Origin of the sequence: Acinetobacter sp. 16 (assembly GCF_033439925.1) — a bacterium.
In the GTDB taxonomy this organism is placed as follows: Bacteria; Pseudomonadota; Gammaproteobacteria; order Pseudomonadales; family Moraxellaceae; genus Acinetobacter; species Acinetobacter junii.
This window is the reverse complement of sequence record NZ_CP137746.1, coordinates 3,113,048-3,170,718: the sequence shown is the minus strand read 5'-3', so window position 1 is coordinate 3,170,718 and position 57,671 is coordinate 3,113,048. Positions and strand designations below refer to the sequence as shown.

Annotated in this window: 50 protein-coding genes, 6 tRNA genes and 1 pseudogene (2 of these 57 running past the window's edge); 34 read left to right on the top strand and 23 right to left on the bottom strand. The window is 39.4% G+C overall.

What is annotated here, in order from left to right:
• The 4 genes from R2H34_RS15380 to R2H34_RS15365 all read left to right on the top strand — a co-directional run.
• Nucleotides 1–30, top strand: partial view of a GNAT family N-acetyltransferase gene (locus R2H34_RS15380; RefSeq protein ID WP_004909759.1) — the end only. The gene continues 348 nt to the left of window position 1, outside the view; 30 of the gene's 378 nt are visible here — the last part of the coding sequence; its start codon lies off the left edge, out of view; its stop codon occupies nt 28–30.
• Between the two features lie 108 nt (nt 31–138).
• Nucleotides 139–214 (top strand) — tRNA-Phe (locus tag R2H34_RS15375).
• Between the two features lie 139 nt (nt 215–353).
• A tRNA-Phe gene (locus R2H34_RS15370) sits at nt 354–429 on the top strand.
• A 196-nt stretch (nt 430–625) separates the two neighbouring features.
• Nucleotides 626–1,885, top strand: a complete 1,260-nt coding sequence (locus tag R2H34_RS15365) for an OmpP1/FadL family transporter (protein ID WP_087540198.1) — start codon at nt 626–628, stop codon at nt 1,883–1,885.
• 54 nt (nt 1,886–1,939) lie between these two features.
• Here R2H34_RS15365 and R2H34_RS15360 read toward each other — a convergent pair whose 3' ends face one another.
• The 3 genes from R2H34_RS15360 to ompR all read right to left on the bottom strand — a co-directional run bounded on the left by R2H34_RS15360 (nt 1,940) and on the right by ompR (nt 5,842).
• Nucleotides 1,940–3,454, bottom strand: a complete 1,515-nt coding sequence (locus R2H34_RS15360; RefSeq protein WP_087540200.1) for an acetyl-CoA hydrolase/transferase family protein — start codon at nt 3,452–3,454, stop codon at nt 1,940–1,942.
• Between the two features lie 151 nt (nt 3,455–3,605).
• Complete coding sequence (locus R2H34_RS15355; protein WP_004964683.1) at nt 3,606–5,060, bottom strand: ATP-binding protein; 1,455 nt, start codon at nt 5,058–5,060, stop codon at nt 3,606–3,608.
• Between the two features lie 17 nt (nt 5,061–5,077).
• Nucleotides 5,078–5,842 (bottom strand): two-component system response regulator OmpR, encoded by a 765-nt coding sequence (gene ompR, locus R2H34_RS15350; protein WP_004657337.1) that lies wholly within the window; start codon nt 5,840–5,842, stop codon nt 5,078–5,080.
• A 318-nt stretch (nt 5,843–6,160) separates the two neighbouring features.
• Between ompR and R2H34_RS15345 the strand changes: the two genes are divergently transcribed.
• Nucleotides 6,161–8,518 (top strand): Tex family protein, encoded by a 2,358-nt coding sequence (locus R2H34_RS15345; protein WP_004909754.1) that lies wholly within the window; start codon nt 6,161–6,163, stop codon nt 8,516–8,518.
• A 55-nt stretch (nt 8,519–8,573) separates the two neighbouring features.
• On the opposite strand, the gene R2H34_RS15340 is transcribed toward R2H34_RS15345, so the two are convergent.
• A complete protein-coding gene (locus R2H34_RS15340) occupies nt 8,574–9,281 on the bottom strand; it encodes an RES family NAD+ phosphorylase (RefSeq protein WP_318342344.1) in 708 nt (235 codons plus the stop codon).
• Nucleotides 9,282–9,358: 77 nt separating this feature from the next.
• Here R2H34_RS15340 and R2H34_RS15335 point away from each other — a divergent pair, with 77 nt between their 5' ends.
• On the top strand, nt 9,359–10,327 hold the full coding sequence (locus R2H34_RS15335) for an IS30 family transposase (protein WP_014538385.1): 969 nt from the start codon (nt 9,359–9,361) through the stop codon (nt 10,325–10,327).
• On the opposite strand, the gene R2H34_RS15330 is transcribed toward R2H34_RS15335, so the two are convergent.
• Genes R2H34_RS15330 through R2H34_RS15315 form a run of 4 tightly spaced genes read right to left on the bottom strand, consistent with a single transcriptional unit; the run spans nt 10,318 to nt 13,464 of the window.
• Nucleotides 10,318–10,710: a hypothetical protein gene (locus tag R2H34_RS15330; protein ID WP_318342343.1), complete on the bottom strand. Its 393-nt coding sequence runs from the start codon at nt 10,708–10,710 to the stop codon at nt 10,318–10,320. The genes R2H34_RS15335 and R2H34_RS15330 overlap by 10 nt on opposite strands.
• A gap of 5 nt (nt 10,711–10,715) precedes the next feature.
• On the bottom strand, nt 10,716–11,618 hold the full coding sequence (locus tag R2H34_RS15325; RefSeq protein WP_004964677.1) for a sce7725 family protein: 903 nt from the start codon (nt 11,616–11,618) through the stop codon (nt 10,716–10,718).
• Nucleotides 11,587–12,459, bottom strand: a complete 873-nt coding sequence (locus tag R2H34_RS15320; RefSeq protein ID WP_004964674.1) for a sce7726 family protein — start codon at nt 12,457–12,459, stop codon at nt 11,587–11,589. The genes R2H34_RS15325 and R2H34_RS15320 overlap by 32 nt, the downstream gene beginning before the upstream one ends.
• Nucleotides 12,460–12,495: 36 nt before the next feature.
• Nucleotides 12,496–13,464: an IS30 family transposase gene (locus R2H34_RS15315; RefSeq protein ID WP_014538385.1), complete on the bottom strand. Its 969-nt coding sequence runs from the start codon at nt 13,462–13,464 to the stop codon at nt 12,496–12,498.
• Between the two features lie 310 nt (nt 13,465–13,774).
• Between R2H34_RS15315 and R2H34_RS15310 the strand changes: the two genes are divergently transcribed.
• The 4 genes from R2H34_RS15310 (at nt 13,775) to R2H34_RS15295 (ending at nt 16,569) form a co-directional block, all read left to right on the top strand.
• Nucleotides 13,775–14,605, top strand: coding sequence for an AraC family transcriptional regulator (locus R2H34_RS15310; RefSeq protein WP_004964672.1), 831 nt, complete (start codon nt 13,775–13,777; stop codon nt 14,603–14,605).
• An 81-nt stretch (nt 14,606–14,686) separates the two neighbouring features.
• Nucleotides 14,687–15,397, top strand: coding sequence for an AzlC family ABC transporter permease (locus tag R2H34_RS15305; protein ID WP_004964670.1), 711 nt, complete (start codon nt 14,687–14,689; stop codon nt 15,395–15,397).
• The gene (locus tag R2H34_RS15300) at nt 15,394–15,711 is read left to right on the top strand and encodes an AzlD domain-containing protein (protein ID WP_004909748.1); all 318 of its coding nucleotides are present in this window, start codon (nt 15,394–15,396) and stop codon (nt 15,709–15,711) included. The genes R2H34_RS15305 and R2H34_RS15300 overlap by 4 nt, the downstream gene beginning before the upstream one ends.
• A 93-nt stretch (nt 15,712–15,804) precedes the next feature.
• A complete protein-coding gene (locus R2H34_RS15295) occupies nt 15,805–16,569 on the top strand; it encodes an HD domain-containing protein (protein WP_318342342.1) in 765 nt (254 codons plus the stop codon).
• 57 nt (nt 16,570–16,626) lie between these two features.
• Here R2H34_RS15295 and R2H34_RS15290 read toward each other — a convergent pair.
• Together R2H34_RS15290 and R2H34_RS15285 are read right to left on the bottom strand one after the other, a co-directional pair.
• Nucleotides 16,627–17,920, bottom strand: a pseudogene (locus tag R2H34_RS15290) (MFS transporter).
• Between the two features lie 202 nt (nt 17,921–18,122).
• The gene (locus tag R2H34_RS15285) at nt 18,123–18,500 is read right to left on the bottom strand and encodes a MerR family DNA-binding protein (RefSeq protein WP_004909736.1); all 378 of its coding nucleotides are present in this window, start codon (nt 18,498–18,500) and stop codon (nt 18,123–18,125) included.
• A gap of 103 nt (nt 18,501–18,603) precedes the next feature.
• Here R2H34_RS15285 and R2H34_RS15280 point away from each other — a divergent pair, with 103 nt between their 5' ends.
• Nucleotides 18,604–19,710, top strand: a complete 1,107-nt coding sequence (locus tag R2H34_RS15280; RefSeq protein ID WP_039047989.1) for an SDR family oxidoreductase — start codon at nt 18,604–18,606, stop codon at nt 19,708–19,710.
• 97 nt (nt 19,711–19,807) lie between these two features.
• Here the strand turns inward: R2H34_RS15280 and R2H34_RS15275 are convergent, their stop codons facing one another.
• Together R2H34_RS15275 and R2H34_RS15270 are read right to left on the bottom strand one after the other, a co-directional pair.
• A complete protein-coding gene (locus R2H34_RS15275; protein ID WP_039047988.1) occupies nt 19,808–20,695 on the bottom strand; it encodes an SDR family NAD(P)-dependent oxidoreductase in 888 nt (295 codons plus the stop codon).
• 249 nt (nt 20,696–20,944) lie between these two features.
• Entirely contained in the window at nt 20,945–22,222 is a 1,278-nt protein-coding gene (locus tag R2H34_RS15270) for an O-acetylhomoserine aminocarboxypropyltransferase/cysteine synthase family protein (RefSeq protein WP_075696017.1), read from the bottom strand.
• Nucleotides 22,223–22,519: 297 nt separating this feature from the next.
• Between R2H34_RS15270 and ettA the strand changes: the two genes are divergently transcribed.
• Nucleotides 22,520–24,181, top strand: coding sequence for an energy-dependent translational throttle protein EttA (gene ettA / locus R2H34_RS15265; RefSeq protein ID WP_004909725.1), 1,662 nt, complete (start codon nt 22,520–22,522; stop codon nt 24,179–24,181).
• 45 nt (nt 24,182–24,226) lie between these two features.
• On the opposite strand, the gene R2H34_RS15260 is transcribed toward ettA, so the two are convergent.
• On the bottom strand, nt 24,227–24,604 hold the full coding sequence (locus R2H34_RS15260; RefSeq protein ID WP_042891757.1) for an SEL1-like repeat protein: 378 nt from the start codon (nt 24,602–24,604) through the stop codon (nt 24,227–24,229).
• A 300-nt stretch (nt 24,605–24,904) separates the two neighbouring features.
• Nucleotides 24,905–25,834: an IS5-like element ISAba10 family transposase gene (locus R2H34_RS15255; RefSeq protein ID WP_004763228.1), complete on the bottom strand. Its 930-nt coding sequence runs from the start codon at nt 25,832–25,834 to the stop codon at nt 24,905–24,907.
• Nucleotides 25,835–25,849: 15 nt separating this feature from the next.
• Here R2H34_RS15255 and R2H34_RS15250 point away from each other — a divergent pair, with 15 nt between their 5' ends.
• From R2H34_RS15250 to R2H34_RS15215, 8 genes are all read left to right on the top strand, one after another.
• Nucleotides 25,850–26,218 carry a cation efflux protein, CzcI-like gene (locus R2H34_RS15250; protein ID WP_318342341.1) on the top strand — a complete coding sequence of 123 codons (369 nt, stop codon included), beginning with the start codon at nt 25,850–25,852 and terminating at the stop codon, nt 26,216–26,218.
• A 319-nt stretch (nt 26,219–26,537) separates the two neighbouring features.
• Nucleotides 26,538–27,149, top strand: coding sequence for a methyltransferase family protein (locus R2H34_RS15245; RefSeq protein ID WP_004951496.1), 612 nt, complete (start codon nt 26,538–26,540; stop codon nt 27,147–27,149).
• Between the two features lie 138 nt (nt 27,150–27,287).
• The gene (locus R2H34_RS15240) at nt 27,288–27,458 is read left to right on the top strand and encodes a hypothetical protein (RefSeq protein WP_169040464.1); all 171 of its coding nucleotides are present in this window, start codon (nt 27,288–27,290) and stop codon (nt 27,456–27,458) included.
• Nucleotides 27,459–27,590: 132 nt separating this feature from the next.
• Nucleotides 27,591–27,995 carry a cation efflux protein, CzcI-like gene (locus tag R2H34_RS15235; RefSeq protein WP_004683448.1) on the top strand — a complete coding sequence of 135 codons (405 nt, stop codon included), beginning with the start codon at nt 27,591–27,593 and terminating at the stop codon, nt 27,993–27,995.
• Nucleotides 27,996–28,051: 56 nt separating this feature from the next.
• Entirely contained in the window at nt 28,052–29,479 is a 1,428-nt protein-coding gene (locus tag R2H34_RS15230) for a TolC family protein (RefSeq protein WP_087540206.1), read from the top strand.
• Nucleotides 29,480–29,481: 2 nt separating this feature from the next.
• A complete protein-coding gene (locus R2H34_RS15225; RefSeq protein ID WP_087540208.1) occupies nt 29,482–30,714 on the top strand; it encodes an efflux RND transporter periplasmic adaptor subunit in 1,233 nt (410 codons plus the stop codon).
• Nucleotides 30,704–33,868, top strand: coding sequence for an efflux RND transporter permease subunit (locus R2H34_RS15220; protein WP_004964635.1), 3,165 nt, complete (start codon nt 30,704–30,706; stop codon nt 33,866–33,868). The genes R2H34_RS15225 and R2H34_RS15220 overlap by 11 nt, the downstream gene beginning before the upstream one ends.
• A 127-nt stretch (nt 33,869–33,995) precedes the next feature.
• Nucleotides 33,996–34,931 carry a cation diffusion facilitator family transporter gene (locus tag R2H34_RS15215; RefSeq protein WP_004909708.1) on the top strand — a complete coding sequence of 312 codons (936 nt, stop codon included), beginning with the start codon at nt 33,996–33,998 and terminating at the stop codon, nt 34,929–34,931.
• 28 nt (nt 34,932–34,959) lie between these two features.
• Here the strand turns inward: R2H34_RS15215 and R2H34_RS15210 are convergent, their stop codons facing one another.
• A complete protein-coding gene (locus tag R2H34_RS15210) occupies nt 34,960–35,298 on the bottom strand; it encodes a hypothetical protein (RefSeq protein ID WP_004909706.1) in 339 nt (112 codons plus the stop codon).
• 232 nt (nt 35,299–35,530) lie between these two features.
• Between R2H34_RS15210 and R2H34_RS15205 the strand changes: the two genes are divergently transcribed.
• A complete protein-coding gene (locus R2H34_RS15205) occupies nt 35,531–37,153 on the top strand; it encodes a hypothetical protein (RefSeq protein WP_087540210.1) in 1,623 nt (540 codons plus the stop codon).
• Between the two features lie 175 nt (nt 37,154–37,328).
• The gene (locus R2H34_RS15200; RefSeq protein WP_005403338.1) at nt 37,329–38,261 is read left to right on the top strand and encodes a hypothetical protein; all 933 of its coding nucleotides are present in this window, start codon (nt 37,329–37,331) and stop codon (nt 38,259–38,261) included.
• A gap of 38 nt (nt 38,262–38,299) precedes the next feature.
• On the opposite strand, the gene R2H34_RS15195 is transcribed toward R2H34_RS15200, so the two are convergent.
• From R2H34_RS15195 to R2H34_RS15165, 7 genes are all read right to left on the bottom strand, one after another.
• Nucleotides 38,300–38,375: transfer RNA gene (locus R2H34_RS15195), tRNA-Glu, on the bottom strand.
• A 37-nt stretch (nt 38,376–38,412) separates the two neighbouring features.
• Nucleotides 38,413–38,488: transfer RNA gene (locus R2H34_RS15190), tRNA-Glu, on the bottom strand.
• A 217-nt stretch (nt 38,489–38,705) separates the two neighbouring features.
• A complete protein-coding gene (locus R2H34_RS15185) occupies nt 38,706–40,112 on the bottom strand; it encodes an amino acid permease (RefSeq protein WP_005403337.1) in 1,407 nt (468 codons plus the stop codon).
• 112 nt (nt 40,113–40,224) lie between these two features.
• Nucleotides 40,225–40,300, bottom strand: a tRNA-Glu gene (locus R2H34_RS15180).
• 22 nt (nt 40,301–40,322) lie between these two features.
• A tRNA-Ala gene (locus tag R2H34_RS15175) sits at nt 40,323–40,398 on the bottom strand.
• A gap of 58 nt (nt 40,399–40,456) precedes the next feature.
• Entirely contained in the window at nt 40,457–41,965 is a 1,509-nt protein-coding gene (gltX, locus tag R2H34_RS15170; protein WP_087539649.1) for a glutamate--tRNA ligase, read from the bottom strand.
• 120 nt (nt 41,966–42,085) lie between these two features.
• A complete protein-coding gene (locus tag R2H34_RS15165; RefSeq protein WP_373865711.1) occupies nt 42,086–42,310 on the bottom strand; it encodes a DUF4179 domain-containing protein in 225 nt (74 codons plus the stop codon).
• A 457-nt stretch (nt 42,311–42,767) separates the two neighbouring features.
• Between R2H34_RS15165 and R2H34_RS15160 the strand changes: the two genes are divergently transcribed.
• The 8 genes from R2H34_RS15160 (at nt 42,768) to R2H34_RS15125 (ending at nt 51,968) form a co-directional block, all read left to right on the top strand.
• Entirely contained in the window at nt 42,768–43,763 is a 996-nt protein-coding gene (locus tag R2H34_RS15160) for a sulfate ABC transporter substrate-binding protein (RefSeq protein WP_087539645.1), read from the top strand.
• Nucleotides 43,764–43,962: 199 nt separating this feature from the next.
• On the top strand, nt 43,963–44,883 hold the full coding sequence (gene rsmH / locus R2H34_RS15155; RefSeq protein WP_004964621.1) for a 16S rRNA (cytosine(1402)-N(4))-methyltransferase RsmH: 921 nt from the start codon (nt 43,963–43,965) through the stop codon (nt 44,881–44,883).
• Between the two features lie 2 nt (nt 44,884–44,885).
• Nucleotides 44,886–45,224, top strand: coding sequence for a cell division protein FtsL (locus R2H34_RS15150; protein ID WP_004951532.1), 339 nt, complete (start codon nt 44,886–44,888; stop codon nt 45,222–45,224).
• Between the two features lie 10 nt (nt 45,225–45,234).
• Nucleotides 45,235–47,067 carry a penicillin-binding protein PBP3 gene (gene ftsI / locus R2H34_RS15145; RefSeq protein ID WP_087539642.1) on the top strand — a complete coding sequence of 611 codons (1,833 nt, stop codon included), beginning with the start codon at nt 45,235–45,237 and terminating at the stop codon, nt 47,065–47,067.
• 3 nt (nt 47,068–47,070) lie between these two features.
• Nucleotides 47,071–48,570, top strand: a complete 1,500-nt coding sequence (locus tag R2H34_RS15140; RefSeq protein WP_087539640.1) for a UDP-N-acetylmuramoyl-L-alanyl-D-glutamate--2,6-diaminopimelate ligase — start codon at nt 47,071–47,073, stop codon at nt 48,568–48,570.
• 8 nt (nt 48,571–48,578) lie between these two features.
• Nucleotides 48,579–49,976 (top strand): UDP-N-acetylmuramoyl-tripeptide--D-alanyl-D-alanine ligase, encoded by a 1,398-nt coding sequence (locus R2H34_RS15135; protein ID WP_042891738.1) that lies wholly within the window; start codon nt 48,579–48,581, stop codon nt 49,974–49,976.
• The gene (mraY, locus tag R2H34_RS15130; protein ID WP_004909640.1) at nt 49,977–51,095 is read left to right on the top strand and encodes a phospho-N-acetylmuramoyl-pentapeptide-transferase; all 1,119 of its coding nucleotides are present in this window, start codon (nt 49,977–49,979) and stop codon (nt 51,093–51,095) included. It abuts the gene before it with no gap.
• A gap of 54 nt (nt 51,096–51,149) precedes the next feature.
• Nucleotides 51,150–51,968, top strand: coding sequence for a putative RNA methyltransferase (locus tag R2H34_RS15125; protein WP_004964610.1), 819 nt, complete (start codon nt 51,150–51,152; stop codon nt 51,966–51,968).
• 14 nt (nt 51,969–51,982) lie between these two features.
• Here R2H34_RS15125 and ponA read toward each other — a convergent pair whose 3' ends face one another.
• Complete coding sequence (gene ponA / locus R2H34_RS15120; protein WP_087539638.1) at nt 51,983–54,562, bottom strand: penicillin-binding protein PBP1a; 2,580 nt, start codon at nt 54,560–54,562, stop codon at nt 51,983–51,985.
• 162 nt (nt 54,563–54,724) lie between these two features.
• Here ponA and R2H34_RS15115 point away from each other — a divergent pair, with 162 nt between their 5' ends.
• The 4 genes in view from R2H34_RS15115 to R2H34_RS15100 are tightly spaced (each overlapping or abutting the next) and all read left to right on the top strand, a layout consistent with a single transcriptional unit that may run on beyond the window.
• Nucleotides 54,725–55,783: a pilus assembly protein PilM gene (locus R2H34_RS15115; protein ID WP_004951546.1), complete on the top strand. Its 1,059-nt coding sequence runs from the start codon at nt 54,725–54,727 to the stop codon at nt 55,781–55,783.
• On the top strand, nt 55,783–56,427 hold the full coding sequence (locus tag R2H34_RS15110) for a PilN domain-containing protein (protein ID WP_004909633.1): 645 nt from the start codon (nt 55,783–55,785) through the stop codon (nt 56,425–56,427). The genes R2H34_RS15115 and R2H34_RS15110 overlap by 1 nt, the downstream gene beginning before the upstream one ends.
• Nucleotides 56,424–57,164 carry a type 4a pilus biogenesis protein PilO gene (locus R2H34_RS15105; RefSeq protein ID WP_075696026.1) on the top strand — a complete coding sequence of 247 codons (741 nt, stop codon included), beginning with the start codon at nt 56,424–56,426 and terminating at the stop codon, nt 57,162–57,164. The genes R2H34_RS15110 and R2H34_RS15105 overlap by 4 nt, the downstream gene beginning before the upstream one ends.
• Nucleotides 57,164–57,671: the 5' portion of a pilus assembly protein PilP gene (locus R2H34_RS15100; RefSeq protein WP_075696027.1), read on the top strand. 20 nt of this gene lie beyond the right edge of the window; the window shows 508 of its 528 coding nt (coding positions 1–508); its start codon is at nt 57,164–57,166; its stop codon lies beyond the right edge, outside the window. The genes R2H34_RS15105 and R2H34_RS15100 overlap by 1 nt, the downstream gene beginning before the upstream one ends.

Sequence of the window (57,671 nt, the reverse complement as noted above, 5' to 3'; positions counted from 1 at the left end):
CGCTGTCTATCACATCTTGGAAAAATCTAATCGCGAGCTAAATATGGGGTCTAATTGGAGTTAAATTAAACACTTAATCTAAAAATCCTTAAATTAACTTGACGGATTTTGACAAACATTGTTTAATACGCCCACTTTGGCGCGATAGCTCAGTAGGTAGAGCAACGGATTGAAAATCCGTGTGTCCCCAGTTCGATCCTGGGTCACGCCACCATAGATTCGAAATTTCAATCCCTGATCCCATCAGGGATTTTTTTTATCTGGACTTTTTTGCCTGAAAAATGGGCAATCAAATCAAAAGCTCAGGATAATTGTTGACTATTTGCTGTAGATACGGCTTAATACACGCCATTGGCGCGATAGCTCAGTAGGTAGAGCAACGGATTGAAAATCCGTGTGTCCCCAGTTCGATCCTGGGTCACGCCACCATATTCAAAAACCCCAAACTAATGTTTGGGGTTTTTTTATAGGTTAAATTATGCGTAATTCATATTTAAGTCTTTCTAAGTTCTATATTAAAAACTCTTTATGAATAAAAAGAATATGCATCTCAATTTTACTTAGTTATATGAATAAAAGAAAAACAATATACTTGCGAATATATTATTTTTGTTGAAGATAAGTTATGCAAAAGTTTATCGGGGTAGCTCTTCCAGTTGTTCTTTTATCGGGTATAGCACAGCACGCATCTGCGACTACAGGCTATTTTATGCATGGTTATGGCGTGAAAGCCCAAGGTCAAGCTGGTGCCTCTATCGCTGCATTTAACGATGCGCTCACTATAGCGAGTAATCCATCAGGTTTGAGCTGGATTGATAGCCGTGTAGATGTTGGTGCGACCCTATTTAATCCTAAACGCTCTGCTGAGATTGAGGGGAACTTAGCCGGTGCCAATGGACAATACAGCGGTAATGGTCGTGAATACTTTGTACTGCCTGAATTTGCGATCAATAAGAAAGTAAATGATAGCGTTGCTTTAGGCTTAGCGATTTATGGCAATGGTGGTATGAATACGACCTATAAACGCAATCCTTATGCTGAATTTGGTAATACAGGCGAAGCGGGTGTTGATTTATCTCAGATATTTGTCTCTCCAACGGTTGCATGGCGCTATAGTGAAAATCAATCAATCGGGATTGCGACAAATTTTCTTTATCAACGTTTTGAAGCGAAAGGAATTTCTGGTTTTGCCCCATTTTCAAATGATGGAAAAAATCTAAGCAATAAAGGTAAAGACTCTGCTACAGGGATTGGGGTGCGAGTGGGCTGGAGTGCGAAATTAAATGATGTCGTTACTGTCGGAGCAAACTATGCGTCAAAAATTGATGCAGATAAATTTGATAAGTATCGCGGTTTATTTGCTGAATCGGGTGATTTTGATGTTCCTGAGAGTTATGGGGTTGGAGCAAGCTTCAAGTTAACCCCTGCTTTGACTGTATTAGCGGATATACAGCGAATCAATTATTCGGATGTTGATTCGGTCGGTAATCCTTTTAGTTTAGCTTCTGTGATGCAAGGCAATACTTTCGGATCAGAAAAGGGACAGGGTTTCGGTTGGAAAGATATTAACGTCTATAAGTTGGGAGCAAGCTATCAAGTCAATCCACAACTCACAATGCGTGCTGGTTATAGCCATAATGATCAGCCTATCCCACAAGATCAGACTTTCTTAAATATTCTAGCACCAGGTGTGATTAAAGATCATATTAGTCTAGGTGCGACGTGGGATATTGATCGAGCGCAAGAGTTAAGCGTTGCCTATACCTATGGTTTAAAAGAAACCGTAAAAGGCAATCAATCGATCCCGACAGCATTTGGTGGGGGTGAGGCAAATCTAGAAATGGATCAACATATCTTAGGTGTATCTTACGGTTTGAAGTTCTAAATAGAAAAAGGCTGAATCAACAGATTCAGCCTTTTATTTGCTACAAAGGGAATTTTAAGCTGTTTTAGCTAAAGAACCGTTCGATAGCATATGACCTGTTTCTTCAAAATTTGCATGCCATGACAATGCTTCACGAAGAATATGAGGCGTATGTCCACCACGCTCACATGAACGATCAAAATAATCGTTTAATGCTGCTTGGTAGACTGGGTGTACACAATTATCGATAATCACACGCGCACGCTCACGCGGTGCTAAACCACGAAGGTCAGCCAAGCCTTGTTCTGTCACTAGAATATCAACATCATGTTCACAGTGATCAACATGGCTCACCATCGGCACGATCGAAGAAATATCGCCACCTTTTGCGATTGACTTGGTGACAAAGATTGCTAAGTGCGCATTACGTGCGAAATCACCTGAGCCACCGATACCATTCATCATCTTGGTACCACAAACGTGAGTTGAGTTCACATTGCCATAAATATCAAATTCGAGGGCAGTGTTGATCCCAATAATACCTAAGCGACGCACAATTTCAGGGTGATTTGAAATTTCTTGTGGACGTAAGACTAATTTATCTTTGTAGTGCTCTAGATTGCCAAATACACGCTCGCCACACTGAGCTGAAAGTGTAATTGAACTACCAGAAGCAAACTTCATTTTACCTGCATCGATCAATTCAAACGTACAGTCTTGAAGTACTTCAGAGTACATCACAAGATCTTCGAAGTTTGAATCTTTCAAACCAGTGAGAACAGCGTTTGCAATAGAACCAATACCCGCTTGTAAAGGACCTAAGTTTTTCGCTAAACGACCAGCAGCAACTTCTTTCTCAAAAAATGCAATCAAATGATTTGCAATGCCTTGAGTCTCATCATCTGGCGCTGTCACTGTTGAAGGTGAGTCAGCTGTATCGTTGAACACGATGCCGACGATTTTTGCAGGATCGATTGGAATCGCAGTAGAGCCGATACGATCATCCACTTGAGTTAAAGGCAGTGGTGTACGCGTTGGACGATAGGTTGGGATGTAAATATCGTGTAAGCCTTCAAAGTTTTCGCTGAGTGATGTGTTGATTTCTACAATCACTTTTTCCGCGAAAATTGCAAAGCTTGCAGAGTTACCAACGGATGTTGTTGGAACAATGTGACCATCTTCAGTGATTGCGACCGCTTCAATCACAGCTACATCTGGACGTTTGAGCTGCTGATTACGCATTTGCTCAACGGTTTCAGATAAATGTTGGTCAATAAACATCACTTCGCCGTTATTAATTGCACGACGTAAGGTATTGTCAACTTGGAATGGCATGCGACGTGCAAGTACACCTGCTTCCGTCAGTTGTTTGTCTAAGTCATTTCCGAGACTTGCACCAGTAATTAACGTGATTTTTAACGGATTTTTTTTAGCTTGTTCAACCAGTGCTTGAGGAACAGCTTTCGCCTCTCCTGCACGAGTAAATCCGCTCATACCAACCGTCATATCATTTTCAATAAAGCGAGCAGCCTGTTCTGCACTCATCACTTTGTCGTGTAGAGACGCAAGGCGAATACGACTTAAAGACATCATCCATTCTCAATATTGCTTTTTCATTAGATATGGATTTTAGCGCTAAAAAAGCAAAAGGGAATTGGACTACGGCTAAGGTCTAATATGTGAAATAGAAGATGATTTGCGAGCAAAAATACGAGACATTTTTGATTGGTCTCGTATTGAATTAGAAGTGTTCACTAAGTGTTTGTTTAATCTTGCTAATCGTATTTTTCTCAGTCTCTTCAACATGAGGAGTCACGATTGGTAAAGAGATCACAACTTCTAAACCACCTTGCTCACGATTGCGAATGCTAATTTTACCCTGATGAATATCCACAATACGTTTTACGATTGCAAGGCCAAGTCCGCTACCTTGAACAGTGCGCGCTGAATTACCACGTACAAAGGGTTGCATGAGTTCTTCAACTTGATCGGGTGGAATGCCTTCACCATGATCAGCAACAGTGATGAGGATGTGTTCGTCTACATGGCTTGCAGAAAGTTCAATCGGTTCGGCACCATAGCGTTTCGCATTATTGATTAAATTGGCGATCAGACGCTTTAAAGAGAGACTACGAGCAGGAATAATAGGTAAATCCTGCATTTCAAAACGTATATCTAATGGTTTGAATTGAATGACGAGTTCTTGCAGCAATGTGTTGATATTGGTATCGGTGAGTTCTTCATCCGATCCATCACGCATGTACGAAATGAATTGGTTGAGAATCGCATCCATATCATCAACATCATAAATTAGACCTTCACGAAAGAATTCATCGGGTAGCATTTCTGCAGTGAGACGAATACGCGTCAATGGTGTACGCAAATCGTGAGAAATCCCAGCCAACATAATTTGACGGTCTCGCTCAGTTTGTTCAAGCGTATAAACCATATGGTTAAAAGCTTGGTTCACCTGACGAATTTCTAAAGGCCCGTGATTAGTATCTAAATAAGGTGCTTTACCTGTTTTACTATAACTATTGGCGGCATTTTGTAATCGACGCAATGGACGATTCATTTGGCGAACTAAGGTTAAAATAATAATTGAAGATAAGATCGGTACACCAAATAACCATGTTGCAATCAGTTCAACACTGTAATTGGTATAGGTTTTTAGTGGTTCACGCACCCAGTTACCATTCATCTCTGGAGTTTGAATCCAGATACGAGGAATTGGTTTAAATTTAAAATAAACGGTGACGTTATCAACACCTAACTCTTTGGCAAGTTTGGCTTCGATTTCATCAGTAAATAATTCAGCTAGAAATTTGTCTTCAATCTTTGGAAATTCTTTAGGATCAGTGATGTATTCGATACCAATACGGTTTTTTAACCATGTATCAATATCGACTTCTGTATCACGATGCAAAATTCGAATATCAGGATTATTGACCAGCTCTAATTCAATTGCGAGATAGCGTGCATGTTGTTGTAACTCTGGCAAATACAAAGTTCGCCAGAAGAACCACAAAGACATAAATAAGCTGAAGAATACGGTGAACAGTACCAAAATAGTGGTACGCATCGCAGCGGAACGTGGTTTGATCTTATCTAAGAAACGTTCCCACTTGGTACGTGGTCGTTCAGAGTAAGATACAAACTCAGTAAAAGTTTGAGGGTCAATGGGTTCCAGTTTCAACGTTGAAATTCCTGAACTTACTCAGCACCATCTGGAACAAAAACATAGCCTACACCCCAAACGGTTTGAATATAACGAGCGCGGGCAGGGTTGTCTTCGATTAAACGGCGTAAACGAGACACTTGAACATCAATCGAACGCTCCATTGCACCCCATTCACGACCACGTGCTAAATTCATCAATTTATCGCGGGTCAAAGGTTCACGTGGATGTTGAACCAAGGCTTTTAATACAGCGAATTCACCAGTCGTCAAAGTCACGACTTGACCTTCACGAGTAAGTGTACGAGTTGAAAGATCTAAAGACCATGGTCCAAAGCTAACAACTTCAACTTGTTGGCTCGGTGCACCTGGTACTTCACGCACTTGGCGACGTAATACAGCACGAATACGAGCTAAAAGTTCATTTGGGTTAAATGGTTTCGGTAAATAATCGTCTGCGCCAGCTTCCAAACCTGCAATGCGATCAGAGTCACTTCCACGTGCCGTCAACATGATAATTGGAGTATCAATATTAGATTGGCGTAATCTGCGACAAATACTTAAGCCATCTTCGACAGGAAGCATGAAATCAAGAACGATCAACGAAAACAATTCACGTTGTAATAAACGATCCATTTGTGTCGCGTCATGAGCAGTTTTGACTACAAAACCTTTATCTTCTAAAAATCGTTGCAAAAGCGTACGCAAACGCACATCGTCATCGACCACTAAAATGCGTTCGACTCGGTCTGTCTCATGGTGTACGGTTTCCGTCGATTCAGCAGGTACAACTAAACTCATGATGTGCTCCTTTATCGTTTATTGTCATCGTAATTATGCAATGTCAGGCAGTATACGATTCATTGCACAGGTTTGGCTATGTTATAAAGCAACAAATATTGCCAATAAAATCAAGAGATAGATACCAAACATATACAGGTAAAATTATGACAATCAATCTATTTTTCAATATTTAGCTGAAAAAATCTTGGGATTTTAGAAACATTGATCAATTTGCATAATCTACTCGTAAAATTTTCAAAAAAACAATGGTGGATTTTATAGCCGTGGACTTTATAATCAGTGCTTTTAGAATTAACCCTTGTGGAATCAATCACGATGACTGACTTAGTTCAGCAGTTGGCAAATGAACTTGCCGTACGTCCAAACCAAGTAGAAGCTGCTATTCGTTTAATTGATGAAGGCGCCAGTGTTCCCTTTATTGCACGTTACCGTAAAGAAGTCACGCAAGGCTTAGACGATACTCAATTGCGTCAACTCGACACACGTTTGGCTTACCTACGTGATTTGTACGAACGTCGTGAGAAAGTGATTCAATCTTTACAAGAACAAGATAAGTTAAGTGATGATTTACTTGCACGTGTAAATGCGGCTGAAACCAAGAATGCATTAGAAGAAATTTATGCGCCGTATCGTCCAAAACGCACAAGCAAATCTTTCAAAGCGAAAGAAGCGGGTTTAGGGCCGATCGCAGAAAAGATTTTTGCTGAACAAGTTGATCCTACAGAAGCATTATCAGGCTTCAGCCATGAAGACTACCCAGATCTTGAAAGTCAGTTGGATGCGATTCAGCATATTTTAATTGATGATTGGGCGCAAAACATTGCATTAACCACTGAATTAAAACAAACTTTTTCTAAAACTGCTGTGCTAAAGAGTGCTGTGGCATCTGAAGAGAAAAAAGAAGTTGGTAAGAAATTTCGTGATTACTTTGAGTTCTCTGAAAACTTAAACAAAGTTCCTTCACACCGTTTGTTAGCGATGCTTCGTGGTCGTCAAGAAAATGTATTAGGTTTAAAAGTGGATGGTGAAGATGATGCACCATTGGCGCGTATTGAAACTGAATACAACTTAGACCAAGTACAACCACAGAGCCGTCAAGATTATTTAAAGCAAACTGCAAAATTATTCTGGCTAGGTAAGATTCGTCCGCAGATTGAACACTCATTGCTAACAGATAAGCGTCTATCTGCTGAAGCTGAAGCAATGGATGTATTTGCGGAGAACTTGCGTCATTTACTTCTATCTGCACCAGCAGGTGGACGTGTTACTTTAGGTGTTGATCCTGGTATTCGTACAGGGGTAAAACTGGCAGTGATTAGTGAAGCTGGTGATGTCCTTGCACACAGCACAATCTATCCATTTGCACCGAAAGAAGATAAAGAAGGTTCGATTGCGGAGCTTGCGCGTTTGTGCAGAGAGTTCCACGTGGAACTTATTGCTATTGGTAATGGAACAGCAAGCCGTGAAACAGAAGCAGTTGTTGCTGAAATGATGGCGGCAAATACGGATCTGAAATTAACACGTATTACTGTGAGTGAAGCAGGTGCATCTGTTTATTCTGCAAGTGAATTGGCTGCACAAGAACTTCCAGAGCTTGATGTATCTATTCGTGGTGCGGTTTCAATCGCTCGTCGTTTACAAGATCCATTAGCAGAGCTTGTAAAAATTGATCCAAAATCAATTGGTGTAGGTCAGTACCAACACGATGTAAACCAAACAGGTTTAGCAAAAACACTAGATGCAGTTGTTGAAGACTGTGTGAACGCGGTGGGTGTGGATGTCAATACAGCATCTCCAGCGATCTTGGCTTATATCGCAGGTTTAAACAAAGCGATTGCACAACAAATCGTTGAATACCGTAAAGAAAATGGACGTTTTGATAATCGTCAAGCATTGAAGAAAGTTCCACGTTTAGGCGAGCGTACTTTTGAACAATCAGCTGGTTTCTTACGTGTTCAAGATGGTTCTGAGCCATTAGATGCATCTGCTGTTCACCCTGAAAGTTATGGCTTGGTTGAGAAAATTGTTGCCGCAAAAGCAACAACTGTAAAAGACATCATTGGTAATACAGAAATTATTCGCCAAGTAAAAGCAGAAGAGTTTGTCGATGACAAATTCGGTTTGCCGACGATTCAAGACGTTTTAGCAGAATTGGAAAAACCAGGTCGTGACCCTCGTCCTGAGTTCCGTACAGCGAAGTTCCGTGAAGACATTACCGAAGTTGCACAACTCACTGAAGGTATGCAGCTTGAAGGCGTTGTAACCAATGTAACCAACTTCGGTGCATTCGTGGACGTAGGTGTACACCAAGATGGTTTAGTGCATATCTCTGAACTTGCAAATGAATTCGTTTCTGACCCACACAAAGTCGTGAAACCAGGTCAGATCGTGCAAGTTCGTGTGATGCAAGTTGATGTTGAACGTAATCGTGTGAACTTGAGTATGCGTGCTGAAGGTTCTGCGCCTACTAAAGCACCACGTCAGCAGCAGCGTCCACAGCAAGAGCGTACTGAGCGTTCAGAACGTAAGCCTCAAGGTCAACGTCCTCCACGTAAAGAGGGCGACTTTAAGCGTCCGCAAAATAACAAGCCAAAAGCTGAAAAACCGCAAGAGCAAAAAATAGGTGGTTTAGGTGCCTTGTTATTACAAGCAGGGATTAAAGGCTCTAAGTAACTGATCAAATAAATAAAAGCCTCTTCGGAGGCTTTTATTTTAAGTGATACTATTTTTATAATTCAGTATAATCAGGCTGTATGCCCATAATTCTCAATTGTTTCAAGGGTATATCAATTGGAATGTCTATTTTGTCTTGATCAAATATGACTAAGTTGTAACCGTTTCCAAAAGAGCTATTAAACATTAATCCATCAATCCCACCTAAATTTTTAAAAAACTCAGTAATGAATTGAGTTGGTATATAATCGAGATGTGAACGATTAGGCAAAACAGGTAGAGATAACTCTTTGGCGAATTGATCTAATAGATTAACTAATTTCATAATCTTATGGAAATCATCTGTAGAGCTTAAAGATATGAATGAAATATCTTTTTTAGGATCACATAAATTAATAACGTTAATATCTTGTTTGACTTTTAAATAAGCAATATAGACAGTTTGCCCGTTACTTGGACGGACTTCTGTAAGAGCCGTTTCAAGTTGTTCCGCCGTGTAGAGATAGGAAATACCATCAGGGTTTGCGCGCCCAATAGTCACCTTGTCTATTGGTGGTTTCTTCATATTTGGGTGATCAAGTGCGCTATCCGATATTCTGGCTCGGAAAAGTGTATCAGAAGTAGTAATTTCATAATTTAATTGCTCAATTACCTCTGTGAATTTCTCGAATAGGTTTCCAGTCTCAAGAAAAGCATCTCTGTATATTTCAATTTGGGGGAAGAAACGATGGCAGAGTAAAACTTGAAGTGCGACATAAACCACCTAATTAATTTAAAGGGTTTATGGAGTATATAAAATTGTCATACCATCATCTTAACTTTGAAGATCGTACTGCATTAATGCTTGAGTCAAGAAAAGAAGGCTTTTCAGCCAGAAAATTTGCTGAACTTATTAAAAGACATCCTAGTACGATCTATCGTGAGCTTAAAAGAAATAGCATCAATGACGTTTATCAAGCTCGATATGCTTCTGATAACACTTTTGCTAGACGTAGACGTGGTCACAGAAAACTCAAAATCGATTCAATCCTCTGGAAATTTATTGTTGAAGCGATCCGTTGTTTATGGTCTCCTCAGCAAATAGCAAAGCGTTTAAAGACATTTCCTGATTTGGATCAAACAATGAATGTAAGCCATACAACGATTTATTCAACGATACGAGCATTACCCAAGGGTGAGTTGAAAAAAGACTTATTATCCTGTCTACGTCATGAAAATAAAAAGCGAAAAGCTAACGGTGAACCTAAAAAAGATTCTATATTACAGGATATTAAAACTATTCATGAGCGCCCAGCCGAAGTTCAAGAAAGAAAAATACCGGGTCATTGGGAAGCTGATTTAATTAAAGGTAAAGACAATAAAAGTTCGATAGCAACACTTATTGAACGAAATACACGGCTCTGTATCTTGGCAACATTACCTGATGCAAAGGCAGAATCAGTGCGCAAGGCTTTAACTGAAGCTCTGAAATATTTACCTGCAGAACTGCGTAAAACGTTGACCTATGACCGTGGACGCGAGATGGCAGAACATAAAATACTTGAAGAAGATTTAGGCATAGATGTATATTTCTGTGACCCACATTCACCCTGGCAAAAAGGCACATGCGAAAATATGAATGGTTTAATTAGGCAATATTTACCTAAAGGGATTGATTTAAATCAGGCAGATCAGCATTATTTAAATCAAGTTGCCATGTCACTGAATACTCGTCCTAGAAAAGCGTTAGATTGGCTTACACCATTAGAGAAATTTGCTCAGCTTGTTGATTATCATAAGACTTTTCAAACTGTCGCACCTCATGTTTGAATTCGCCGATTATTATGCTTTAGTTCATATTTAAAGGCTTCCCATTCACTCTGAGTATTAGTTGGAAAGTTTTTATATTTTTTGTTAATTAACTCTTGTCTATTTTGTAGAGCATCTTCAATTATTTGCTCGTGAACTTTGCTAGTAAATAATTTGAATTCACTTGATAGGATATGGAATAAACTATAACCATCTATATGTTCTTCAAATATGTTATCAATAACTTCAATAAGTGGTGAGATTAGTGCATATAATTGATCTATGTTTATAGTACTTGCATCATTTGTTCCACAATAATGACAACGTGAAATTCTACCGATTGAGTTTATTTGTAATTTTAATGCTTTGTCTGAAAAACAGTTACTACAACATTTTTGAACCATTAGTCTTAATCCTTTGATTCTAAATATATATTTATTGTTTCAATATGATGCATTATTGAAATTTTTTTAACTTGCCCTAACCCAGGGAAATGTCCTATTTTGTATAAAAAAATGAACTCTTGTAGTCCTTCTGTTTCTTCGAAGAGGATTCTTTTTGATTGAAAATCAGAAATAAGTTTTGTTAACGCTTGCTTAAATTTAGCACCAGGGTTGGTAGGTGTTCCATCATCTTCTGATGAATAGTGGCGAATGAATAATTCATCAAACCTTTGAGAATCAATATATGATGCATGAACTGTTACAACATAAGCTGGACCACCACCTTCAATAAAATCATTGCCTGTAATAGTATAATCACCAAAACCTATATTGTTTTCGTCTTTATAATAGCTATGTAAAGCAGAGAATGATGACTCTTGAGGATAGTCTGCATTTCTTAATTGTCTTTTAAAAAAATCTTCATATACAACTTTATTGCGTATGTGCTTTTTAACTATTGGGCTATTATCATTCTGTATAAAGTTAATTTTAGATAAATTTGAAAAATTTATAAGTTCTTGATCAATGCCTTTTTGGATAAATAATCCAAAAGAGTTTAATCCTAAAAAATCACTGTATGAGTTAGTTTTTTCGTTGATTGAGTAGAGTGGAATATACTCTATATTCTCTATTTTAGTTATAAGTTCATTGAACTCCGTTTGTGATTTTTTGAAGTCACCAATTGTCGGGTTGATGATTATATAAGGTACGATACCATTCTTATTTAGGACTTCAATGGTTTTGCATAGTGCTTTTATATCATTTTTTACAGGCTCAATAACAGGAGTAAAGTTTTTAAGTCCTAGCTCTGATAGTTCTCGAATAGCTAAAAGCTCATTAAGTTTTCCTCTTAAAATTGGATAATACATTAAGTTCTTTCTCCGAGAAAAAGCTAATTAGGTTTTTAATATCATTTTTATTGAATTTAAAGCTTATCAAAGCATTAGTCAAAGGGGAAGGTAGAGTATTTATGGCTTCAATATTATTCTTTCTGTATTTCTTTAAAGTTTTTAAAAATAAATTGTTCACAACAGCTCTATCAGATTTATTTAAAATTTTAAAGCATAGATCAAAAACTTGAGTGTTGGGAACATCAATTTTTAATCCATATATATTTTCAGCAATATCTAAATACTCTTCTTTTCTTAAAGATTTCATCATAAGGCTAATATCAAAAATATTATTTGATATAGCGTCTTTTATAGTTCGTAAAGTGTTGTTGTCGGTTAAAACAATAATACCAACACTATGAGGAATAATAGCTTCTACATCTACTTGTAGGGAACTAGGGCAAACGACATAAACTTTTTCAAATAATTGAATATATGACTGTAGTTGGTCTTCTAATCTGTTTAATGAATCATATTCTGTTTTGATTTCATAACAAGTTGAACAGCCATTTAGTAAGACTAAATCAGCTTTATTCTGACCTACTCTGAATTCTGAAAGTAAAACGGATGACTGGAGTGAATGTTTGCTTCTTAAAATTTTGCGAGCAATCAAATTTTTATAGACATATTCATTTCGATAATTCCGACTTAAAAACTCAAATGCAGATGAATATATATCATCGATACTAGTTGTATTTACATTTGATCTTAAGTTCTTGTTATTTATTATTTTTTCAAGAGGTGAAACGTCGCCAGAAGCAATGGCTCTTAAGCTATTACTTGTAAAAAGTTTGGCGATTTCTCTCTCAGTAGTGCTCACAATATTAAGATAGCTTATATAAATTAGATGGCGAATTCAAACATGAGGTGCGACAGTTTGAAAAGTCTTATGATAATCAACAAGCTGAGCAAATTTCTCTAATGGTGTAAGCCAATCTAACGCTTTTCTAGGACGAGTATTCAGTGACATGGCAACTTGATTTAAATAATGCTGATCTGCCTGATTTAAATCAATCCCTTTAGGTAAATATTGCCTAATTAAACCATTCATATTTTCGCATGTGCCTTTTTGCCAGGGTGAATGTGGGTCACAGAAATATACATCTATGCCTAAATCTTCTTCAAGTATTTTATGTTCTGCCATCTCGCGTCCACGGTCATAGGTCAACGTTTTACGCAGTTCTGCAGGTAAATATTTCAGAGCTTCAGTTAAAGCCTTGCGCACTGATTCTGCCTTTGCATCAGGTAATGTTGCCAAGATACAGAGCCGTGTATTTCGTTCAATAAGTGTTGCTATCGAACTTTTATTGTCTTTACCTTTAATTAAATCAGCTTCCCAATGACCCGGTATTTTTCTTTCTTGAACTTCGGCTGGGCGCTCATGAATAGTTTTAATATCCTGTAATATAGAATCTTTTTTAGGTTCACCGTTAGCTTTTCGCTTTTTATTTTCATGACGTAGACAGGATAATAAGTCTTTTTTCAACTCACCCTTGGGTAATGCTCGTATCGTTGAATAAATCGTTGTATGGCTTACATTCATTGTTTGATCCAAATCAGGAAATGTCTTTAAACGCTTTGCTATTTGCTGAGGAGACCATAAACAACGGATCGCTTCAACAATAAATTTCCAGAGGATTGAATCGATTTTGAGTTTTCTGTGACCACGTCTACGTCTAGCAAAAGTGTTATCAGAAGCATATCGAGCTTGATAAACGTCATTGATGCTATTTCTTTTAAGCTCACGATAGATCGTACTAGGATGTCTTTTAATAAGTTCAGCAAATTTTCTGGCTGAAAAGCCTTCTTTTCTTGACTCAAGCATTAATGCAGTACGATCTTCAAAGTTAAGATGATGGTATGACAATTTTATATACTCCATAAACCCTTTAAATTAATTAGGTGGTTTATGTCGCACTTCAAGTTTTACTCTGCCGATTATTCTTATTGTACCTAGTAATCTAATAAGAAAAAAAGCTGAAAAATAATTTTTACCTCAGATCGCTTAATTTTTTTGAACGTAAAATTTAGTAAATTGTTTTATATAGCTTGAGCTATGAACAGCAATTTTGTTCTATAAATCTATCTAAATCGCGTTAACCTGAAATGATGCATACATGCCTTAGGAGGTCGTGATGTCACGCAGACCTCGTGAACAAGTCGATTATTTACACCTCGAAGAACTCGGTGGTTTAGAAATGTTGAAAGCCAGTTACTTTCAGCAGGAGTTCTCGCGACATGTTCATGAAGGATTTTGTATCGGTGTGATTGAAGAGGGTGCGCAACGTTTTTATCGTACAGGGGGCAATCATGTTGCGCCGCAAGGCGATATTATTTTGGTGAATGCTGATGAAGTACATACAGGCTCATCTGCGGTAGAAACGGGCTGGCGTTATCGAGCAATTTATCCAACTCCAGAAATTTTCCATGAACTGACGCGTGATCTCACGACTATTCATGGCACAGCACCGTGGTTTAGAGAAGCCGTGTTGCATGACGAAGGTCTGGCGCAGCAATTACGATTACTATTTGATTTGTTAGAGCAACCGAGCAATACCTTGCTCAAACAAACCTTGTTCTTATCTACGATTGCTTGGCTAATCTCAAAATATAGCCAAACAAAACCGCATGCCGCTGACCTCAGTAATGCAAAACAGCGTATTTTAAATATTAAAGAATTAATGGCGAGTATGCCTGAGCAAGAGTTTTCACTCATCGAATTGGCTGAAATGGCGAATCTGAGCCAGTGGCATTTTTTACGTCAATTTAAAAAGCATGTTGGACTCTCACCACATGCGTGGTTGATCCAAGCGCGATTACAGAAATCACAAAAATTATTGAGACAGGGTTTGAACTTATCAGAAGTTTCACAGCAATGTGGTTTCTCAGATCAAAGTCATTTTAGTCGGCATTTTCGTCAAACGTTTGGTATTACGCCAGGCGGTTATACTGCTTATCTCAAATAAAAAAAACAGCAATTTTATACAAGCTTGGATGATCTAGATTTGGCATAGTCATTGGGTTTTTAATCAATGATTGTGATGTAGATGTTAGCTGAAAACATAGATCATACCCCGATGACCGAATCACGGGCATTTTTAAATGGAGTGATCAAAATACTTCCATTGTGTTTTGCCGTATTACCTTGGGGCTTGTTGGCAGGTTCGATGGCGATTCAAGCAGGCCTTACAACCATGCAAGCCATTGCAATGTCTGCACTTGTCTTTGCGGGTGCAGCACAGTTGATGACTTTAGGGTTAGTTATGGCGGGTACACCTGCGTTAACGATCATTATTTCAGTTTTTCTGATTACTACACAGCATTATTTATATGCTTTGTATTTGCGAGAAGATATCTCCAAACAACCCTTAAAAAATCGTTTGATGCTGGGTTTTTTGCTGACGGATGAATTGTTCGCGGTGAGTATTAAAAAGCAGCAACATTATATTCACTATCTACTTGGTGCTGGATTTTGTTTTTATTTGTGTTGGGTACTGTTTAGCGCTTGTGGTGTATTCCTTGCTTCTGCAGTCCCTAATTTAGATCAATACAATCTCGATTTTTCCATTGTGGCAACTTTTATTGCAATCGTGGTTCCATTTATTAAAAACTTAAATACTTTGGTTGGTGTGCTTGTTTCAGTCACATTAACGGTGGTTTTTTTAAGTCTGGGGATTAAAAGTGCAGCAATCATGGCTGGAGTGATCGGGATGTTTGCTGCGAGTTGCTTACAGAATTTTCGGGAGCGTAAAGTATGACTTGGTTTATCCTGATTATTCTGGCACTAGTTGTATTTATGAATCGCTATATATTGCTTGAACCTAATCTTCCTTTGCGACTGCCGAAATGGTTTCAACAATCTTTGCAATATTCTGCTCCATGTTTATTGACTGCAATTGCCACCCCAATCGTGTTTATGGATGAGCATGGTGCATTTCGTGAGAGCTTACTCAATCCTTATTTTCTCGCCACAATTTTGACGATTTTGATTGCTTATGTAGTTCGTCATACCTTGTTAACGATTATATTAAGTTTGGCATGCTTTTATGGTTTGGTATTTTGGTTGAATTAGTTGATTTCTGGAACGTTTATTATCCTGAGTTGACATATAAACAGAATACTTATAAAAATTAGAGTAATTACTCTAATTTTATTGGTGGGTCAAATGCAAATCGGTCGACAGGTATGGATGGTTCAAACTTCAGGTGATTTATCCTTAACAGATCGTATGAGATTGTTAAGTCATAGTTTGCTGCCTGTACTTCAGCAAAGTGTAAAAATGTATGCATTTGCAAGCAGTATGACCAAAGCTCCAAAAATATTACAGATAGATGATTTGCATTTGCCTGATAGTGTCGAGATCAAACACGCAATTGAAAAGATGCAGTCCTGTAGCTCAATTGCCTTACAAAATCATTGTTTGAGGACTTGGTATTACGCCGTTGCATTTTCCAAGCTTCAAAAGCTAAAAATGGATGAGGAGTTATTGGCAGTTTCATGTTTGTTGCATGATTTGGGAATGACTGAGCAGCATTACCAACACCATGCAAACTGTCGCTGCTTTGCAGGACAGGGCGCTTATGCAGCCAAAGATTGGTCAATACAACGTGGTTGGCAAACACCACGTGCTGATCAATTATTTGATGCGATCAGTATGCATATGAATCCATTCGTGGCGCTTGAGGATGGTGTAGAAGCTCATTTACTACAACAAGCAGCCAGTTGTGATGTGATAGGCAGCCGTGGTTTTGAGTTCTCTACTACATTCAGAACACAGTTAAATCAACAATATCCACGTTTAGATTTTAATCAACATATGATTGAATTCACCCAACATGAAGCTCAAGCTCGTCCGAAATCACGTACTGCGATGGTGGTACAAAGTGGGTTTAAATATTTAGTTAAATTTAATCCTTATCTTGATCAATAAAAATAAAAAACCACTTTTAGTAGAACAAAAGTGGTTGATTTAATGGATTAAATTTTATCAGTGGTCATGTTCTAAATATTCAGGTTTTTTCGGTAATGCCCAACTACAGAAGAAACAAATGATCAACATGATAATGACATATACGAAGAATGTATTTTCAATGCCCGCATCTTTGAATAACAGTGCAACAGAAGGCGCAGAACCACCAAATAGTGCATTACCCACTGCATAGGAAAAACCAACACCTAATGCGCGTACATGAGGCGGGAACATTTCTGCTTTGACCAAACCGCTAATGGAAGTGTAGAAGCTCAACAACATCATCAAGAAAATGAGCAATAAGGTAATAATCACAGGCGAGTCTGCAAAACTACGCATTCCTGTCACCATCACGGGATAGATGAAAATAGCACTCAATAGACTAAAAGCGAGCATAGAGGCACGACGGCCAATTCGATCAGACAACATTCCAAAAAAGGGTTGAGCGATCATAAAAACAAATAAAGCAGTGGTCATGATAAACCCCACTGTTTTACCATCCATGCCAATATTGGTTAGGTAGGTCTTTGAATATACAGTCACTACATAAAATGTCAGTGAACCTGCTGAGGTATAACCCACCACCAATAAGAAAGTTTTCCAATGTTGCTTTAATAGTGCAATTAAGCTTCCCGATTCTTCACGTTCAGCATCTTCATTTGATAAGGTTTCTTCTAAACGGCTACGTGCAGCCAATGAAAGCAATGCAGCGACACCGCCAATCACGAAGGGAATACGCCATCCCCCATCATTTAATTGTTGTTCGGTCATGAAGCCCAGTAAGATGACCCCAAGTAAGCTTGCGAGTAGTTGGCCTCCTGATAAGGTGACGTATTGAAAAGAAGCAAAAAAACCACGCTGACCTTTTAAACCCAGTTCACTCATATAGGTGGCAACTGCACCATATTCACCACCTACAGATAACCCCTGTAATAAGCGAACCATCAGTAATAAAAATGGAGCGAGCATGCCGACTTGATCATAGGTTGGTAGGGCAGCAAAAAGAAATGAGCTGAGTGCCATCAGGCAAATCGAGATCACCATCGATTTTTTACGACCATGCCGATCAGCAATTCGTCCAAACAACCAGCTTCCAATTGGACGCATAAAGAAACTCGCTGCAAACACCCCCCCACACATAAATGGCTTTGGTCGTGGGTTCCATATCTGGAGCGGTTAATGCATGAGTAAAATAAGCAGCAAAAACGGCATAGATATAAAAATCAAACCATTCCACTAAATTCCCTGATGCTGCACCAACGATGCCTTTAATGCGGCTCGTTCTTTCTTCCTTGCTATATGTCTGACTCATATCTGATCCTTTCTACACTAAGCAAGATTCTGTTACTGAATCTTTACCGTTTGTTATATACCGCTAAAAAAGCATGAAAATGACACTATTTTGTATGCTTTTTATGACTGTATTTTTAGATGGTGAGAAAGACCTGAGAGTTCTGGAAGGCTTTAGCAGTAAGAATATAGTGACGATTAAATAGTATTTTTTTAAAAAACAATTACTTTAATTGTGGAATAGAACAATCCCTTCGCAAAGGACACGGTTCACCTTGAGTGAATTGGCTCAGCATGTTTCGAATTTGTTGGAGTTGAAAGATTTTTTCATCTATCGCCGCGAGTTTTTCTTGAAAGATATTTTGCATTTGATGCGCAGGTATTTCTTGTTCTGAGGTCATTTCTAAAATTTGTTTAATTTCATTGAGTGAGAATCCCAAATTTTTTGCCGTTCGAATTAATAACAGTTGTTGCAAAGTTTGCTCTGGATAGTCTTTGTAGCCATTAGCGCAAGTAACTGATTGTATAAGCGCCATTTTCTCATAAAAACGAATAGTATCCTTACTTAATTCGCTATGTTTAGATAATTGTCCAATCAACATAATAAGACCTTTTTATTTTTGAGTTTTTATAAAAATACCCTTGACCTTTGAGTGTACTCCACCCTTTAGCCTATTCCTACAACGACAAAAAAGAGTCATTCAAATGAAACAAACAACTTTAAAAGTAGAGCAATCTTTACAAGTCGCATTTGTTGCTGGTGCTACAGGATTTGTTGGGCGATTTTTGATTGCTGAATTGCTACAACAAGGACATCAAATTTTTGCATTACTCCGTAATAAAGCTCAGCAGCAAAGACAGCTCGAAGATTGGCTGAGAAATCGAAATATAAGTTTAGAGCGTTTTCAGTGTGTGCAAGGTGATGTGACGCAAGTTGATTTGGGTATAGAGAGCAGCACTTGGGAACAATTACAGCAAGTGAATACTTTGTACAACAGTAGTGCATTGTTTGCTTGGGATTTGAGTATGCGACATGCGCGCAAGGTTAATGTTGAAGGGGCACTGAATTTACTTTCAAGCCTGAATAAATACTGCAAATTAGATCGTGCCATCCACGTTTCAGGGTACATGTTGACTATTCACTCGCATTTACAACAAGCGGGAATTTGTCTCGATCAACCTGAAACCACTGATTGGAATAGGGTTTATCAACAATTGGGTGCGTATGAGGCATCCAAGATCGAAGCTCATTATGCGTGGATGAGATTGGCAGAAGAATTAAAGATTGATTGGACAATCATTCATCCAGCAACTGTTGTGGGCGATGCGCTTACGGGAGAAATTCCTGACAATCAACCGATTGCCCAAATGGTGGATTTATTAAAGCGGAAAAAAATGGGTGCAATACCTGCTACACCTCAACATTATTTGCCACTGGTGACAGTAGATTACTTGGTGAAAGTCATGGCACTTGCTGCAACCGAGAACAGTTTAGCCCAACGTGAACTGTTGGTAGCTCATCAACAACGTTTTGTTTTAGCTGAGATGTTTAATATCATCGCTACACAAGTTAATCAGCAAGCACCTACACGCTATGTGCCTTTAGCTGTCTTAAGAGTGATACTAAAATGGAAATGGCTGGCTCAGCAGTTAGAGATGTCTAAGGAAATGTTAGATTTTATTCGAACTGAGCCACTGAATACGACTTCATTGTCTCAACTGATTCAAAAGTGGAATATACATGAAACTGATCTGAAATTGGCTTTAGAAAAAACCAGTCGTTGGGTCGGACAACAGCCGAAATCTGCTTAGATAATCAACACCCTGTGGATAAGTCTGGATTTATACACATTGTATTTTTGTACATAAAAAAGCCTCCGTAGAGGAGGCTTTTTCAAATTATCGCAGATTACCAGTGTTCACCTGGGAACAAACGCGCATAGGCACGTTGGATTAGATTTAATTTCTCTTGCTCACCGATAGATGCTGTAGAGCTTGGGAATAAGTTAAAGCCGATAGACATCAAAATATTATTTACATCTGGTGCAATCGCATAAGTAATTGATGCGAGACGACCTAAGTTGGTTGCGATCTTTTTCGGACGTTTCACGATAGCATAAGCAATTAGGTCAGCTGCTTCTTCAGGTGAAAGAGTCGGTACATATTTATAGATCTTAGTCGGTGCAATCATTGGCGTACGGACTAAAGGCATATAAATCGAAGTAATTGCAATTTTATGAGAATGCACTTCAGCAGATAAACAACGGCTGAAAGCATCTAATGCAGCTTTAGAAGCAACATAAGCTGAGAAGCGAGTTGCATTGGCAAGTACACCGATTGAGCTGATATTGATGATTTGACCATCTTTACGTTGCATCATGTGCGGTAATACATTGAGTACTAAACGAACTGCGCCAAAATAATTCAGTTGCATAGTACGTTCAAAATCATGGAAACGATCAATTGATTCATGCACAGCACGACGAATTGAGCGGCCTGCATTGTTGATCAGAATATCAATATGATCAACTGAGGCAAGGATTTCTTTCGAAACCGCATCAATTGATTCCATGTCATTTAAATCACACGGAAATACCGATGCTTTTCCTCCGTTTGCTTCGATCTCTGCTTTTACTTCATCCAAAGTTTCTTTGGTACGAGCGAGCAATAAGACATGCGCACCAGCTTGAGCGAGGTGTTTTGAAACCGTTAAACCAATACCACTTGAAGCACCAGTGACAATGATTGTTTTACCGTCGACTTTTTGATTAAAAAGTTTTTTGAGTTTTGCGTTCATGTACGTTACCTACATTAATCAAGCTGTTGTTTGCAATGCTTTCTTATTGCGATTAAACACTGCACTTTATTTTGGTGTAATATTAACCGATATTTTAGGTTTGTCCAGTTTAAATGTATGAAACATAATAATTTTTTTTAGAGTAAAAACTCTAAAAAAATAAACCGATATTTTAAAAATGATATTATATTTTCCGAATTTTGCATAGAAAAAAAGCCCTATGTTAAGGGCTCATTGATTTCATTGAATTTAAACCTGAGCAAGCGCCTGTTCAAGGTCGGCAATCAGGTCATCAATATGCTCAATACCAACAGACAAACGAACGAGATCTTCACTCACGCCTGCAGATTGAAGTTCTTCTGCATTCAATTGGCGATGAGTTGTAGTTGCAGGATGGCATGCCAAACTCTTTGCATCACCAATGTTTACGAGACGAGTAAACAACTGTAATGCATCAATAAAACGAGTTCCTCCTTCACGACCATCTTGAACTCCAAAGGAAAGGATCGCTGAAGGTTTACCTTTCACGTATTTTTGTGCCAATTTATGCTGTGGGTGGTCACTAAGACCTGCATAGTTCACCCATTTTACTTTTGGATGTTGTTTCAGATATTCGGCAACTTTCAGGGCATTTTCGGTGTGACGTTCCATCCGTAGGTTTAGGGTTTCTAATCCTTGTAAAATCAAAAATACACTGAGTGGGCTAATCGCAGCACCAGTATTACGTAATGGAACGACACGCGCACGTGCGATATAGGCGGCTTCACCTAATACTTCAACATAGTTCACGCCGTGGTAGCTTGGATCAGGAGTATTTAAAGTTTTAAAACGTTCAGGATATTTACCCCATGGGAATTTCCCGCTATCCACAATAATGCCGCCAATGCTGTTGCCATGACCACCAATATACTTAGTGAGTGAATGAATTACGATATCGGCACCAAACTCAAATGGTTTGAGTAGAGCAGGTGTTGCCACTGTATTATCGACAATGACGGGTACACCATATTCATGGGCGATTTTGGCAATTGCTTCGAGGTCAATAATATTACCAAGTGGATTACCAATCGACTCAACGAAAACTAACTTAGTTTTGTCGTCAATGATTGAACGTAGTGCTTCTGGGTTTTGATAATCAAAAAAACGAACTTCGATGCCTTGCTTAGGCAGAGTATGAGCAAATAAGTTGTAAGTACCACCGTATAAAGTAGATACGGATGCAATATTATCTCCAGCTTCAGCAATCGTTTGAATCGAATAGGTAATTGCAGCCATTCCTGATGCTAGTGCCAAAGCGCCAATCCCGCCTTCCAGTGCAGCGATACGTTGCTCAAGTACTGCTGTGGTGGGATTCATGATTCGAGTATAAATATTGCCTTGAACTTTTAAATCAAATAAATCGGCACCATGTTGAGTGTTATCAAAGGCATAAGATGTTGTTTGATAAATTGGAACAGCCACTGCTTTGGTGGTTGCTTCTGGTGAATATCCCGCATGAATGGCTAAAGTTTCATCTTTGTATGTCATGGTTACATCATCTTCGTGAGTTAAATAATCAGCGAGTGTAGCCTAAAACTTATCCAAAATGGTGCATAAATTATGCGATTTATAGCGTTTTTATTCATATCTATAGCAAGATGTGGCTGCATAAGAATTGGTGTATTTGTTTAATGAAATTGCGTAATGTCTTGAAAAAGAAAATGCTTTTAATTGGCACAAACAAAATCTAACTTAACTTCATGTTGATTGGGTTTTCAGCGTATAATACGTGCGATTATTTTTCGCTTTTTGCGATGTATTGGTTTTTCAATTGAGGAGTCCTGCGTGGCCCAATATATTTATACGATGAACCGAGTGTCGAAGATGGTTCCGCCTAAGCGCGAAATCTTAAAAGACATCTCTTTATCATTTTTCCCAGGTGCAAAAATTGGTGTGCTTGGTTTAAACGGTGCAGGTAAGTCTACCTTGCTCCGTATTATGGCGGGCGTAGATAAAGATTTCTCTGGTGAAGCTCGTGCACAACCTGGAATCAAAATCGGTTACTTAGAACAAGAACCGCCACTTGATCCTACTAAAGATGTTCGCGGAAACGTTGAAGATGGCGTACGTGAGGCACTTGATGCTCTAGAACGTCTTGATCAAGTTTTTGCTGAATACGCTGATCCTGATGCTGATTTTGATGCACTTGCAAAAGAGCAAGAAAAGTTAGAATCAATTATTCATGCTTGGGATGCACATAATCTCAATAATCAACTTGAGATTGCTGCTGACGCATTAAATCTTCCTGCTTGGGATGCTGATGTTACTAAACTCTCAGGTGGTGAGCGCCGTCGTGTAGCATTGTGTCGTTTATTGCTTTCTAAGCCAGACATGCTGCTTCTAGACGAACCAACGAACCATTTGGATGCTGAATCAGTTACTTGGTTAGAGCGTTTCTTAAAAGATTTCCCTGGTACTATCGTTGCGATTACGCATGACCGTTATTTCTTAGATAACGTGGCTGAGTGGATTCTTGAACTTGACCGTGGACATGGTATTCCTTATCAAGGTAACTATTCTTCTTGGTTAGAGCAAAAGAATGCGCGTTTAGAGCAAGAACAGAAACAAGAAGAATCTTTTGCTAAAGCATTGAAAAAAGAACTTGAATGGGTTCGTTCAAATGCGAAAGGTCAGCAAAAGAAAAACAAAGCGCGTATGGAACGTTTTGAAGAGCTTAACTCTAAAGAATTCCAACAGCGTAATGAAACGTCTGAAATCTACATTCCACCTGGTCCACGTCTAGGTAATAAGGTTGTAGAAGTTGAAGGTATCAGTAAATCGTTTGATGGTCGCGTATTGTACGAGAACTTAAGCTTTACTGTACCGCCTACAGCGATTGTCGGTATCGTTGGTCCAAACGGTGCAGGTAAGACGACGTTATTCCGTATGATGACTGGTGAGCAGCAACCTGATACGGGTACTGTGACATTAGGTGATTCGGTTAAAGTCGCTTATGTTGGTCAGATCCGTGACACCCTAGACAACAATAAAACTGTTTGGGAAGAAGTTTCTGGTGGTTTAGATATCTTAAAAATTGGTGATTACGAAATTGCATCACGTGCATATATCGGTCGCTTTAACTTTAAAGGTCAAGATCAGCAAAAACGCGTAGGTGAATTATCTGGTGGTGAACGTAACCGTTTACAACTTGCCAAGATCCTTCAAATGGGCGCTAACGTAATCCTACTGGATGAGCCATCAAACGATTTGGATATCGAAACTTTACGTGCACTAGAGGATGCTATTTTGGTATTCCCTGGTACGGTAATGGTAGTATCGCATGACCGTTGGTTCCTTGACCGTATTGCAACGCATATCTTATCGTTCGAAAACGAACAACCAGAATTCTATACTGGTAACTATGCAGAATACGAAGCATATCGTCAGTCACGTTTAGGTGAAGATGCGGCTCAAAAACGTACCAAATACAAAAAAATTAGCGGTTAATTTCTGCTAATAAAAAAACCAGCCTCAGGGCTGGTTTTTTACAACTTATGAAAATGCTATTTCACTAAAAGCATTATATAAATAGGCTCTCGCTTTAGGATGACCTAATGAAACAGCCCTATCCAGCCAATATTGCGCTTTCCTATAATCTTTGTCTAACCCCAAGTCACCATGTAAATAACTTTCACCTAATTTAAAAGCTGCTTCTGCATCGCCTCTTAATGCTGCTCGCAAATAATACCAAACTGCATTTCGGTCGTTGGAGGACTGTTTTAGAGATTGTAACGTTTGATGTTCATGTGTTGCTAATCTCTCAAAGTAATGTGCTTTACTTATCTCAGACTTTGCATCAGGAAGATCTTGGTGATCTATAAGGTTTACTATAAAAGAGTGAGCCGATTGTTTGAGTTGTTTGATATTCATATTGGCCTCCCACTTTTGTGTCTTTTTTATACTATAAAGCTTTTTTACTAAAATGTTGTAATTTTATTTATTTCATCAGTTTGATTCTAAATTAATTAAAATTTTGACGAATGGTTTTTTATTACAATGTAATTTTATTACATCAAGCTTACTTGATATAGTCTACATATTATTTGAACATTTGATATAAAAGTGCGCCATTCTAGTATATTTATGACCGTCTTACTTAGCTTATTCATATTCCAAAGGGCTTTGTTGCACAAATAGACGAAAGGTAGAGTTGTTCTAATCTTCAGATATTTATGCAACAGCCACCGTTTTAGCTGTACCAAGTTGAGTAAATTTATTCAAAATATCGACTCTTATTTGCAAGTCAACCACCTGACGATTAAAGCATCGACTAGATACACCTTGTCCAAGTCGTTTCAAGGCAAACATTTTAGCCTCTATTCGGGATCGTCGATGATAACCAATATCTCGTTTCCACTGCTTTTGACCCTTGTCCCAACAGCCTTGTACTGCATGATTCCTTGCTTTACCAATTTCATTTTCCGCCCATAAAGCAGCATTGGAACGAGGAGGGATAATTACATTTGCTTGCCGTTTCAAAATCGCATCATAACAATTCACTGTGTCATAAGCACCATCAGCCGTGACAGATGCAATGGGTTCATCAATTTGATCTAAAAGAGGTTGGAGCATTTCAGCATCACCATATTGGCAGGTCGTGACTTCAACCGCTTGTATTTCTCCACTGTTTGCATCTGTCGCAAGATGTAATTTCAGCCATTGTCGATGTTGGTTTACGCCATGTTTTTTACGCACCCATTCCCCATCACCTGTAACTTTGATCCCTGTGCTATCAACTAAAATATGCAAGTCTTCCTGTGGATTTTTTGCTGATTTATGTAGAAGTGGCTGGAGCTTATCTGCTCGCCGACTCAATGTTGAGAAGTCTGGAACATTCCAGTCGAGGTGAGCCATTTGCAAAAGGCTTTGAATGAAACCTTGTGTTTGGCGTAAAGCCAGTTGGAACAGGTTTCGTATCGTCAGGGCAAATTGAATTGCTATATCAGTGTAGGTAGGTTGCCGTCCTTTTTTTCCAGTAGGTGTTGCAGACCATTGCATTTGGGGATCAAACCAAATGGTGAAAGCACCCCGTTGACGTAAAGCCTGATTGTACTCAGACCAGTTCGTTGTTTTGTATCGGCTTTTTGATTCTGTATTCATCTAACATGTATGGGGATGAAATTTATTTATGCAACAAAGCCATTCCAAAGTATTTGGAACGTGGCGGCTGCGTATTGTGCTCATGAACAGATGATAGAACCACTTACTATAACGACTCATTTTGGTCATCACGACATTGACAAATCTTCAAAGAATCAAGATGCTTTCGCAATTACTGAACAAGATTCTGATCCAGTTTTGACAGTCAATCATCATGATCATTTACCTTCGTGTTTTCAGCTTGCCGTGTTCAATCAACAAAATGATGTTGAGTACATTTTATCTCAAATATATGAATTAAAACAAAAATATACTTGGCTGAACTTCTATCAATCCCCTGATTTGTTCATTTCAGACCCACCTCCTGTCTTTACCCTGCTATAGGTGGGGTAGCCGAAAAATAACCCACCAGAAATAGGTCTATTTCAAAGGGTTATATTATGCTTAATTATTTATGTAAAAAATACTCTAAATATATGGGTGGGATTTTCTTTATATTAAAGAAACCTTCATTGAATTTAGTTTATTCGTTGTTTCTAGTTGATTATTACAATGGTAAATATCACTTTGTATATGATAGGTATTTACCAAATGGTTTATTGAATAATGCTATTAGGGTTGTTGTTTTAAATGCATTCAAATATCAAGTGAATAATATATTTTTCAAAAAATTAAAATATTTGATTTTTGGAGGTATTTATTCATGAGTTATTTACTTTCATCTAAAATTAGAACGCTAAGTTCAAGATTTATCGGTTTTTTCCTTCTAATAATAGTTGCATTAAGTTTAAGCAAATGGCATTTTCATGCTTCATTAATCGGGTATTTTTTATGGTTGATGGGGTGGTTATTTGTAGGTGTTGGAGCAATGGGAAGGATTTGGTGCAGCATTTATATTTCAGGGTATAAAAATAATAAATTGGTAATGGAGGGTCCATATTCATTATGTCGCAATCCATTATATCTATTTAGTTATTTAGGTGGTGTGGGGATCATGTTTTTAACTGAAACATTTTTATTCCCATTGATATTCACTGTTTATTTTCTGATTTATTACCACTATGTGATTAGCCAAGAAGAAAAATTTTTGAGCAAGAAATATGGGATGAAGTATTTAGCGTATATGGATCGCATTCCTCGGTTTATTCCGAGTTTTAAAAAGTATACAGAACCTGAATGCTATCAGATTTCGCCTAAACATTTTCGGATTTTCTTGGTGCAGGTAGTCTGGTTTTTTTGGATTGCAGCACTGGTTCAATTATTTGAAAAGCTTCGGCTTTTAGGTGTGATCCCATCTATTTTTAGGTGGTTTTAAGCAACTGTTTTTTAGTTTTATTTTGTCTTGGTAAGAGTTATCTAAGCTTCAGAGCTTACTCAAACTAAGGCTGTTTATCTGATTTGGTTATTGGCGTTTTTCCAATAATTGATGAATTTTTTGAATAGGGTCTGAATTATGTTATCTAAAGTTAATCTAAAGTTATGTGCCTTAGTTTTCTGTCTTTTTGCTGGCACAGCGCACGCTGATGGCGGCTTGTTGTTCTTGGAAAAGAATTTACAAGCGCAAAAGGAAACGAAAACCAAGCAAGTCAATCATGGTGAGCAGTTAAGTGCTCAACAAAAATAAGATTGAACATGAATTTAGTAATTAAAGGTCAGCAATGTTGGTTTTTATTTAAACTGACCGAAATGTAATTTTATTACACTGACCTTACTTGCTATAGTTCATCTGTGCAATTTTTATCTTAAAGAGTAACCTTTGCAGCGTTCTAGTATTTTTATTACCGTCTTGCTCAGTTTGTTCATGTTTCAAAGTCTTTGGAACGTGGCGGCTGCGTATTGTGGACATGAAAATATCAATACGACAAATAGCAGCGTGGTTACGCACTTTGGTCATCATGTTCCAGAAAGTTCTATTGCATCGACTCATTATTCAGTGGTTTCCGATCAGGAAGCCTCTGATTTACCGATGTCTTTGAATTTACAGGATCACCATGATCATTTGCCATCCTGTTTTCATGTTGTGATGATTGAAGCACAGCAGCAACTTGATGAACCTTTGCTTAGAGTCAAAGAATTTAAGCAGAATTATATTTGGTCGAATTCCTACCAATCCCCGCATTTATCTAGATTAAACCCACCGCCGCTTTTTACCCCGCTATAGGTGGGGTAGCCGAAAAATAGCCCACCGCAATTTTCCTTTATTTGCGGGGCTTCATTATGTCTTCCAGTTTTAATCAGCGTAGTAATACGCATAGGTCGTATGCACTAAAACCAAGTGCTTATGCGTTTTCATCAAAATGTTCAGTACTTTTGCTAACACTGGCAATGGTGATTTCTAATCAATCTGTGCAAGCAGAGTCATTGTTGGATGCCAATCAGTCACCCAATCGTGCTATGCAAAGAAATGCTAGTTTTGATCAGATCCTTGAACAGATTCGTAGCTATCAAGCGAATCAGTCGAGTTGGCAAACACAACAACAGATGGCGAGTGCACAGCTCAAACAAAGTGCTTTATGGGCCAATCCAAGTATTTCAGTGGAACAAACAGGCTTTCAAAGTAATAAAGATCAAGAGCTCGCAATTGGTGTTTCACAACCTTTGGATCTTTTTGGTCAGCGTCGTGCAGCGCAGAAAGTCGCTCAACTTTCGGCAACTCAAGTTGATTTAGAACAGCAACGTTACAATGCAGAGCTAGATTTGATTGTGCAATATGCATGGTCGCAAGTGGCGTTATTCCAATTAGAAAAGTCATTGATCGCAGAACAGTTGCAAGTGAGTCAGCAAAATTTAGATGCCACTTTAAAACGCTATCAGGCCGGTAGTATTGCTCAAGTTGATGTCGAACGTGTGCGTATGGCTCATTTAGAGAATCAGCGTATTTTTCAGCAGGCTGATTTACAGCTGCAAGTCGCACAGAAACAGTTAGCCAGTTTCTGGGGCAGTGATGCGAATCAATTTATGATTGCACCAACTGTCAATGAGCTTTGGGCAAGAGCCACAGCTGTGAAGACTGATGAACAAAACATTGAGAATTTGTTTGAGCGTAGTTTGCAATTAGAAACACAACGTCAACAAGCCAATATCGAGCAGCTCAAAGCAAAATCTCGTCCTCAGCCGATTATGACCTTAGGGGTGAATCGGACTCGATCAGCAGATCAAAACACTGAAAATCAAATTCGTTTAGGCGTTGAGATTCCTCTTAATATTTTTAATCCACAAAAATACGGTATTCAGATTGCAGAGGCCAAACAAACACTGATTCAACAGCAACAGCGTTTCTACCGTCAACAAAATCAGATGGATATCGATGTTCGTCTTGCAGAATTACGTGGCTTACACATGCAATTTAAACAACTGAATGATCAGCAGGTGCCCTTGGCAACCCAAGTTCAGCAAAAAACCTTAGAAGGTTTTCGTCTTGGTAAATTTGCTGTGACTGACGTGCAGCAAGCGACCACCCAATTACAAGATGTTCGCTTGCGTAAAGTACAACTCCTTAAACAAGCATGGCAGTTGAGTGTAGAAGTTCAAAGTGCGCGTATGGGTCTTCCTGTCGAGCAAATCACAACCAAAGATGCACTGATGCAATTGAATCAACGTGTTTGGCAACAAAGTAATTCATTTCCAAACCAATTAGGAGAATAAACATGGGCAACACATTAAAGACACGTTCTCAATGGGTTTGGATTAGCATCATTATTGTTGTCACAGGAATACTTGCTGGAGCTGTGTTATGGGGTTCAAAAGCTGAAACCACAGAGAATGCAGAGCAAGAGCATGCCCATCAAGAAAATGAAAAAGAAGGTGCTGAAGGTGAAAAAGAGCAGGCGGAAGACGAGGAAAAACTCACTCTGACCAATGAGCAAATGCAACAGCAAAACGTCAAACTTGCTCAAGTTGCTTTGGGTGCAGTCAATCAAGTTCAGACCTTTCCAGCAAAGATAATGGTCAATACGGATAGACAAGCACACGTTTCGCCGAGTTTTGCAGGGCGAGTGGAGTCTGTGTATGTTGAATTGGGCCAGCAAGTCAAACGTGGTCAAGCTCTAGCAAATTTGTTGGTACCCGATTTAGTCGATCAACAAGCCAATTTACAAATTGCGCAGACAAATTTGGATTTGGCAAAACAAGATTATGAACGTGAACGCAGTTTGTGGTCGCAGGGAATTTCTGCAAAACAAGATTATCAGCGTGCTTATAATGCTTATCGCCAAGCGCAAATTCAGGTGCAAGCCGCTCGCTCACGTTTAACAGCTTTTGGTGCAGGTTCGAATTCTAGTGGTCGTTACACTCTAACAGCACCGATTAATGGTGTGATCAGTAATAAAGATATTGTGATTGGGGAAAATGTCCAACTTGCAGATCAGTTGTTCACTATTGATCAACTCGATCAACTTTGGTTGGAATTTGTTATGCCAACGGTGGCGAACGTTAATGTTCAGCCAAATCAACAAATTCGCTTCAAATCTTTGCAAACGGGCAATAAATTTAACGCACAAGTGCAAAGTCTTACGACTGAAGCCGATGCACAAACAGGGCGTTTACAAGTACGTGCTAAAGTATTGTCAAATGCAGCCGAATTACGTCCAAATTTGATGGTGAATGTAGAGCTACAAGTAGGCTCAAAACAGTCGGCTATCCGCGTCAGTGCACAGGCGATTCAACAGGTTGAAGGTAAAGATACCGTTTTTGTTGCAAAAGCAAATCAAAACAAAGGCTTTGATTTTGTTGCAGTACCTGTGCAAGTTGGACAGCGTACCCAAGATGGACAATGGGTTGAAATTACCCAAGGTTTAACAGCAGGTCAATCTTATGTGGCTGAAGGAAGCTTCTTGCTGAAATCAGAGCTTGAGAAAGGAGAGGCTGCGCATGGACACTAATTCCTCTCAATTGCCGAAGCCAGAGGGCTTATTTGATCGCATTATTCAATTTGCGATCCGTAATGCGATTTGGGTCATGTTGTTTGTGATGACGTGGATTGCGGTTGGGATATGGAGTTATCAAAAACTGCCGATTGATGCAGTGCCAGATATTACCAATACCCAAGTGCAAATTAATACCCAAGCCAATGGTTATACAGCTCTGGAAGTCGAACAGCGGATTACTTATCCGATTGAAACCGCCATGGCAGGGATTCCAAACTTAGAGCAAACTCGTTCAATATCACGTTATGGTTTATCGCAAGTCACTATTATTTTCAAAGATGGCACTGATATTTACTGGGCGAGACAGTTAATTAATCAACGTTTGCAAGAAGCCGATGGGCAGTTGCCAGATGCAGTTGATCCACTCATGTCACCTGTTTCTACGGGCTTGGGCGAAATTTACCAGTGGGTGATTAAAGCTAAACCTGATGCCAAAAAAGAAGATGGTACGCCATATACTGCTATGGATTTGCGCGAGATCCAAGACTGGATTGTGCGTCCGCAATTGCAGCGAGTGAAAGGTGTTGCTGAAATCAATAGTATTGGCGGTTATAACAAAACCTATATCGTTTCTCCTGATTTAAAACGTTTGCAGCAGCTTCAAATTTCACTGACAGAGTTTCAAACAGCTCTACAGGAAAATAATGAAAACCGTGGTGCGGGATTTATTGAGGAAAATGGTCAGCAGCTTACTGTCCGTGTTCCAGGCATGTTGAGCACTGTTGAAGATATCCAAAATATTACCGTAAGTGTCAAAAATGGTTTACCCATACGTGTAGCCGATATTGCAACGGTTGCGATTGGGCATGATTTACGTACGGGTGCTGCAACCTATAATGGCGAAGAAACGGTATTAGGTATCGCCATGATGATGATGGGCGAAAACAGTCGTACTGTTGCCCAAGCGGTAGATGCAAAAATCCAAGAAATTCAGTCGACTTTGCCGAAAGGGGTTGAAATTGAAACGGTTTATGATCGTACTAGTTTAGTCAATAAAGCCATTAAAACTGTTCAAAAGAACTTAGTTGAGGGTGCGATCCTCGTCATCGTGATTCTCTTTGTGTTCTTAGGTAATTTCCGTGCGGCTTTAATTACGGCCTGTGTCATTCCGCTTTCGATGTTGTTTACCTTAACAGGAATGGCTGAGCAAAATATTAGTGCCAATTTGATGAGTCTAGGTGCATTGGACTTCGGGATTATTGTCGATGGTGCAGTGGTGATTGTCGAAAACTGTATTCGACGGCTCGCAGAAGCACAACATCATGCAGGTCGATTATTAACACGTCGCGAGCGCTTTAAAGAAGTATTCCTTGCAGCAAAACAAGCACGTAAGCCGTTACTGTTTGGACAGGCGATTATTATTGTTGTTTACTTGCCGATTTTTGCACTAACAGGTGTAGAAGCAAAAATGTTCCATCCAATGGCGATGACCGTGGTGATGGCATTGCTTGGCGCCATGATCTTATCGGTGACTTTTGTTCCAGCGGCTGTGGCTTTATTTATTACAGGTGAGGTGAAAGAAAAAGAATCTCGTTGGATGCAAGCGCTGAAAAGAAAATATCAACAAATCTTAGATTGGGCATATCAATTTAAGATGGTGGTTGTGACTTTAGCGGTGAGTATTTTAGTTTTGACTGGTGTGTTGACTACGCAAATTGGTAGTGAGTTTGCACCACAATTGAGTGAAGGGGATTTTGCTTTACAGCAAATGCGCTCTCCAAGCACAGGTTTGGAACAATCTTTAAGAATGCAGGAAAATACTGAAAAACTAATCTTAAAGAATTTCTCTGAAGTTAAAGCTGTTTTTGCTCGAACAGGTACGGCTGAAGTTGCAACGGACGTAATGCCACCCAATATTTCCGATGCGGTGATTTTATTAAAACCACGAGATCAGTGGGAAAATCCAAAGGAAACTATTGATGAGTTACGGACGCGGATGCAGGCATTTCTGGAAAATATCCCAGGTAATAACAGTGAGTTTTCACAACCGATTGAGCTTCGTTTTAATGAGTTGATTTCGGGTGTACGTAGTGATGTCGGTATCAAAGTTTTTGGCGATGATATGGAGGTACTCAATACACAAGCACAAGCAATTGCTCAGAAAGTACAAAAGATCTCAGGTGCAACAGCGGTCAAAGTTGAACAAACTAGTGGTTTACCTGTGTTAAATGTAGATATCAATCATGCACTTGCAGCGCAATATGGCTTATCTGTGAAATCGATTCAAGATGTTGTTGCAGCGAGTGTCGGTGGTCAGAATGTCGGTCAGATTTTACAAGGTGACCGCCGTTTTGATTTTGAAATCCGTTTACCTGATAGTCAACGTACAGCACAAAGCCTAGCTCAACTACCTATCCAATTGCCTAATGGTGGTTTGATCCAGTTGCAAGATATTGCCAAGGTGGAAACCATTTCAGGTATGAATCAGGTCGGACGTGAAAATGGTAAACGTCGTGTCATTGTGACTGCCAATGTGGAAGGGCGTGATTTGGGTTCATTTGTCCAAGAGTTACAAGCAACCCTTAAACAACAACCTTTGCCTGCGGGATATTGGTTGGAATATGGTGGGCAGTTTGAGAATTTGGCTTCTGCTGCAGCACGTATGCAGATCGTGATTCCACTCGCGTTAATTACCATCTTTGTTTTATTGATGGCTGTGTTCCATAACTTTAAAGAAAGTTTATTGGTCTTTAGCGGCGTGCCATTCGCATTGTCTGGTGGTTTGGTTGCACTTTGGCTTCGAGATATTCCACTGTCAATGTCGGCAGGTGTGGGATTCATCGCACTGTCAGGTGTCGCTGTATTGAATGGTCTTGTGATGCTGAGTTTTATTAAAGAACTTCGTGAGCAGTTTGATGTGCATAAAGCCACATGGCAGGGAGCAATCTTAAGATTACGTCCTGTATTAATGACGGCTTTTGTTGCTTCGCTTGGCTTTATTCCAATGGCAATTGCGACTGGTACTGGTGCAGAGGTGCAACGTCCTTTAGCAACTGTGGTGATTGGTGGGATTATTTCATCAACTTTACTGACCTTGCTCATTTTACCAATCGTTTATCGTTGGATGAATGAGACGAAATCCAGCAAAAGTCAGGAAAGCACCATTTAATCTATTTATGTTATCTTCTGAGTAAAGCATTTTATTAAGAAAAAACTAAACCAGCCAAAGCATTTCAACTTTGGCTGACTTGTAAAACCCATAGGGGTTTTACGCCGATAATGATAAGGAGTCCAACATGAGTGGACATCAAGGGCATGATCATAGTCATGCTGTAGTCACTGAAGGCAACGCAAAAAAATTGACGATTGCGTTGGTGCTGACAACAACATTTTTAATCGTCGAAGTTATTGCGGGTTTAATTACACAAAGTTTGGCATTGCTGTCCGATGCAGCGCATATGTTTACTGATGCGGCAGCACTCGCGATTGCTTTGGCTGCGATTAAAATCGCTAAACGTCCAGCAGATAATAAACGCACATTTGGTTATCAGCGTTTTGAAATCTTGGCGGCGTTATTTAATGCTTCCATGCTATTTTTTGTTGCAATCTATATCCTTTACGAAGCTTATCAACGATTTACACAACCTCCTGAGATTCAGAGTGTAGGTATGCTTATCGTTGCATCTTTGGGTCTTGTCATTAATCTTATTTCTATGAAGATTTTGATGTCGAGTGCAGCCGAAAGTTTGAATATGAAAGGCGCTTATTTGGAAGTGTTAAGTGATGCGCTTGGCTCAGTTGGTGTGATCATTGGTGCGGTCATTATTTACTACACCAATTGGTATTGGGTTGATACGATTATTGCCGTTGCAATTGGGTTTTGGGTGTTACCAAGAACTTGGATTTTGCTTCGTCAAAGTATCAATATTCTCCTTGAAGGTGTACCTGAAGAAGTGGATATTGAAAAACTGCGTAATGACTTATTGGCGTTACAGGGTGTTGAGAGTATTCATCAACTTAAGGTTTGGGCGATTACCTCAAAGAATATTCATCTGACCGTACATTTATTTGCACCAAATGCTGATCGTAAGCAATTACATCAAGCTGCGACCGAAATGTTGGCACATGAACATGGTATAGCTGAGGTGACATTACAAATTGAAGATGATGCTGAAATGAACTGCCAGCATACGCATCAACATGCCGAACAAGAACATTCACATCAGCATTGAGCTGATGTGAACTTTTCTATTTTTTAAATTAATTCTGCCATTCGTGATTACAATCACGACATTTCCAATGCTTTTGCGCTTGCATAAAGGCTTGCATTGAAATTTTAAAATCAGGAAGATCACGCCAAAATAGAACACCTGCAATTACACACACAGCAAATACAGCAACTGTCGCAATTTGTAAGCCTTGTCCTGCACCATTTCCAAAAATCCACATCCCAATACTAATTAAGACAAGGATCAGTAAAATAAAGATCGCAGGGACTAATAGTACTAAGCTTTTAGGTACATTGGGACGAGGGCTATTTGCACCCTGACTGACAGGCATAATTTTCACGCTTTGACATTTAGGGCAACGGTATTGCATAGATTTATCCTATAGGGTTTTGCTTATTTTAGCGAAAATTGTGAAAAAGCTAAAATGTTGTGGCTATGAAATTGTTTTATTTACTGATTCAGTTGTAGGTATGCCAATTCTAGAGCAGTTTGAATAATTTGATTGATATATTTTGCACTTCGTCTAAAGCTATTCGCTAAGCAGTATTCAGCCATGCTAATTTGAGTTGAAGAGTTACTGAATAGTTATTCGAAGAATACGTATGTTACCGACTAAAATTCTAAAATTACGTTTATCACGCATTCAAAAAGGTAAAGAGCATCTTTCCACTCAAGATAAATTGATGTTGGTGAGTATGGAGAGTCCAGATCTGAGTGCTAACTTTTTGCTGCGCTTATTTAAGATGTCTTTGCCCAAGCAATGGAAGTTTCATTCAGAGACTGAGGAAGATGTCCTGTATACACGTCAACTCATTCAGTTGATCGAGAACGAATTTATCCCTGCCTATGAGTTTCATGCCCGAAAACATGCTTGGTATGAACAATGTCTAGAGTATCAGCTTAATTTTTTAGTGACTGAACCTAATCAGCAACAAATTAATCATTATTTAAGGCAATTGGATCAATGTTTGGATCAACAGCCAAAATTGGATTTATTGAGATATTTTTACCAGCAATATCCTACAGTTCAGCACGCTACAGCATTAGCTAAATCATATGCTGGAGCCACCGAATATTCAAAGGCGATCGAATTGTATGAATGGGCAGCACAACAATCAACACAACGTAATGAAGTTGCTTTTTATAGTTACATCGAGTGTCTCGTTCATCGAAACCAGTCTGAGTACAAAAAAGGTATTAGCGATGTTGAGCATGCGATTGATTTATTGTGTCGATTTGAAAAGCCAATAGATGAAAAGAGTTACAACAAAATATTAGACCAATCAATTTCGAAGTTACTACCATCTGCGATCTTGGAATCACGAAGTGCGGAAACCAGTGTATTTGCAGATGTTGGGCGTGGTTTAAACTCACTGGGTAAAACTTTAGGAGGAATTTTTGGAGCAAAAGACTTAAATATTCCTTTGAGTAAAGATGTGATAGCCAGTGCACCCCAATTGCTCAGTACAGATCAAATTATAATGAGTTTAGGGCGGACTGCTACGCTGCAACAATCCTTCAGACGATGGATTGGAGAAGAGCAGTTTCAGCACTATTTAAATCATGATACAAGATTATTGACTAAATTTTGGTTAGAGATGGAAGCTGATCCTGCATCAATCGAGACATCATCTGATCCTTTTTCTCGACTACAGCTGCTCGAACAATTGGCTTCTTCAACACGTCGTCTAGGAGAGCTGCTTGATTTAGCAGATATTCAACTTATTTTAGATCAAGGGACCAATGCATATTTCGGTGAGTTCCGTTTGAATAAGCAACATCCTGATCGAGAGCAGCTGTTTGTGCAACGTGAGAAAATTGTAGATGAGATGGCTCAATTTGCACATTGGTTTTATGAGCATATCCTCACAGTATATTGTGATCAGCAATTGAAGCTCTTTGAGCAAATACAACAAACATTGTTGAAACAACCGATTGAGCAAGCTTTGTGGAGTGCGCTGTTTGCTTACCAATCTGAGCGACAGAGTCGAGCACAAAGATTGATGGAATGGATGCAAGCAAAGCTTGAGAAAACAAATGATTTTGAAAACTTACAAGCGGCATGGGTTGCTTTAAGAGAAAGTCGATCATTTAGTGATAACGACATTCCAAGCAAAATAGCCACGATACAACAGGAGCTTGCACAATATAAGGCTTTATTGGAGCAGCAGAAACAGCAGATCGATCAGGATGAATTGAATATCGTTCATAAAGATGAGGAGTAGAATTTAGACGCCATCTAGGGCTAAATGTTGATCAGGATTATTTATTTCTGTGCAACAAAAATACGCAAATTGCTCTAGATAGCATGCTAATCTACTTAAAAACGTCTAATAAGTTCAGAAAGCAGATCGCAGCTCATTCGTATTGAGCCAGTAAAAAGGGAAGAGGGAGAGCATCTTGAATCGACAAGATGATAAAAAGGCGATGTTTGATATTATGCCTGCAGACAATGAAGTGACTGCGAAACCATCTTTATCACGTCGGCTAATCAGTAAGACATTACAACATGCACAAGATGCAGTTGAATTTGCTAGTGACACCTCGCGAAATATCGCAGGTGTGGCGGATGCGGCATTAGATGCATTGGATCATGTTACACATCATACGAAACGTGGTGTGGAAGGTGTACGCAATACTGTGCGAGACATGGTTTCGGAAACCAGTGAAGCTGCTCGTCAGGTCGCATTGGCAATGGCTAGAGCATCTTTAGGCAAAAGTAGCTTAACGCTTTATTTACCTGAAATGTTGCTCAATAATCAAATTCGTAAACGCATTGACCGTACCGAAATCGACGATATCAAAATCGAATGCGGTAATGATCGTTTTCATATCGAACTGGATGGGCACTATCGTCGTTTTTTGTATCGTCTGTCGCTTGAATTCAATGTTTTAGAGTGTCGGATAGGACAAGAAAAATATTTACGCTTGCGTCAGGTCGATGAACATCTTGATTTGCAAGTTCGCCATGCTGGAACTTTAACGAATTGGGCAACACGTCGTGTCGGCAACGTGAGTTTTGAGCTGATTAACTCCCTACCGATTCCATTTCTGATTAATCACTTGGTTCGCGATATACCTGGTATTCAAAAAGAGGGACATCGCTTGTGGTATATCGACCTTGAAGAAGCTGGATTTATTGATTTCATTAATAACCGTTCATGGATGGTCGATAAATTATTGAGTTTGACTGACTTTAGTATTTTGCCAGGATTAAACATTTTGCAAGAAAGTCGAGAGTTGGTTCAGCAATTAGTAGATCAATTCGAGATTCGAGGCTTGCGCGTACAATCAGGTCGTTTAGAAGTACAAGTTGGGATTGGAAGCGAATAAGAAAAAAGCCACTGTCAATGCAGTGGCTTTTTAGAATTTGGCGTCCCTACGGGGATTCGAACCCCGGTTACCGCCGTGAAAGGGCGATGTCCTAGGCCTCTAGACGATAGGGACTTATATGAGGCATACATCTGAAAACAATAATAAATATTGGCGTCCCTACGGGGATTCGAACCCCGGTTACCGCCGTGAAAGGGCGATGTCCTAGGCCTCTAGACGATAGGGACGTTTCAGAGGTGGGCGTATATTAGGGTGAATTAGGTGGGGTGTCAAACACTTTTCTAAAGAAAAATTAAAAAAAATAAATGAATGTTTAAAAATAAAGCGCATTGTGGAATAAATAATCAAAAATAAGGATTTAAGAGATAAAATGCGATTTAGATGATGATTTTTATACCTAAATAAAAAATGCAGCTTATTTAAGCTGCATTTTTGTTTGCCATCTTATTTTTGATCACGATAAAAGACATAGTGACTTAAGTAACATGCCGCAATGAATAATAAACAACCAATAAAGCCCGCCTGCATTTCAGGATCTGCTGCCATACTTAAACCAGTAATGAAACAGAACACAAAACCTAAAATAGGAACGATAGGATAAAGAGGAGCAGCAAATTTTAAATCTTTTGCTGTGTATCCAGCTTTATACCATTGGCGTCTAAAATTAAATTGACTCCAGCAGATACTCATCCACACGATCACCATCGTAAATGCAGCGATTCCAAGTAGATTTTTAAAGATCGTTTCAGGTGCAAAATGTTCAGATAACAATCCTGGTAGAGCACCAAACATCGTCACGATAAGTGCAATAATTGGCGTGCCACTTTTAGACAGTTTAGAAAAAACTCTCGGTAATTGACGTTGATCAGACAAAGACCACATCATACGAGAGGCTGCATACAAACCTGAGTTTGCTGCAGAAAGAAGGGCAGTGATAATGACAAATCGAATAATGTCGTCTGCGTAAGGAATGCCAATATAGTTGAATACGGTAACAAAAGGACTGCTACTGACGCCTTCACCACCCAATCCTGCAATTTGGAATGGTAATAATGCGCTGATCACAATAATTGTACCAACAAAGAAAATTAGCAGACGCCAAATTGCCGCATTAATAGCTTTAGGTACATTCACCGCAGGATCTTTTGTTTCACCAGCAGCGACACCGATCAGTTCTGTACCTGAAAAGGCAAAATTCACAATTAACATCGTGGTGAAAATTGGTAAAAGACCTTCTGGGAACCAACCGTGAGCAGTTAAGTTGTGAAATAAAGGTGCTGATTCAGAACCTTTAAATGGGATTAAACCAAAAATTGCCAGCAGGCCAAGAAGAATAAAGGCAATTACTGTAACAACTTTTACTAAAGCCAGCCAAAATTCTGATTCAGCAAAAATGCGTGTTGAACTAATGTTGAGTCCAAAAATAGTTACGGCAAAGATAATCGTCCATATCCACATAGAAATATGAGGAAACCATTCTTGCATTAGTAGTGCTGCGGCAGTAAATTCTGTGCCTAATGTTGCTGTCCATGTCAGCCAGTAGACCCATGAGATCATATAGCCTGTGCCTGGACCAATATATTTTTGAGCGTATGCGCCAAATGATCCTGCGACAGGCATGTGTACTGCAAGTTCACCTAAGCACAACATCACCATATAGGCGATCAATCCACCCAAAACGTAGGCGATAATTGCACCTATTGGTCCAGTTTGGGCGATTACTTCACCAGAACCCAAAAACAAGCCCGTACCAATTGCACCGCCAAGAGATAGCATGACTAAATGGCGCGTGCTCATCGAACGTTTTAATGTTTTTGATTCTGAATTCGAATTTGAGTTGGAAGATTGCATACGACAATTTGTCCACGCATAGAGAAGCGGCTATTTTATGGAAAATTATGAAATGTGCAATCTGATTAAGAGAAAGATTGAGAGAAAAATATAATTATTAGATAAAAGAATTTGGCGTCCCTACGGGGATTCGAACCCCGGTTACCGCCGTGAAAGGGCGATGTCCTAGGCCTCTAGACGATAGGGACAGATGAGGCAACACAAAATGTTTGGTGGAGCCAAGCAGGATCGAACTGCTGACCTCTACAATGCCATTGTAGCGCTCTACCAACTGAGCTATGACCCCAGTTTGTGTGAGCGCAATATTAGGTGGATTACGCTCACACGTCAATGATTAAACGGACTTAAGTCTCACTATTTGCATCATTTTTCGGCAATTTTAGTGATTCATTTAACTTTTCCCACACTTTCAGTTCTTTCTTGCTAGGCGCACCTACGATCTCTAGAGCATGGCGTAGTCGAGCAAAAGTTAAATCTGGACCCAAAGTCACCATTGCTTGCATTACAGGCGTAGAACTAGTTGAACCTGCTATTGCGATAAAGAAAGCAGGCATGAAATCACGTAGTTTGATTTCCATTTGATTTGCCAAATCCATCAAAATTTGACTGACAGTTTCATTGTTCCATGTGAACTGGCTTTCTAAGCGCCAAATCGCAAATTGCAGGCTTTGACGAACTTGTTCTTCTGTCAATTTCTTGCTTTCAAACTGCTCTTTGTTGATTTGAGGCATATGGTTGAAATAGAAACCTGCCCAATTAACAGCTTCAGACAAAAGATTAATACGTGGCTGAATCGCCGCTGCAATATCTTCAAGTGTTTGGCGATCAGACTTCCACGTCAACAAACGATCAAGGAGTTGTCCTGGTGTTAATGATTTGATCCATTGACCATTAAGCCAATTGAGTTTTTCTACATCAAAAATCGGTCCACCAAGTGAAACACGCTGCACATCAAAGTTTTCAATCATGTCCTGTAGAGTAAAGACTTCGCGTTCGTCAGGCATAGACCAACCCATACGCCCTAAATAGTTGAGCAACGCCTCTGGCAATACACCAATGTCACGATAGTAGTTGATAGATGTTGGATTTTTACGTTTAGAGAGCTTTGACTTATCTGGATTACGAAGTAAAGGCATGTGACAAAGCGTTGGCATGTCCCAACCAAAGTATTGGTAAAGCAATTGGTGCTTAGGTGCAGATGGTAGCCATTCTTCACCACGTAAAACGTGAGTGATTTCCATTAAATGGTCATCGACAACATTTGCAAGGTGGTAGGTTGGTAAGCCATCAGTTTTCAATAGCACTTGCATGTCTACTTGTGCCCAAGGAATTTCAACTTCACCACGTAATAGGTCATTGATTTTACAGACACCCTCTTCTGGAACTTTCATGCGAATGACATGAGGTTCACCAGCTGCAAGACGACGTTGTACTTCTTCTTGAGTTAATTTTAAACCACGACCATCATATTTAGGTGTTTCACCACGTGCTTGTTGTTCAGCACGCATTTGGTCGAGTTCTTCTGCTGTCGCAAAACAGTAAAAAGCATGACCTTTTTCCACTAATTCAAGTGCGTATTGTTTGTAGATACCCATACGTTCTGATTGGCGATACGGTGCATGTGGTCCACCAACATCAGGACCTTCTGACCAGTTAAGTCCAAGCCAACGTAAAGAATCTAAAATCATTTTTTCAGATTCTGGAGTTGAACGAAGTTGATCCGTATCTTCGATGCGTAAAATAAACTCACCGCCATGCTGTTTCGCAAAGCATAGGTTAAAGAGAGCGATATATGCAGTTCCTACATGAGGGAAACCAGTAGGAGAGGGAGCAATACGAGTACGGACTTTCATAAGTGATCGAATTTAAAATTAGAATTGAAACTATTATAACGAAAAAGCCTAGTCACGGAATGACTAGGCGCATTTAAACATGTTAGGGGTTACATATTTAAAGAATTAAGAATTATGCGGTTAGAAAATGGTTTGAACAAAGCGTGAAAAACGTTCGTGCTGTGTAGCAAAGAAGTTTTGCGTTGGTGTTGTACGAATCGTATTCAACATTTTAAGTTCATCATTGCTCGACGGGATCATCGATGTATTACGTTTTTGCTGATCCAGCGCTTTGACAATTAAAGAAGAAGATTTGTCTACAGTTTTTATGTTGTTGCTTTCTTTGATAGCAGCAGCGTGTCCCATTTGTACTGAACAAGCTAAAAATAGGCTTAAGCATATCGTTTTTTTCAATTTTAATGCTCGCATTGCTAACATCCCCTTATTACTTCCGAGTCTACAAGACTAACTAAACAACTATACTATTGCTTTGATGATACGATTCAAACATAAATCTTAATAAAAAAGTAGAACTACGTCACACTTTTCATAAAAAAGATAAACTTCCAGTAAATTTCTACTCAATATTTATAGCCTTGTGGCTAGTTTGTTTGCAAGTCAAATTTAGCAAGCAAATATGTAGAAAACGTGAAGAACGTTCAATTTTAAATAAGCTAATACGATTCCTCATCTAAATGTATAGATCAAAATGATTTAGATTAAAAACTGAATAATAAAGAAGAAAACATTATAACTTATTGATTGTAAAATATATTTATTAAAATATAGTGCTATAAATAGTAAAAATAAGGTTGTTATAAATATGAAGCGTGTATTCACATCAGTTGCATTTATATTTGGATTATGGGGGAGTGCCCATGCAGCAACTTCTTTCTTGAATGTGTCTTATGATCCAACACGTGAATTTTATCAAGAATATAATCAAGCTTTTGGCAAATACTGGAAAAGTAAAACAGGGCAGGAAGTCGAATTTAAGCAATCACATGGTGGATCGGGCAAGCAAGCACGCTCTGTGATTGATGGCTTACAGGCCGATGTTGTAACTTTGGCATTAGCTAATGATATCGATGAGATTGCGAATGCAGGATTAATTCGTAAAGACTGGCAGAAACAGTTTAAAAATAATTCTGCACCTTATACCTCAACTGTTGTTTTTTTAGTCCGAAAAGGTAATCCCAAAAATATTCGTGATTGGAATGATTTGACCCGAGAAGGAGTTGAAATCATCACTCCAAATCCTAAAACTGGTGGTGCTCCACGTTGGATTTATTTATCTGCTTGGGGATATGCTTTAAAACAGCCGAATGGAAATGATGCCAAAGCTCGTGAGTTGGTAAAAAAACTTTATCAAAATGTCAAAGTTTTAGACTCTGGTGCTCGAGGCTCATTAACAACCTTCGCAGAGCGTGGAATTGGAGATGTATTGTTATCATGGGAAAATGAAGCACTTTTAGCGACACAAGGGTTAGGCAAAGACAAATTCGAAATTGTTTATCCATCTATTTCGATCTTGGCGGAACCTTCAGTTGCGATCGTTGATAAAACGGTTGAAAAGGATGGTAATCGTAATTTAGCGCGTGGATATCTCAATTTTCTTTATTCACCCCTAGGACAAGAGTTAGCTGCAAAACATTATTTCCGCCCGAGAAATCCACAGGTCGCTACGAAATATGCAAAACAGTTTCCAAAGATCAAATTATTTAATATTCAGGATGTCTTTGGAGGGTGGGCAAAGGCGCAAAAAACTCATTTTGTGAATGGGGCGATTTTTGATCAGATTTATGCTGAGAAACCTTAGCTCAATAAAGTTATATCAGCTCTCTAGTTAGTCGTGAAAAGCAAATATGTCGTGTATTTGCTTTTTTATTGGATGAAAAATGACAAGAAAACGGTTTTATCTATGGAAAGTTAAGAATTCTCTACAAAAAGTCGTTTGGTACTGGCATAAAACAAGGTGATAATGTGCAGTTACATTTTTAGCTGTTGATTCATTTCTTATGTCGCATATTTCTGTCTTACTTCATGAAACCGTTGATGGCGTATTGGCAGGTCGCGATACTGGCATTTATGTTGATGCCACGTTCGGTCGAGGTGGTCATACTAAACTTTTGCTTTCTAAATTAGATCAAAATGCACGAGTTTATGCATTTGATAAAGATCCTCAAGCGCTAGAAGTTGCTGCTCAATTAGAACAAGAAGATCCACGTTTTAAAATTATTCATGCCAGTTTTGCTGATCTTCAATCTGAATTAGCAAATATTGGGATTACTGAAGTCGATGGCATTATGGCAGATCTTGGAGTCTCTTCTCCTCAGTTAGATCAAGCAGAGCGTGGCTTCAGTTTTATGCAAAATGGACCATTGGATATGCGTATGGATAATTCAAAAGGTCCTACAGCAGCCGAGTGGTTACTAGAAATTGAAGAAGAAAAATTAGCGAATATTATTTATCAATATGGTGAAGAGCGTTATAGCCGCCGTATTGCTAAAGCGATTAAACAAGCAGGTGAGCTTACAACTACTGCGCAATTAGCCGAATTGGTGAAAACTGCGCATCCTAAATGGGAGAAGCATAAGCATCCTGCAACACGGACTTTTCAGGCAATCCGTATCGCAATTAACAAAGAACTAGAAGATATTGAGATATTTTTGCCGCAAGCTGTAGAATTACTCAAACCTAAAGGACAGTTGGCTGTGATTAGCTTCCATTCTTTAGAAGACCGCTTAATTAAGCAGTTTATCCAAAAAGAATCTACTTTAGCGGAGGATACGGGCTGGGGCATGCCTCAAGCTCAGATTGATACCCGTCGTTTGAAGAAGGTTTCTCGTATTCGTGCGAGTGAAGCAGAAGTAAAAGCAAATCCTCGTTCGCGTAGTGCTTGGTTGCGCGTGGCAGAGCGCTTAGAAAAGAAAGGCTAACAATGAACAACAAAAATGATGACGAAGTTGTATCGAACACCAAAAAAGGTCTAAAAAAAGTTGTTGTTTATGCGGTGTTAGTTGCATCAGTATTTATCAGCGCCATGATGGTGGTATTTCAGGTGTTTGAATATCGACATGATTATCGTGACCTGAGTGCTTATATGCGTGAAAGAGACGATTTGAATGCTGAATGGGGGCGTTTGCTGATCGAGCAACAAACCTTTGGTGCAACTGCACAGATTGGTTCACGTGCAGTAACGCAATTGCGTATGTTTTCACCTCCAGCTGCGCAAACCGTTGTGATTTCTTTACCTATGACTACAAAGCAAGATAAATAAGGCATGCTGTATGGCAGATAAGCGAAGTAAACCAATACGTAAAAAACAGCAGTCTATCTCAGAAAAGCCAACTTTAGCTTTGGATATGTGGCGCTTTTACCTGCTTTGGGGAACGGTGCTACTGTGCTTTGTTGTCTTGGTTGCGCGTGCATTTTATGTGCAGGTCGTTAATAAAGACTTTTTACAAAATAAAGTCAATGCCAATATTTTGCGGACTGAACGTCTAGAAGCAATGCGAGGTGTGATTAGTGATCGTCATGGTGTGCCTTTGGCGATTAGCACACCCATCATGAAAATTGTGATTGATCCACGTGATTATTGGGAGGCGAAGCATCTTTATGATGAAATTACAGCTGAACTCCAAAAAGACCCAACTAATCGTAAACTCAAACGCCAGTTACCTGATAAAAACTTAAATTTAGATGAATTAGCAGATGCTGTTGGTATTGATCGTAAAGATTTAAGAAAGCAGATGAATGATCGACCTCGTTCACGCTATTTAGTTTTACAAAAAGAAATTCCGCCTCAACAAGCTGATTTAATTGTTAAACGTAACTTTCAGGGTGTTTATGCTGAGAAAAGTTATAAGCGTTACTATCCACAACCTCAACCCAATGCGCAAATTATTGGTTTAACCAATAGTGAAGGTAAAGGGATTGAAGGCTTAGAGATGCAATTGAATAAGCAATTATCTGGAATGGACGGTGAGCAGAAAATCATCCGTGATAAAAAAGGTAATCGCTTAAAAGTTTCAGAAGTTATCAAAGAAGTTGAGTCTGGTGAAAATATCACACTAAGCATTGACTCTCGCCTACAGTACATCATGTATCGTGAATTGACTGCAGCAGGTGTTGCCAATAATGCACGTTCTGCGACGGCAATCGCTGTAGATGTAAAAACGGGTGAAATCTTGGCAATGACCAGTTGGCCGTCTTATAACCCGAATGATAAAAATGGTTTAGCCAATAAAGATGCGATGCGTAACCGTGGTGCGATCGATATGTTCGAACCGGGTTCAACGATGAAACCTTTTACTGTTGCCGCAGCATTAGAAAGTGGTAAATACACACCAAATACGATTGTAAATACTGCGCCAGGAACCATGCGTTTAGGTTGGCATACCATTCGTGATACCCATAATTATGGTGCTTTAACACTGACAGGTATTATTGTTAAATCTTCTAACGTTGGTTCCGCAAAATTAGCGCTATCTCTGCCTAAAGACGCTCTGCCTTCATTTTTCCGTCGTGTTGGATTTGGTCATCGTTCCGACGTTAAATTCCCTGGTGAGAGTGCAGGTTTACTTTATTCTGGAGATAAATTAAATCCTTCTCAATTAGGAACTATGGCCTATGGTTACGGATTGAATGCGACTATTTTGCAGTTAGCTCAAGGCTATGCAATGTTGGCAAATCATGGGGTTGAAATGCCACTCAGTCTGCGTAAGTTAGACAAAGCACCTGAAGGAAAACAGGTGCTTGATCCTAAAATTGCTGATCAAGTTTTGTTGATGTTAGAGCAGGTGACGATGCCAGGTGGTACTGCATTACAAGCCAACATTCCAGGATATCGTGTTGGTGGTAAAACAGGTACAGCACATAAATTACGTGCAGACCGTAAAGGCTATTCCAATAATGAATATCGTGCCTTGTTTGCAGGTGTTGCACCAGTTAGTGATCCTCGACTTGCCATGATTATTGTCGTTGAGAATCCACAGGGGCGTTATTATGGTGGTCTTGTTGCTGCTCCTGTTTTTGCTCGAATTATGCAAGAGTCATTGCGCTTATTAAACGTTCCTTTAGATAAACCTCTTGATACTCCACAAAATCCAATCCGTAGGTAGATTATGTCGATTACTTTTCAGCAGATACACCCAGTTAATATCGATGCGGTTTGGGTTTCACAGCCATTCAATGGCTTTTGTTTGGATAGCCGCAAGGTAGCCTCTGGGCAGATCTTTATCGCACTAAATAGCTATAGCCAACCTGAAAAGACCATTGAGTTTGCCCAAAAAGCTCTAGATTCAGGTGCGTTGGCTGTGATTAGCGAAAGTGCTTTAGGCTTAAAGAATGAGTGGGTGTGTCCCCAAGTGCGTTACTTGATGGGTGAATGGCAAAAGCAGTATCTACAAGTGAGTGAGCCTGTGCAAGCATTGCGGGGCGTTGCTGTAACGGGAACAAATGGCAAAACAACAATTTCACGTTTGGTGGCTGAGTTAATTAGTTCTCAAGGTTTGGGGTGTGCTGTTATGGGGACGACGGGTAATGGGATTTTACCTAATCTCACACCATCAACACATACGACCTTGGATGCCTTACAGTTGCAAACTGCATTACATGATTATGCGCAGCAAGGTGCCAAATTTGTTGCGCTTGAAGCGAGTTCTCATGGTCTAGAGCAAGGTCGTTTAAATGGTTGTGATATCGAAATTGCCGTATACAGTAATTTGAGTCGAGATCATTTGGATTACCATGGCACTTTAGAAGCTTATGCCGAAGCTAAAGCATTGTTATTCAAATTTGCTACTTTAAAAGCGGTCGTGATTAATCTAGATGATCAATATGCTTCTATTATGCTAAAAGCAGCAAAAAATAACCCTTCACAACCTAAAATTCTAACTTATTCTTTAACTCAAACTTCTGCTGATTATCATATTGCTGATTTACAGTATCGTCTGAGTGGGGCAAGTTTCACGCTGATCAGCCCTGTTGGAAGTTATGCGGTAAATAGTCCACTGCTGGGTCAGTTCAATGTTGAAAATCTTTTAGCTAGCTTAATTGCTGCGGAGTATGCAGGTTTTGATCTTGCTGACTTAGTGAAATTTGTACCCGAACTAAAAGGCGCACCTGGTCGTATGCAGGTGATCCAAGACCATGAACGTTTATTTGTGGTGGATTATGCGCATACACCTGATGCATTGATTCAAGTGTTGACCACTTTGAAACGCCACGTCACAGGTCAACTTTGGGCTGTTTTTGGTTGTGGTGGAGACAGAGATCGAGGAAAGCGCCCACTGATGACACAGGCAGCCCTTGATCATGCCAATCCAGTAGTGCTGACTTCAGATAATCCTCGAACTGAGAATCCAGAACAAATTTTTGCTGATATGAAGCATGGTGTTGATTTTGATGGTCATCAAATAGATGAAATTCATGATCGCCGTGAGGCAATTAAATTTGTGGTCAAGCAAGCACAGGCAGGCGATATTGTTGTGATTGCGGGTAAAGGACATGAAAATTATCAAGAAATCGATGGTGTAAGACATTGGTTTGATGATGTGGTTGAAGTACAGTCAGCAATCGCTGCACAATCACATGTTTTAGATTCAGCTTATCCTGCGCAATAGGGAATATTATGCATACCTCCACGACCAGTACAGTTCCATTAGAGCCTTGGACTCCAAAACAATTACAAGAAGCAACTCAAGGTGAATGGCTTCATGGCAATATTCCTCAAGGTGCAATAAAGCGAATTTTGACGGATTCACGTCATGCAGAAGTTGGCGATGTATTTCTTGCGCTGAAAGGTGAGCGTTTTGATGCTCATGATTTTGTGGCTCAGGTTGCGACTCAAGGCTGTCAAATTGCGATTGTAGAACATCCTATAGATGTTGATATTGCGCAATTGGTTGTTAAAGATACACGTTTAGCCTTGGGTGATCTAGGAGCCTATCGTCGTAAACAAAATGCACATCTGAAAGTGATTGCATTGACTGGAAGTAGTGGTAAGACAACAACTAAGGAAATGCTCGGGAGTATTCTCTCTCGTTTGGCACCGACGTTGATTACACGTGGCAATTTAAATAACGATTTGGGTGTCCCAATGATGTTGCTTGAATTGCGTAAAGAACATCAATACGCGGTTATGGAATTAGGTGCCAGTCACCAAGGTGAGATTGATTATACGTCTAATTTGGTTCAACCCCATGTCGCAGGAATCCTAAATATTGGTACTGCACATTTAGGTGAATTTGGAGGGCGTGAAGGAATCTGTCGTGCTAAATCTGAGATCTATGCGCACATTTTACCTCAAGGAGTAGCGATCGTTCCTGCTGCTGATGATTTTACTGCCAACATTAGAAATAGTGCTCAAGCACACTCAAATTTAAGCTTTGGTCAAGGTGGTGATGTTTACGCGACTCAGATCGAATTAAAGCCTCAATCTGTTCGATTTAATTTACATACCCCACAAGGTCAGCGTGTAGTTAATTTACCTTTTGCTGGTGAGCATAATGTTCAAAATGCAACGGCGGCTACAGCCTTTGCTTTGGCAATTGGTATCGAATTAGATGATATCGTAGAGGGTTTGGAACAGGCTCAGGGTGCGAAAGGGCGTTTGAATTTTATTCAACATCAAAACCATTTGTTCATCGATGACACTTATAATGCGAATCCTACTTCAATGCGTGCTGCTGCCCAAGTGCTTTTGCAACAACAAGGCCTCAAGGTCATGGTCATGGGTGATATTGGTGAGTTAGGTGATAGTAGTTGGCAAGAGCATCATGATTTAGGTCGCGATTTAGCTGCTTTAGCCTTGGATCAAATTGTTGTAGTGGGTGAATATGCAAATGCCGCATTACAAGGTTCATCCCACTCAGAAAAATTACACGCCTTTGCGACACAAGCAGAAGCTTTACCATTTTTAATTCAGTTAATTCAAACACATCAACCCCAGTCAATGAGTTTCCTCTTTAAAGGGTCTCGTTTTACCCACATGGAAACGTTGATGGCTGATTTGATGGAGAAAATCTAAATGTTGTTATGGTTATTTGAGCAACTGGCGGGCTATAACAGCTCATTTCAGGTTGTTCGTTATTTAACATTACGCTCGTTATTGAGCGTGTTAACTGCGCTTATGATTGGTTTGGTTTTAGGACCAATCATGATACGCAAGCTACAAGCTTTGAAATATGGTCAGGCAGTTAGCTCGTTTGCTCCAGAAAACCATGCTAAAAAAATGGGTACGCCAACGATGGGGGGAATCCTGATTCTGCTTTCAATTGGGATTAGTACGCTATTGTGGGCTGATCTTTCAAATCCTTATGTTTGGATTGTCCTAGGTGTCATGGTTGTCTTTGGTGCTGTTGGTTGGGCTGATGATTGGATTAAAATTCGTTATAAAGATAACGCTGGTTTACCTGCTCGTAAGAAGTTCTTTTGGACTTCGGTTGCATCTTTAGGAGCAGGTGTTGCGTTGTATGTTATTGCAAAGCAACAAGATAGTGTTGTGCATACAGCAAATATGCTGGATTTGCTTATTCCATTCTTTAAGAATCTTTCGATCCCACTTTCAGTTGTTCCTTTTGGATTAGCATTCATCGTATTTACTTATTTGGTAATCAATGGAGCGTCGAATGCCGTCAATCTAACTGATGGTTTAGATGGGTTAGCGATTATGCCGGTTGTTATGGTTGCTGCAGGTTTAGGCGTGTTTGCTTATTTGTCTGGTGACATTCGTTTTGCCAATTATTTGCATATTCCGTATGTAAAATATACTTCAGAGCTCGTGGTGATCTGTTCAGCAATGATCGGTGCTGGCTTAGCTTTCCTTTGGTATAATGCGCACCCTGCACAAGTCTTTATGGGTGATGTAGGAGCATTAGCACTAGGCGCAATGTTGGGTACAATTGCTGTGATGGTTCGACAAGAAATTGTTTTTGCTATTATGGGTGGTGTTTTCGTAATGGAAGCTGTTTCAGTTTTCTTGCAAATCGGATCCTTACGCATGCGGAATAAGCGTGTGTTCTTGATGGCACCTTTACACCATCATTATGAAAAGCAAGGTTGGAAAGAAACGCAAGTTGTTATCCGTTTCTGGATTATTACGATTTTCCTCGTTGTGCTAGGTTTAATGACGTTAAAATTACGTTAAGCGAAAATTCACAAAAAAGCTGGTGGATACCAGCTTTTTTTTTGGAGAAAATAAATGAGTTTGCTGATGTGTCCTGTCTGTCGACACTCATTGGATTTGGTTGAAAATTCATGGCGATGTGAAAATGGACATCATTATGATGTTGCTAAGCAAGGCTATGTCAATTTGCATGTGGTACAGCATAAACATAGTAAAAGCCCAGGGGATACAGCAGAATCAGTTTTGGCTAGACGTGAATTCTTGCAAAAAGGTTTTTATGCACCTCTTCAAAACGCTGTTGTTGAGTTGCTACAAACATTGCAGCCCAGTTCTATTTTGGATATTGGGTGTGGTGAAGGCTATTACACAAGTGCAATGCAAGGTTGTGCAAAAGTCTGTATCGGTGTTGATATTGCAAAAACAGCAGTACAACGAGCTGCAAAACTGAATAATAAAGTCACATGGGTTGTTGGCACAGGTGCTACATTGCCAGTGAGGGACTCTGTAATTGATGTTTGTAGCAGTCTTTTTAGTCCCATCCCGCAAAGTGAAATTGGGCGGGTATTAAAACCAGAAGGATATTTGATTGTAGTAACGCCTGCACCGAAGCACTTGTTTGCATTGCGAGAAGCATTATTTGAACAAGTGAATCTGCATGAACCACAAAAATTCGTCGATCAGTTAAATGATGAATTTGATTTAAAGCAAGCACAGGTTATAGAAGCGTCACTGCGATTGGAACAACAAGATTTGAAGAATCTTATTGCCATGACTCCTTATGCTTATAAGGCAAATCCTGAGCGTAGAGCACAATTAGAACAGCAAAATGAATTTGAGGTTACGGCTGCTTTTCAGATTTATTTATTTCAGAAAAGAAAGAAGCCATCAAATTGATGGCTTCGAATGAATTATTGTATTTGATTAATTAGGTTTTCAATTCCATCCCGTTCCTTTTTAGGCGCGGGGTTTTGTGAATCATTATTCATTGGAGGTGGTTGTCTATTTGCTGGAACAATAATTTGTTCTTCACCTGAAACATTTGTTCCTGGTAAATCAGAAAAATCATTCTCAACAGAGCGTGTTTGTGGTGCTGGTTCTGGGCGATACAATGGTCGAGCCAATGGTGGAGCGGCGCGATACTCTTTTTTATCTTCAGTTGATTGGATCTGTAGTTTATCTCGTGAAATTGGATCTTTAGCATTTTTATCTAAATGTACCCATGACGATGGTGTGTCTTTGAGTGCATTTGCCATGAATGTTGTCCAAATTGGTAGGGCTGCAACGCCACCGTATTCTCTACGACCTAATGTGCGTGGCTGATCAAAACCAACCCAAGCTACAGCAACTAACTTTCCATTAAAACCTGCGAACCAAGCATCTTTTGCATCATTGGTTGTACCTGTTTTACCACCTAAATCATCACGACCAATTTTAAGCGCTGCACGACCCGTACCATGTTGAATTACATCGCGTAAGATATTCGCCATATCATATGCTGAACTTGATTTTAATATACGTTGAGCTTGACGATAATCACTATTGGTTTTGGTGTCGACTGAAGATGTCGTTGTTTGTGCATCTGAAGCTGCGAGTGCGTTATCTAAAGATTCGTTAGTGATCTCTTTAGTTTTAGCTTCTTCTGCAGCTTGTTGTTCTGCATAAGCATTTGGATTGTTGATACACGGGATGCAGGCATATTCAGGTTTTGCCTCATAAATAACTTTACCTGTTGCATCTTCAATACGTTTGATGAAATGTGGTTGAATTCGATACCCACCATTTGCAAAAGTGGCATAACCAGTAGCCATTTGAATTGGTAATACCTGCGGTGTACCTAAGGCAATTGTGTAGTTGCGAGGAATCTGTTCTTCTTCTAAACCAAAGTCCATAAACAGCTGTCTAGCACGTTCAATTCCTACATTTTGCAATAAACGAACCGAGACCGTATTTCGAGAAAGGTAAAGCGCACGACGTAGAGGGATCATCCCAAGATAGCGTCCATCAGAGTTCTTTGGTGACCATTTCCCAATACGGATCGGGCTATCATTTACCATGCTATAGGGTGTCATACCTCGTTCTAAAGCGAGTGCATAAACAAAAGGTTTAATGGTCGAACCAGGTTGTCTCCAGCCTTGCACAGCACGGTTAAATTTCGATTGATAAAAATTATATCCGCCAACAACTGCTTCAATTGAGCCATCATTTGGGTTTAAAGCGATTAATTGCCCTTGAACTTTTGGAACTTGGACCAGTGACCAGGCTGATTTGTCTTCATTAGGACGTAAGCGGATAATGTCCTTTACCTTCACAATTTGGGATGCGCGAGAAGGCGCACCACCAACGCTATTCGCATTGCGATAAGGACGTGCCCATGACATGCCTGACCAATTTACGGTGACAGTCGAGCCATCTTGCATCAAAGCTTCAAATGAATTGGTATTTACTTTGGTTACTTGCGCTGGAAAAGTATTTGCATAAGCCATAAATTGATTAAGTGGTTTGTCGTGATCTTCAGGACCACGCCAGCCATGTCGTCGATCATAGGCCTCTAAACCATCTTGAATGGATTGTTCGGCGAATTTTTGTTTGTTGCTATCAATCGTTGTGTAAACTTTATAACCAGAATCAATCGCTTGTTCACCAAAATGTCCTACGAGTTCAGAACGAACCATTTCACCGACGTAAGGATGAATATTACTCACAGAGCGATCAATCATATTGAGATTGATCGGTTCAGCAACTGCTTTTTGATACTGTGATTGATTGATGTAACCTAGCTGTAACATTCGACCTAAAATCCAGTTACGACGCTCTAAAGCACGTTCAGGATTTACGACTGGATTGTATTTCGATGGTGCCTTAGGTAAACCAGCAATCATCGCCATTTGAGCGATACTGAGTTGATCTAAATTTTTGTTGTAATAAATTCTGGCTGCCGCAGCAATTCCATAGGCATTTTTACCTAAAAATATCTTATTTACATATGAACTTAAGATTTCTTGTTTGGTTAGATTTTGCTCTATTTTTCGTGCTAAAAATACTTCGGTAAGCTTACGCTTAAGTGTCCTTTCTGGGCTTAAATAATAGTTTTTCGCAACCTGCATGGTGATTGTTGAGCCACCAGTTTGCACGTCAGAACCTGTAATTGATTCAGTGAGTGCTCGACCTAAACCTTTGAAACTGATGCCATTATGTTCGAAGAAAGAGGAGTCTTCCGCTGCTAAAAAAGCATGAATAAATGTAGGGGGGATTTGCTCATATTGAACTGGAATGGATAGCTTCCCACCATATTCTGCAATTAACTTATTATCAGCTGTATACACCTGTAATGGCTTCAATAATGGCGCTTTTTTAAGAGAGCTCATATCTGGCAAAGAGGGTGCTAGATAGAGATACATGCCATAAAAACCCATTGGAAGTGAGACTAAGATAATAATAAGCATCAAAAAAAATGGGCGAACAATGCCAGAACTGGATAGCTTTTTCATAATAAGTAAGTTTTAATAAGAGCGAATGGCAAACTAATTGTGGTCAGTATATCCTTTAGACATACGGATTGTTAGATGAGATATTGTATCCGTATAAATTAAAGACCAAAACAAATTAGTGTGTTGTATTTTTGGGGATAAAAAAATAAATAGGAAAGTACTGTGCTCAGGTTATATCGTAAACCAAATAAGGGGTTAGTGGGTGTCGATATTAGTTCGACAACTGTTAAGTTATTGGAACTCTCTGTTAAGAACGGTCGATATTGGGTTGAAAGTTATGCATTGATGCCACTACCTGAAAATAGTGTGGTTGAGAAAAGCATTTTAAACCCAGAAGCAGTTGGCGACGCGCTTGAACGAGTTGTTAATCTTGCAAACCCTCACACTACCAATGTGGCTATTGCCGTGCCTACTTCGATGGTCATTAATAAGATCATCGAGATGGATGCTGACATGACGGATGATGAACGGGAAGTTCAAATTCGTATGGATGCAGAGCAATATATTCCATTCCCATTAGATGAAGTTAGTTTAGACTTTGAAGTCTTAGCTGATCGATTGGCCAATCCTAATCGTGTCAATGTGTTATTAGTCGCTACGCGTACTGAGAATGTCGATTCACGTGTTGAAGTTCTTGAACTAGCAGGTCTAAAGGCAAAGATTGCTGAAGTCGAAAGTTATGCTATGGAACGTGCTTTTAGTGTATTCGCTGATACGCTACCTATGGGTGCGAATACAGTGGGTATTCTAGATATTGGGCATACGATGACGACGTTATCGGTCATGCAAAAAGGTAAAATTATCTATACTCGTGAGCAAGTGTTTGGTGGAAAACAACTTACTCAAGACGTTCAAAATCGTTATGGTTTATCTTTTGAAGAAGCTGGTCGAGCTAAAAAAGAAAGAAGTTTGCCAGATGATTACGATACCGAAGTTTTAGAACCATTTCTTGATGCAGTTGTACAACAAGCTGCACGTTCGCTGCAATTCTTTTTCTCATCATCTCAATTTAATGAGATTGACCACATCCTGTTAGCAGGTGGTAATGCCAATATTCCAGGTCTAGCTAAACTGCTGCAACAAAAGCTAGGTTATCGAGTAACGATTGCCAACCCATTTTTACAAATGGGCTTTTCTCCCCAAATCGATATCAAAAAAATAGAAAATGATGCCTCATCCTTGATGGTGGCATGTGGATTAGCATTGAGGAGTTTTGATTAATGGCAAAGATTAACTTACTCCCTTGGCGTGATGAGCTAAGAGAACAACGAAAGAAACAATTTATTGCATATTGTGTAGGGGTTGCTGCATTAGGTGTGGCATCGGTTTTGGCAGGATGGGGTTATCTTGATTACAAATTAAATGATCAAGAACAAGCGAACCAACTGATTGTGAGCACAAATCAAAATCTTGATGCTCAATTAAAATCCTTAGATGGCTTGCAAGAGCGACGTAATGCAATTATTGAACGGATGAAACTCATTCAAGGTTTGCAAGGTCAAAGACCTGTCGCTGTACGTTTAATCGATGAATTGGTGCGAGTTACTCCGCCTACCATGTATTTGACTAAATTTACACGTACAGGCGATAAGTTCACGATTGAAGGTAAAGCTGAAAGTCCAAACACAGTAGCTGAATTACTGAGAAATCTTGAAGCATCACCTTGGTATCGCAACGCTTTTATGAATTCCTTTTTAGCGGCTGAAGAGAAAAAAGACAAAACCGTCAGCTCGCTTATACCTCGTATTGAAGAAAACTATGGAAGTTTTGTTGTAACTGTTGATCTTGGTGAAATAGGTACAACAGTTGAAGCTGACCCATTAGCAGAAACGGTCGCATCAGGAACAGTGGGGGCAGCACAATGAGTCAAGAAGAATTAAATGAACTCAATCAAGATGTTGCTGTAAAGAAAAAGAAAATGACAGTAGAGCAATTCTTTCAGCAATTTAATACGCTTGATATGAATAATTACGGTAGCTGGCCGCTATCTGTAAAAGTGACATGTTGGATTTTTGTTTTTTTAGCTGTTTTAGCGCTTGGTTACTTTGTTGTTATTAAATCTCAGCTTGAGCGTATTGCTAATGAAGAGGCTAAAGAGCAAAGTTTATTGAATGAATTTAGAGAAAAAGACTCTAAATTGCGTAATTTGCAGCGTTACCAAGCTCAGTTACAAGAAATGGAAGCTAATTTTAATCAGCAACTAGAACAATTGCCGAAAGAAACTGAGATTCCAAGTTTGGTTGAAGATATTAACTTGACTGGTGTGAATTCGGGGTTGAAGTTTAAGAATATTCGCCTAGAAAATGAGGTTAAGCAAGAATTCTTTATTGAACAACCGATTAGTATTGAAGCAACTGGCGATTATCATGCATTTGGAGCATTTGCTACGGGTATTGCGGCATTGCCTCGAATTGTAACTTTACATGATTTCACGGTTGAAGCATCACAAGATACGACGAAGAAGTCAGATATTCCTGTTGTAAATTACTCCGTTAAGGCAAAGACCTACCGTTATGTGGGTGCTGATGATGCAGCAAATACTGAGGTTGGAGCGGCGGTACCTCCTCAGAATAATCCACCTAGTCAAGGAGGAACTAACTAATGAATAATTGTAAATTATTGTTTAGTTTTATGGCTGGGCTTGTTTTGGTTGGATGTGATTCAAAAATTGATGCTGTAAACCAAAAAATGGCTGAAATTCGGAACGAACCTACTTTACCTATTGAGCCAGCACCAGTATTTAGTCCCGTACCATTATTTAACTATTCAGCACATCAATTGAAAAGTCCATTTATGCCAAGCTCATTGGCGGCTGAGTTGAAAATAATGGCGGGTAAACAGGTTTATCCAAATTTCAATCGTCAACCGCAACCACTTGAAAGTTATGCGTTGGAATCCCTAAATATGAAGGGTAGCATGCGTGGTAAAACAAATGAAACGATAGCACTGATTCAGACCCCGGACCGACAAATTGAGCGGGTGCAGGTTGGAAATTACTTAGGAATGAATCAAGGTCGAGTGGTAAAAATTAGTCCGACTCAAATTGATTTGGTGGAAATTGTACCAGATGGGCGTGATGGTTATGTGGAGAGACCAAGAACACTCGTTC

Bases quoted from the DNA above. Each gene is read 5' to 3' on its own strand.
- R2H34_RS15365 (WP_087540198.1), top strand. From the start codon at position 626: ATGCAAAAGTTTATCGGGGTAGCTCTTCCAGTTGTTCTTTTATCGGGT.
- R2H34_RS15360 (WP_087540200.1), bottom strand. From the start codon at position 3,454: ATGTCTTTAAGTCGTATTCGCCTTGCGTCTCTACACGACAAAGTGATG.
- ompR (WP_004657337.1), bottom strand. From the start codon at position 5,842: ATGAGTTTAGTTGTACCTGCTGAATCGACGGAAACCGTACACCATGAG.
- R2H34_RS15345 (WP_004909754.1), top strand. From the start codon at position 6,161: ATGACTGACTTAGTTCAGCAGTTGGCAAATGAACTTGCCGTACGTCCA.
- R2H34_RS15335 (WP_014538385.1), top strand. From the start codon at position 9,359: ATGCTTGAGTCAAGAAAAGAAGGCTTTTCAGCCAGAAAATTTGCTGAA.
- R2H34_RS15330 (WP_318342343.1), bottom strand. From the start codon at position 10,710: ATGGTTCAAAAATGTTGTAGTAACTGTTTTTCAGACAAAGCATTAAAA.
- R2H34_RS15325 (WP_004964677.1), bottom strand. From the start codon at position 11,618: ATGTATTATCCAATTTTAAGAGGAAAACTTAATGAGCTTTTAGCTATT.
- R2H34_RS15315 (WP_014538385.1), bottom strand. From the start codon at position 13,464: ATGCTTGAGTCAAGAAAAGAAGGCTTTTCAGCCAGAAAATTTGCTGAA.
- R2H34_RS15310 (WP_004964672.1), top strand. From the start codon at position 13,775: ATGTCACGCAGACCTCGTGAACAAGTCGATTATTTACACCTCGAAGAA.
- R2H34_RS15305 (WP_004964670.1), top strand. From the start codon at position 14,687: ATGTTAGCTGAAAACATAGATCATACCCCGATGACCGAATCACGGGCA.
- R2H34_RS15300 (WP_004909748.1), top strand. From the start codon at position 15,394: ATGACTTGGTTTATCCTGATTATTCTGGCACTAGTTGTATTTATGAAT.
- R2H34_RS15295 (WP_318342342.1), top strand. From the start codon at position 15,805: ATGCAAATCGGTCGACAGGTATGGATGGTTCAAACTTCAGGTGATTTA.
- R2H34_RS15285 (WP_004909736.1), bottom strand. From the start codon at position 18,500: ATGTTGATTGGACAATTATCTAAACATAGCGAATTAAGTAAGGATACT.
- R2H34_RS15280 (WP_039047989.1), top strand. From the start codon at position 18,604: ATGAAACAAACAACTTTAAAAGTAGAGCAATCTTTACAAGTCGCATTT.
- R2H34_RS15275 (WP_039047988.1), bottom strand. From the start codon at position 20,695: ATGAACGCAAAACTCAAAAAACTTTTTAATCAAAAAGTCGACGGTAAA.
- R2H34_RS15270 (WP_075696017.1), bottom strand. From the start codon at position 22,222: ATGACATACAAAGATGAAACTTTAGCCATTCATGCGGGATATTCACCA.
- R2H34_RS15260 (WP_042891757.1), bottom strand. From the start codon at position 24,604: ATGAATATCAAACAACTCAAACAATCGGCTCACTCTTTTATAGTAAAC.
- R2H34_RS15255 (WP_004763228.1), bottom strand. From the start codon at position 25,834: ATGAATACAGAATCAAAAAGCCGATACAAAACAACGAACTGGTCTGAG.
- R2H34_RS15250 (WP_318342341.1), top strand. From the start codon at position 25,850: ATGAAATTTATTTATGCAACAAAGCCATTCCAAAGTATTTGGAACGTG.
- R2H34_RS15245 (WP_004951496.1), top strand. From the start codon at position 26,538: ATGAGTTATTTACTTTCATCTAAAATTAGAACGCTAAGTTCAAGATTT.
- R2H34_RS15240 (WP_169040464.1), top strand. From the start codon at position 27,288: ATGTTATCTAAAGTTAATCTAAAGTTATGTGCCTTAGTTTTCTGTCTT.
- R2H34_RS15230 (WP_087540206.1), top strand. From the start codon at position 28,052: ATGTCTTCCAGTTTTAATCAGCGTAGTAATACGCATAGGTCGTATGCA.
- R2H34_RS15225 (WP_087540208.1), top strand. From the start codon at position 29,482: ATGGGCAACACATTAAAGACACGTTCTCAATGGGTTTGGATTAGCATC.
- R2H34_RS15220 (WP_004964635.1), top strand. From the start codon at position 30,704: ATGGACACTAATTCCTCTCAATTGCCGAAGCCAGAGGGCTTATTTGAT.
- R2H34_RS15215 (WP_004909708.1), top strand. From the start codon at position 33,996: ATGAGTGGACATCAAGGGCATGATCATAGTCATGCTGTAGTCACTGAA.
- R2H34_RS15210 (WP_004909706.1), bottom strand. From the start codon at position 35,298: ATGCAATACCGTTGCCCTAAATGTCAAAGCGTGAAAATTATGCCTGTC.
- R2H34_RS15205 (WP_087540210.1), top strand. From the start codon at position 35,531: ATGTTACCGACTAAAATTCTAAAATTACGTTTATCACGCATTCAAAAA.
- R2H34_RS15185 (WP_005403337.1), bottom strand. From the start codon at position 40,112: ATGCAATCTTCCAACTCAAATTCGAATTCAGAATCAAAAACATTAAAA.
- gltX (WP_087539649.1), bottom strand. From the start codon at position 41,965: ATGAAAGTCCGTACTCGTATTGCTCCCTCTCCTACTGGTTTCCCTCAT.
- R2H34_RS15165 (WP_373865711.1), bottom strand. From the start codon at position 42,310: ATGGGACACGCTGCTGCTATCAAAGAAAGCAACAACATAAAAACTGTA.
- R2H34_RS15160 (WP_087539645.1), top strand. From the start codon at position 42,768: ATGAAGCGTGTATTCACATCAGTTGCATTTATATTTGGATTATGGGGG.
- rsmH (WP_004964621.1), top strand. From the start codon at position 43,963: ATGTCGCATATTTCTGTCTTACTTCATGAAACCGTTGATGGCGTATTG.
- R2H34_RS15150 (WP_004951532.1), top strand. From the start codon at position 44,886: ATGAACAACAAAAATGATGACGAAGTTGTATCGAACACCAAAAAAGGT.
- ftsI (WP_087539642.1), top strand. From the start codon at position 45,235: ATGGCAGATAAGCGAAGTAAACCAATACGTAAAAAACAGCAGTCTATC.
- R2H34_RS15140 (WP_087539640.1), top strand. From the start codon at position 47,071: ATGTCGATTACTTTTCAGCAGATACACCCAGTTAATATCGATGCGGTT.
- R2H34_RS15135 (WP_042891738.1), top strand. From the start codon at position 48,579: ATGCATACCTCCACGACCAGTACAGTTCCATTAGAGCCTTGGACTCCA.
- mraY (WP_004909640.1), top strand. From the start codon at position 49,977: ATGTTGTTATGGTTATTTGAGCAACTGGCGGGCTATAACAGCTCATTT.
- R2H34_RS15125 (WP_004964610.1), top strand. From the start codon at position 51,150: ATGAGTTTGCTGATGTGTCCTGTCTGTCGACACTCATTGGATTTGGTT.
- ponA (WP_087539638.1), bottom strand. From the start codon at position 54,562: ATGAAAAAGCTATCCAGTTCTGGCATTGTTCGCCCATTTTTTTTGATG.
- R2H34_RS15110 (WP_004909633.1), top strand. From the start codon at position 55,783: ATGGCAAAGATTAACTTACTCCCTTGGCGTGATGAGCTAAGAGAACAA.
- R2H34_RS15105 (WP_075696026.1), top strand. From the start codon at position 56,424: ATGAGTCAAGAAGAATTAAATGAACTCAATCAAGATGTTGCTGTAAAG.